The sequence below is a fragment of the Nesiotobacter zosterae genome (genome assembly GCF_033843645.1).
In the GTDB taxonomy this organism is placed as follows: domain Bacteria; phylum Pseudomonadota; class Alphaproteobacteria; order Rhizobiales; family Stappiaceae; genus Pseudovibrio; species Pseudovibrio zosterae.
Map to the genome: position 1 here is coordinate 1 of NZ_JAWXVZ010000014.1, position 57,267 is coordinate 57,267.

General features: G+C 56.6%; 52 protein-coding genes, 2 tRNA genes and 1 riboswitch (1 of these 55 only partly in view). Of the genes, 8 read left to right on the top strand and 46 right to left on the bottom strand.

Annotation, left to right across the window (positions count from 1 at the left end; translation table 11 throughout):
* Positions 1-751 precede the first annotated feature (751 nt).
* The 12 genes from Q3Y58_RS17510 to fliI all read right to left on the bottom strand — a co-directional run bounded on the left by Q3Y58_RS17510 (position 752) and on the right by fliI (position 16,004).
* Complete coding sequence (locus tag Q3Y58_RS17510) at positions 752-1,675, bottom strand: Gfo/Idh/MocA family protein (RefSeq protein WP_319623148.1); 924 nt, start codon at positions 1,673-1,675, stop codon at positions 752-754.
* A gap of 189 nt (positions 1,676-1,864) precedes the next feature.
* Positions 1,865-2,908 carry a 4-hydroxyproline epimerase gene (locus tag Q3Y58_RS17515; RefSeq protein ID WP_319623149.1) on the bottom strand — a complete coding sequence of 348 codons (1,044 nt, stop codon included), beginning with the start codon at positions 2,906-2,908 and terminating at the stop codon, positions 1,865-1,867.
* 18 nt (positions 2,909-2,926) lie between these two features.
* Positions 2,927-4,162, bottom strand: coding sequence for an NAD(P)/FAD-dependent oxidoreductase (locus tag Q3Y58_RS17520; protein WP_319623150.1), 1,236 nt, complete (start codon positions 4,160-4,162; stop codon positions 2,927-2,929).
* 4 nt (positions 4,163-4,166) lie between these two features.
* Positions 4,167-5,060 carry a dihydrodipicolinate synthase family protein gene (locus Q3Y58_RS17525; protein ID WP_319623151.1) on the bottom strand — a complete coding sequence of 298 codons (894 nt, stop codon included), beginning with the start codon at positions 5,058-5,060 and terminating at the stop codon, positions 4,167-4,169.
* A 218-nt stretch (positions 5,061-5,278) separates the two neighbouring features.
* The gene (locus tag Q3Y58_RS17530; RefSeq protein WP_319623152.1) at positions 5,279-5,707 is read right to left on the bottom strand and encodes a GNAT family N-acetyltransferase; all 429 of its coding nucleotides are present in this window, start codon (positions 5,705-5,707) and stop codon (positions 5,279-5,281) included.
* Positions 5,708-5,844: 137 nt separating this feature from the next.
* Positions 5,845-7,335, bottom strand: a complete 1,491-nt coding sequence (gene glpK, locus Q3Y58_RS17535; protein WP_319623153.1) for a glycerol kinase GlpK — start codon at positions 7,333-7,335, stop codon at positions 5,845-5,847.
* 117 nt (positions 7,336-7,452) lie between these two features.
* Positions 7,453-8,952 carry a glycerol-3-phosphate dehydrogenase gene (gene glpD, locus Q3Y58_RS17540; protein ID WP_319623154.1) on the bottom strand — a complete coding sequence of 500 codons (1,500 nt, stop codon included), beginning with the start codon at positions 8,950-8,952 and terminating at the stop codon, positions 7,453-7,455.
* 251 nt (positions 8,953-9,203) lie between these two features.
* Entirely contained in the window at positions 9,204-11,678 is a 2,475-nt protein-coding gene (locus tag Q3Y58_RS17545) for a mechanosensitive ion channel domain-containing protein (protein WP_319623155.1), read from the bottom strand.
* Between the two features lie 197 nt (positions 11,679-11,875).
* Entirely contained in the window at positions 11,876-13,438 is a 1,563-nt protein-coding gene (locus tag Q3Y58_RS17550; protein WP_319623156.1) for an aldehyde dehydrogenase (NADP(+)), read from the bottom strand.
* Between the two features lie 179 nt (positions 13,439-13,617).
* Positions 13,618-14,064 (bottom strand): paraquat-inducible protein A, encoded by a 447-nt coding sequence (locus Q3Y58_RS17555; RefSeq protein ID WP_319623157.1) that lies wholly within the window; start codon positions 14,062-14,064, stop codon positions 13,618-13,620.
* A 178-nt stretch (positions 14,065-14,242) separates the two neighbouring features.
* Positions 14,243-14,650, bottom strand: a complete 408-nt coding sequence (fliJ, locus tag Q3Y58_RS17560) for a flagellar export protein FliJ (protein WP_274220100.1) — start codon at positions 14,648-14,650, stop codon at positions 14,243-14,245.
* 28 nt (positions 14,651-14,678) lie between these two features.
* Positions 14,679-16,004, bottom strand: a complete 1,326-nt coding sequence (gene fliI / locus Q3Y58_RS17565) for a flagellar protein export ATPase FliI (RefSeq protein ID WP_413697841.1) — start codon at positions 16,002-16,004, stop codon at positions 14,679-14,681.
* A 350-nt stretch (positions 16,005-16,354) separates the two neighbouring features.
* On the opposite strand from fliI, the gene ctrA reads away from it, so the two are divergent.
* Positions 16,355-17,044, top strand: coding sequence for a response regulator transcription factor CtrA (gene ctrA, locus Q3Y58_RS17570; protein WP_274220098.1), 690 nt, complete (start codon positions 16,355-16,357; stop codon positions 17,042-17,044).
* A gap of 73 nt (positions 17,045-17,117) precedes the next feature.
* Here ctrA and Q3Y58_RS17575 read toward each other — a convergent pair whose 3' ends face one another.
* The 8 genes from Q3Y58_RS17575 to Q3Y58_RS17610 all read right to left on the bottom strand — a co-directional run bounded on the left by Q3Y58_RS17575 (position 17,118) and on the right by Q3Y58_RS17610 (position 25,416).
* Positions 17,118-18,089 carry an MBL fold metallo-hydrolase gene (locus tag Q3Y58_RS17575; RefSeq protein ID WP_274220097.1) on the bottom strand — a complete coding sequence of 324 codons (972 nt, stop codon included), beginning with the start codon at positions 18,087-18,089 and terminating at the stop codon, positions 17,118-17,120.
* 213 nt (positions 18,090-18,302) lie between these two features.
* Positions 18,303-19,229: a CheR family methyltransferase gene (locus Q3Y58_RS17580; RefSeq protein ID WP_274220096.1), complete on the bottom strand. Its 927-nt coding sequence runs from the start codon at positions 19,227-19,229 to the stop codon at positions 18,303-18,305.
* Positions 19,226-20,464, bottom strand: a complete 1,239-nt coding sequence (locus Q3Y58_RS17585; RefSeq protein WP_319623158.1) for a protein-glutamate methylesterase/protein-glutamine glutaminase — start codon at positions 20,462-20,464, stop codon at positions 19,226-19,228. The genes Q3Y58_RS17580 and Q3Y58_RS17585 overlap by 4 nt, the downstream gene beginning before the upstream one ends.
* Before the next feature lie 27 nt (positions 20,465-20,491).
* Positions 20,492-20,857, bottom strand: a complete 366-nt coding sequence (locus tag Q3Y58_RS17590; protein WP_274220094.1) for a response regulator — start codon at positions 20,855-20,857, stop codon at positions 20,492-20,494.
* Between the two features lie 33 nt (positions 20,858-20,890).
* Positions 20,891-21,382, bottom strand: coding sequence for a chemotaxis protein CheW (locus tag Q3Y58_RS17595; protein WP_274220093.1), 492 nt, complete (start codon positions 21,380-21,382; stop codon positions 20,891-20,893).
* A complete protein-coding gene (locus tag Q3Y58_RS17600) occupies positions 21,379-24,120 on the bottom strand; it encodes a hybrid sensor histidine kinase/response regulator (RefSeq protein WP_319623159.1) in 2,742 nt (913 codons plus the stop codon). Before Q3Y58_RS17600 ends, Q3Y58_RS17595 begins: the two co-directional genes overlap by 4 nt.
* A gap of 132 nt (positions 24,121-24,252) precedes the next feature.
* Positions 24,253-24,903, bottom strand: a complete 651-nt coding sequence (gene chpT, locus Q3Y58_RS17605) for a histidine phosphotransferase ChpT (protein WP_274220091.1) — start codon at positions 24,901-24,903, stop codon at positions 24,253-24,255.
* Positions 24,904-24,996: 93 nt separating this feature from the next.
* Positions 24,997-25,416 carry a YHS domain-containing (seleno)protein gene (locus Q3Y58_RS17610; protein ID WP_319623160.1) on the bottom strand — a complete coding sequence of 140 codons (420 nt, stop codon included), beginning with the start codon at positions 25,414-25,416 and terminating at the stop codon, positions 24,997-24,999.
* A 153-nt stretch (positions 25,417-25,569) separates the two neighbouring features.
* Here Q3Y58_RS17610 and Q3Y58_RS17615 point away from each other — a divergent pair, with 153 nt between their 5' ends.
* Positions 25,570-26,178, top strand: coding sequence for a DUF1134 domain-containing protein (locus Q3Y58_RS17615; protein WP_274220089.1), 609 nt, complete (start codon positions 25,570-25,572; stop codon positions 26,176-26,178).
* Positions 26,179-26,300: 122 nt separating this feature from the next.
* A complete protein-coding gene (locus Q3Y58_RS17620; RefSeq protein WP_319623161.1) occupies positions 26,301-27,401 on the top strand; it encodes a hypothetical protein in 1,101 nt (366 codons plus the stop codon).
* Between the two features lie 45 nt (positions 27,402-27,446).
* On the opposite strand, the gene Q3Y58_RS17625 is transcribed toward Q3Y58_RS17620, so the two are convergent.
* Positions 27,447-28,220, bottom strand: coding sequence for a DeoR/GlpR family DNA-binding transcription regulator (locus Q3Y58_RS17625; protein ID WP_274220087.1), 774 nt, complete (start codon positions 28,218-28,220; stop codon positions 27,447-27,449).
* A gap of 261 nt (positions 28,221-28,481) precedes the next feature.
* Here Q3Y58_RS17625 and Q3Y58_RS17630 point away from each other — a divergent pair, with 261 nt between their 5' ends.
* Positions 28,482-28,766: a hypothetical protein gene (locus Q3Y58_RS17630; protein ID WP_319623162.1), complete on the top strand. Its 285-nt coding sequence runs from the start codon at positions 28,482-28,484 to the stop codon at positions 28,764-28,766.
* Positions 28,767-28,874: 108 nt separating this feature from the next.
* Here the strand turns inward: Q3Y58_RS17630 and Q3Y58_RS17635 are convergent.
* From Q3Y58_RS17635 to Q3Y58_RS17645, 3 genes are all read right to left on the bottom strand, one after another.
* Positions 28,875-28,949: transfer RNA gene (locus tag Q3Y58_RS17635), tRNA-Glu, on the bottom strand.
* A gap of 49 nt (positions 28,950-28,998) precedes the next feature.
* A tRNA-Glu gene (locus Q3Y58_RS17640) sits at positions 28,999-29,073 on the bottom strand.
* Between the two features lie 90 nt (positions 29,074-29,163).
* The gene (locus Q3Y58_RS17645; RefSeq protein ID WP_274220085.1) at positions 29,164-29,523 is read right to left on the bottom strand and encodes a hypothetical protein; all 360 of its coding nucleotides are present in this window, start codon (positions 29,521-29,523) and stop codon (positions 29,164-29,166) included.
* On the opposite strand from Q3Y58_RS17645, the gene Q3Y58_RS17650 reads away from it, so the two are divergent.
* Together Q3Y58_RS17650 and rpoH are read left to right on the top strand one after the other, a co-directional pair.
* Positions 29,522-30,571, top strand: coding sequence for an RluA family pseudouridine synthase (locus Q3Y58_RS17650; protein WP_319623163.1), 1,050 nt, complete (start codon positions 29,522-29,524; stop codon positions 30,569-30,571). The two genes, Q3Y58_RS17645 and Q3Y58_RS17650, sit on opposite strands and share 2 nt — an antisense overlap.
* Positions 30,572-30,725: 154 nt before the next feature.
* Entirely contained in the window at positions 30,726-31,628 is a 903-nt protein-coding gene (gene rpoH / locus Q3Y58_RS17655; RefSeq protein WP_274220083.1) for an RNA polymerase sigma factor RpoH, read from the top strand.
* 61 nt (positions 31,629-31,689) lie between these two features.
* Here the strand turns inward: rpoH and Q3Y58_RS17660 are convergent, their stop codons facing one another.
* The 4 genes from Q3Y58_RS17660 to Q3Y58_RS17675 all read right to left on the bottom strand — a co-directional run bounded on the left by Q3Y58_RS17660 (position 31,690) and on the right by Q3Y58_RS17675 (position 36,936).
* A complete protein-coding gene (locus tag Q3Y58_RS17660; protein ID WP_274220082.1) occupies positions 31,690-32,628 on the bottom strand; it encodes an ABC transporter substrate-binding protein in 939 nt (312 codons plus the stop codon).
* 14 nt (positions 32,629-32,642) lie between these two features.
* Complete coding sequence (locus tag Q3Y58_RS17665) at positions 32,643-33,398, bottom strand: ABC transporter permease (protein ID WP_319623196.1); 756 nt, start codon at positions 33,396-33,398, stop codon at positions 32,643-32,645.
* 162 nt (positions 33,399-33,560) lie between these two features.
* Positions 33,561-33,665, bottom strand: a riboswitch (TPP riboswitch).
* Positions 33,666-33,785: 120 nt separating this feature from the next.
* Complete coding sequence (locus tag Q3Y58_RS17670; protein WP_319623164.1) at positions 33,786-35,603, bottom strand: hypothetical protein; 1,818 nt, start codon at positions 35,601-35,603, stop codon at positions 33,786-33,788.
* Between the two features lie 40 nt (positions 35,604-35,643).
* Positions 35,644-36,936, bottom strand: coding sequence for an adenylosuccinate synthase (locus tag Q3Y58_RS17675; protein ID WP_274220080.1), 1,293 nt, complete (start codon positions 36,934-36,936; stop codon positions 35,644-35,646).
* A 325-nt stretch (positions 36,937-37,261) separates the two neighbouring features.
* Here Q3Y58_RS17675 and Q3Y58_RS17680 point away from each other — a divergent pair, with 325 nt between their 5' ends.
* Positions 37,262-38,176, top strand: a complete 915-nt coding sequence (locus Q3Y58_RS17680) for a DMT family transporter (protein WP_319623165.1) — start codon at positions 37,262-37,264, stop codon at positions 38,174-38,176.
* Between the two features lie 72 nt (positions 38,177-38,248).
* Here the strand turns inward: Q3Y58_RS17680 and serA are convergent, their stop codons facing one another.
* The 17 genes from serA to ruvC form a co-directional block, all read right to left on the bottom strand.
* Positions 38,249-39,835 carry a phosphoglycerate dehydrogenase gene (gene serA, locus Q3Y58_RS17685; protein ID WP_319623166.1) on the bottom strand — a complete coding sequence of 529 codons (1,587 nt, stop codon included), beginning with the start codon at positions 39,833-39,835 and terminating at the stop codon, positions 38,249-38,251.
* A gap of 101 nt (positions 39,836-39,936) precedes the next feature.
* On the bottom strand, positions 39,937-41,112 hold the full coding sequence (locus tag Q3Y58_RS17690; protein ID WP_319623167.1) for a phosphoserine transaminase: 1,176 nt from the start codon (positions 41,110-41,112) through the stop codon (positions 39,937-39,939).
* A gap of 254 nt (positions 41,113-41,366) precedes the next feature.
* A complete protein-coding gene (locus tag Q3Y58_RS17695; protein WP_319623168.1) occupies positions 41,367-41,966 on the bottom strand; it encodes a GNAT family N-acetyltransferase in 600 nt (199 codons plus the stop codon).
* 135 nt (positions 41,967-42,101) lie between these two features.
* On the bottom strand, positions 42,102-42,896 hold the full coding sequence (locus Q3Y58_RS17700; protein ID WP_319623169.1) for an outer membrane protein: 795 nt from the start codon (positions 42,894-42,896) through the stop codon (positions 42,102-42,104).
* Between the two features lie 215 nt (positions 42,897-43,111).
* Positions 43,112-44,458: a phosphoglucosamine mutase gene (glmM, locus tag Q3Y58_RS17705; RefSeq protein ID WP_319623170.1), complete on the bottom strand. Its 1,347-nt coding sequence runs from the start codon at positions 44,456-44,458 to the stop codon at positions 43,112-43,114.
* A 278-nt stretch (positions 44,459-44,736) separates the two neighbouring features.
* Complete coding sequence (gene ftsH / locus Q3Y58_RS17710; RefSeq protein WP_274220073.1) at positions 44,737-46,659, bottom strand: ATP-dependent zinc metalloprotease FtsH; 1,923 nt, start codon at positions 46,657-46,659, stop codon at positions 44,737-44,739.
* A 238-nt stretch (positions 46,660-46,897) separates the two neighbouring features.
* Positions 46,898-48,214 carry a tRNA lysidine(34) synthetase TilS gene (gene tilS / locus Q3Y58_RS17715; protein ID WP_319623171.1) on the bottom strand — a complete coding sequence of 439 codons (1,317 nt, stop codon included), beginning with the start codon at positions 48,212-48,214 and terminating at the stop codon, positions 46,898-46,900.
* Positions 48,198-49,124 carry a tol-pal system protein YbgF gene (gene ybgF / locus Q3Y58_RS17720; protein ID WP_319623172.1) on the bottom strand — a complete coding sequence of 309 codons (927 nt, stop codon included), beginning with the start codon at positions 49,122-49,124 and terminating at the stop codon, positions 48,198-48,200. The genes tilS and ybgF overlap by 17 nt, the downstream gene beginning before the upstream one ends.
* A gap of 176 nt (positions 49,125-49,300) precedes the next feature.
* Positions 49,301-49,786 (bottom strand): peptidoglycan-associated lipoprotein Pal, encoded by a 486-nt coding sequence (gene pal, locus Q3Y58_RS17725; protein WP_319623173.1) that lies wholly within the window; start codon positions 49,784-49,786, stop codon positions 49,301-49,303.
* A gap of 139 nt (positions 49,787-49,925) precedes the next feature.
* Positions 49,926-51,290, bottom strand: a complete 1,365-nt coding sequence (gene tolB, locus Q3Y58_RS17730; RefSeq protein ID WP_319623174.1) for a Tol-Pal system beta propeller repeat protein TolB — start codon at positions 51,288-51,290, stop codon at positions 49,926-49,928.
* 28 nt (positions 51,291-51,318) lie between these two features.
* Entirely contained in the window at positions 51,319-52,254 is a 936-nt protein-coding gene (locus Q3Y58_RS17735) for a cell envelope integrity TolA family protein (protein ID WP_319623175.1), read from the bottom strand.
* A 6-nt stretch (positions 52,255-52,260) separates the two neighbouring features.
* Positions 52,261-52,716: an ExbD/TolR family protein gene (locus Q3Y58_RS17740; protein ID WP_274220067.1), complete on the bottom strand. Its 456-nt coding sequence runs from the start codon at positions 52,714-52,716 to the stop codon at positions 52,261-52,263.
* A 2-nt stretch (positions 52,717-52,718) separates the two neighbouring features.
* Positions 52,719-53,432 carry a protein TolQ gene (tolQ, locus tag Q3Y58_RS17745; protein WP_274220066.1) on the bottom strand — a complete coding sequence of 238 codons (714 nt, stop codon included), beginning with the start codon at positions 53,430-53,432 and terminating at the stop codon, positions 52,719-52,721.
* Positions 53,433-53,691: 259 nt separating this feature from the next.
* Positions 53,692-54,168, bottom strand: a complete 477-nt coding sequence (gene ybgC, locus Q3Y58_RS17750; protein WP_319623176.1) for a tol-pal system-associated acyl-CoA thioesterase — start codon at positions 54,166-54,168, stop codon at positions 53,692-53,694.
* A gap of 6 nt (positions 54,169-54,174) precedes the next feature.
* On the bottom strand, positions 54,175-55,221 hold the full coding sequence (gene ruvB, locus Q3Y58_RS17755) for a Holliday junction branch migration DNA helicase RuvB (RefSeq protein ID WP_319623197.1): 1,047 nt from the start codon (positions 55,219-55,221) through the stop codon (positions 54,175-54,177).
* On the bottom strand, positions 55,221-55,838 hold the full coding sequence (gene ruvA / locus Q3Y58_RS17760; RefSeq protein ID WP_319623177.1) for a Holliday junction branch migration protein RuvA: 618 nt from the start codon (positions 55,836-55,838) through the stop codon (positions 55,221-55,223). Before ruvA ends, ruvB begins: the two co-directional genes overlap by 1 nt.
* Positions 55,835-56,359: a crossover junction endodeoxyribonuclease RuvC gene (gene ruvC, locus Q3Y58_RS17765; RefSeq protein ID WP_274220063.1), complete on the bottom strand. Its 525-nt coding sequence runs from the start codon at positions 56,357-56,359 to the stop codon at positions 55,835-55,837. The genes ruvA and ruvC overlap by 4 nt, the downstream gene beginning before the upstream one ends.
* A gap of 281 nt (positions 56,360-56,640) precedes the next feature.
* Between ruvC and Q3Y58_RS17770 the strand changes: the two genes are divergently transcribed.
* Complete coding sequence (locus Q3Y58_RS17770; protein ID WP_274220062.1) at positions 56,641-57,132, top strand: Lrp/AsnC family transcriptional regulator; 492 nt, start codon at positions 56,641-56,643, stop codon at positions 57,130-57,132.
* A 62-nt stretch (positions 57,133-57,194) separates the two neighbouring features.
* Here the strand turns inward: Q3Y58_RS17770 and Q3Y58_RS17775 are convergent, their stop codons facing one another.
* Positions 57,195-57,267, bottom strand: the end of a protein-coding gene (locus Q3Y58_RS17775) for a YebC/PmpR family DNA-binding transcriptional regulator (RefSeq protein ID WP_319623178.1). 671 nt of this gene lie beyond the right edge of the window; only the last 73 of its 744 coding nucleotides appear in the window; the start codon falls outside the window, past its right edge; the stop codon is at positions 57,195-57,197.

Sequence of the window (57,267 nt, forward strand, 5' to 3'; positions counted from 1 at the left end):
CCATGGAAGGCTCGCCTGAACCAAGCGCGAAGAACTTATCCCCCTCTCCTCCTCTCGCGGCAGAACAGTGAAATTATGCAGAAGACATGAAACACGGCCACTGCCCGCACAAAAGATATCCCCCTGCCACGACCGCAACTGACCGCGAGACTGCCGCACTCGAAACACCAGACCCAGCGGGGATAACCCATGCGTTCAATTTGCGTTGCTTTGAACGAAACACGGATTTGAAGCATCAACGCACGCAAACACAGAAACGCTACGGCAAACCCCGGCCACCCAACGCCCTCACCTGTCGAACCACCTATCTGGATCCCGGGTCAAGCCCGGGATGACCGGCGAGAGATGGGGCAGTGGGAGCAGAGGTTGGGATGACCAACAGAGTGTCAGGCAGAAGTAGCGTGACCGCGATGACCAATGTTGGAGAGGAGGTGAAGTGGTTGGGCGGAACGCCCAGGGCGCCGGCCTTAAGGCAGAAGGGCGGTTGAGCAAAGGCCTGCAAGAGCTGCTGAATGGAAAGCCGAACCAGCAACTCACCCCACCACCGTCATGCCGGACAAGGTGAGCACAGCGAAACGCAGATCCGGTATCCAGCGCAAAACCAACAAGCCGCTGCGAAGCCGGGATGACGCCGAGAGCCAGAGAACGTGCAGAGCCAAGGATGACAGTTGAGAGAGTGAGGTGGAGGAAATGAAGCGCCCCTGCATGGCAAGCGGGCGTTGCCGCTAATCACACAGGGGCTGAAGAGGCGCTAAAACTCGAAGGGCGCAACAGTCACCCGGCGGCCCAAAGCAAAGGCGTCGGACACATGCACCAAAGGTGACAGGTCCACATCACTTTGTCCCGCCTGCACCAGCTCCGCCATCCGGCGATAAAGGTTGGCGTATTCATGATCCGCCCCTTCCTTGACCAGCTCGTCATTGACGAACATCGTGGAGCCGCCCATGGCCAGCTTCATTGTGCCTTGCTCTGTTTCCACTTCAATGTCCCAGCTTTGCAGACCTTCCTGCAGCCAGTCGAACTCCGCAGACACCTGAGCGCCGCCGGAATGGTGGAACATGAGCTGCGCAGCGATGGGGGTGTCCCGGTTTTCCGGAAAGGCCAATGTTGCCTGTTGCACATGCACCGGATTTGGAAGAATTTCCGTCATGATGGATAGAGCGTTGATGCCCGGGTCAAAAACCCCCATCCCGCCCGGTTCAAAAATCCAGTCCTGCCCTGGATGCCAGCGGCGCACATCTTCCTTCCAGGTGATCCTGAGGGATTTGAGTGCCTTGCCCGCCAACCAGTTTTTCGCATCCGGGACGCAGTCCGCAGCACGAGAATGCCAGGAAGCGTACAGGGTAACGCCCATTTCCTTGGCCAGTTTTTCCAGCTCGAAACACTCGGCAAGGCTCTGCCCCGGAGGCTTTTCCAGCATGACATGGCGGCGCGCCTTGAGCGCTTTGACAGCATAGTCAAAACGCGGCTGCGGCGGAATGGCCAGAGAAATCGTAGAAATGTCGGGTCGTTTCTCCAGAAGTTCATCAAGAGATGAAAAATTGTCAACGCCCTCAAGGGAGGCGTTGCGACTGGCAACAGCAGCGAGTTCCCAATCCTTGTCCGCATGAATGGATGGAATATGCTGGTCGCGGGCAATCTTGCCGATCCCAACAAGAGCAATCTTTTCAGGCATAACCAAAATCCTCGAAGTACACAGCTGTAAAAAGCGTAGCTTCTATTCACAGAGACGACCACTGCTCACTGAACAAGACGGAGTCTTATCAATAAGAACTTGATGCTGAGACGGATTTCGGCGTTTGCCCAGTATTACTGAGTGAGAAACTCTCAGATACTGAGATTTTTGTCGGGTTGGAGAGAAGAACTACTGGGAATCAGTTGGCCTTGGAAAATGAGTGACCCCATCGGCGCCCAACTGGAAGCCGCTCATGTATGGATCACGCTCATCGAGAAACAGGGTGTTGTACCCGGTCTTGCGGGCCCACCCCTCAATGGTTGGTGTAATGCCAACCTTGTCGCCCACCTTCACCTCTTCCTTTATGCCGCCCACAAACAAGGAGCCGATGATGGACTCGTGAGTGAACGTATCGCCCACGGAGAGCAACCCCTTGCCATAAAGATGAGCCATACGCGCCGATGTACCCGTGCCACAGGGGCTTCGGTCCAACGCCCTGTGACCATAGAACACCGCGTTGCGCGCACTTGCGCCTTCCACCGTCGGCACCCCAGTCCATTGAACGTGGCTGATCCCTGAAATCCGGGGATCTTCCGGGTGGACCATCTCGTAGGCCTCATTGAGGGCCGCGCGCAAACGCGGGCTCCAGTCCAGCAAGTTGGAGGGGCTCACATGTTCCAGCCCCGGAAAGGCCTCCTGCGCTTCAACAATGGCGTAAAAGTTTCCGCCATAAGCCACATCAACATGGACCTCACCCAGACCCGGCACATGCACGCGCAAGCCTTCAGCGGCCAGAAAACTGGGCACATTGGTGAGGCGGACACTTTCTACATAACCCGCCTCCATGATGTATTCCGCAGTCACAACACCGGCGGGTGTTTCAAGTCGCAGCACGCCTTGTTCACGCGGTGTGACCAGCCCTTCTTCCAACGCCATGGTAACGGTGCCAATTGTCCCATGACCACACATGGGCAGGCAGCCAGAGGTCTCGATGTACAGCACGGCCACATCGCAATCTTCCCGTGTGGGCTCCAGCAGAATGGAACCGGACATCATGTCGTGGCCACGGGGTTCAAACATCAGCCCGGTGCGGATCCAGTCGTAATGTTCCATGAAGAAGGCGCGCTTGGCCAGCATGTCTGCGCCCTTCAGAAGGGGCGCGCCGCCCGCCACCAACCGAACCGGATTTCCGCAGGTGTGCCCATCGACACAAAAGAAACTTTTCGACGCCATAACCCCTCCCAAGGTTCTTCAAAACCGCTGTGCGCTGTAAGGTTCCAATGATAAGGCGGGCCGCTCCCCAGTCACCAGCGCTACCACCAGATCTGCGGTGATGGCGGCCTGCGTGAGCCCGTGATGCCCATGTCCAAATGCATAGGTAATGTGCGGACTGGCGGTCGAGGGCCCAATGACCGGCAGAGTGTCTGGCAGGGATGGACGAAAGCCCATCCACTGCTTGCCGCCTTCAGTCTGCAGGCCCGGCAGAATGGTCTTGGCACGCTTCAAAAGCGCCTCTGCACGCTTCCAATTGGGTGGCAGCTTGAGGCCGCCAAACTCCACCGCACCGCCAACGCGCAAACCCGTGGCAAGCTGCGACAATGCAAAGCCATAGCCGGGCAGCATCACCATGTGACGCAATGCAACACCGGAATCGGCAATGGTGGTGTTATAGCCCCGCTCCGTGTCCAAAGGTACCGGGTCGCCCAACCGTGATGCGAGCGCCTTGGACCAGGCCCCTGCGGTGATAACGGCATGGTCGCCCTCAATGTGTTCGCCGTCCTCCAGAGAAACGGAGACACCGGTGCCTGACGGCTGAACGGCCGCAACCGCAGCGGTGCGAATGGTGCCGCCCTGCCCCTGAAAGAAAGCCGCAAGGTCCTGGCACAGTAAAAAGGGCTCATCCACGCTGGTCCATCCGGGCAAGCGCGCGCCGCCTTTGACCCGTTGAGACAGGTCAGGCTCCAGCTCCCGAAGCTCTGCCCCGGACAGCTCCTCCACCTCGATGCCGAAGTCACGCTGTTGCTGCCAGCCGGGCCGGGCGCGAGCAATTTGCTTGTCATCATCATACACATCAAGACAGCCGGAATAGCGCACCCGGTGGGCCGTGCCCGTGCGCTGCCAAAGGCGTTGCCATGCTTGCAAGGAGGCCCCATTGAGGGCGGCCTTGGCCTGTGTGCTCTGGGCAACTTTTGACGGCAGGGCGGCAAGACAGAACCGCACCATCCATGGCAGGATTTGTAGCGCATAAGCCGGGCGAACCGACAGCGGCCCAAGAGGATCGAACAACCAGCCCGGCACGTCGCGCCAAATGCCGGGAGAAGCAAGGGGCGCAACATCCGTCCATGCAATGCCGGCAGCATTGCCGCGCGAAGCCCCCTCTCCCGGCCCACGCCGATCAAGCAGTGTCACCGTGTGGCCCTGCTCCAACAGCCGAATGGCACTCGCAAGACCAACAACTCCTGCTCCGATGACGAGGATATGGCGCATATGGTTATAGCTCCGGCAGTTCTGGACGGCAGGCCATGGCCGTTTTGATCACCGTTTCAACCTGTGTACGCTCAGCACCAGAAAGGGCCATGCGCGGGGCTCGGCAACGATCGGTAGAGCCAATGGCGTGAACTTCCGCCAGTTTGATGTTCTGCACCAGATTGGTCGATACATCGAGATCCAGCAAGGGGCGGAACCAGCGATAGATCGCGCGGGCTTCTTCAAGGCGGCCCGCCTGAGCCAGCTTCCAGATGGCAACGGTTTCCTTTGGAAACGCGACAACCAGACCAGCAACCCAGCCATGAACGCCCATGAGGATGCTTTCCAACGCCAGATTGTCAACGCCCGTGAAAACATCGAAGCGGTCGCCAAAGCGATTGAACACCTCAGTGGCGCGCCGGATGTCGTCGGTGGATTCCTTCATGGCGACAATGAGGGGCTCTTCGGCAAGTTCTGCGAACATGTCGAGCGTCACGTCCACACCATAGGCAACAGGATTGTTGTAGACCATGACAGGCAGACCGGCGGCCCGGGTCACAGCCAGAATGTGGGCAACTGTTTCATGCGGTGCGGATCGGTACGGAACGCCCGGAAGAACCATCAAGCCGTTGGCCCCGGCCTCGGCCGCATCCAGCGCTGCGCGACAAGCCCGCGCTGTAGAGCTTTCGCAAACGGTCATCAGAACCTTTTTGTCTCCCGCAACGCTTTTGGCGACTTTCAGGATTTCAATCTTCTCTTCCGGCTCGAGAGCCATCGCCTCCCCAAGCGACCCGCAAACGATGATCCCGTCCACTCCTGCCTCGATCTGCAGGGAGAAGCACCGCTCCATCTCCGCAATATCAAGCCGGTCATCCTCGTTAAACTTCGTTGTTACAGCTGGATAAACACCACGCCACATAGCACTGCCTCATTCATATTGTGATATATCAGCGTTAATGAAGGAGCTCAGCACTAATGTCAAGTCTCTGATATATCTCTAGCGGCAGTTTTCCGGTATCGAGGAAAATTACACTACGATACCAATAGGTTTCGTCCTTGCAACGGGCAAGCTGGCGATTGGTTGAAGCCCTCTCAAACAAAGGCATCTCATCCCTTCACAAGACTTGAAAGAGAGACTCACGACAAATTTCGTGCAGAAATCGCCATGCCGAGGCAGTGGGGCGCTGTCTCCTTGAAGCCAAATTTGGCGTAGAGATGGTTGGCAGGCACATCGGCCAGCAAGTTCACAAAGGCAGACGGGTCTGCGTGCGCTTTCAGGTGCTCGACAAGAGCGCTCACAATGCGCTTGCCCAGGCCCTGCCCTTGGTAAGCAGGCTCAAGAGCGATATCGACCACCTGCAGGAAGCAGCCACCATCCCCGACTATGCGGCCCATGCCAATTGTCCGCCCTTCAGCGACAACCACCACCGCAAACCATGTATTCTGCAGGCCCTTTTCTGCTGCCTCTCGCGAAAAGCTGGAGAGCCCTGCCACCTGACGCAGGCGCATGTAGTCGTCGAGCGAAGGCGTTGCGGCGATAACTTCAAAAGAGGCTTGGTCGGTCATGGGGGGCTCCTGATCGGAAACTCGGGGATCTACCTCTCCGCCAAATGCCGCACCAAATCAAGTCACCAGAAACAACCTAAGAAAAAGCACCTGCGGTTGAGGCAGGTGCTTGGGAACGGCTTGGGGAAGTGAAGACGTCAAGAGCGCGTGCGCTGAACCGCATCCCGCCAGCCATCAAGCCGCTGACGGCGCTCTTCTTCATTCATGGACGGCTCAAAGCGTCGGTCCAGATGCCAGCGCTTGGAAAATTCTTCCATGTTTGGCCACACCCCGGCACGCATGCCCGCAAGCCAAGCAACGCCAAGTGCGGTCGTTTCCAGCACTACCGGTCGGTCAACGCGCGCGCCCAAAATGTCGGCCAGGAACTGCATGGTCCAATCAGACGCAGTCATGCCCCCATCAACGCGCATGACAATCTCATCGCCGTTACCGCCTTTGAAGTCGGCGTTCTTTGCTTCAATAAGATCAACGGTCTGATAGCCAACACTCTCCAGCGCGGCGCGGGCGATTTCTTCCCGGCCTGTCGCGCGGGTCAAGCCAAAGATGGCTCCGCGAGCATCCGGATCCCAATAGGGCGCACCCAGGCCCACAAACGCGGGCACCATGTAAACCTGGCTTTCCTCATCGGCCTGTTCAGCAAGACCTTGTGTCTCGGAAGCCTTCTCGACGATTTCCAGCCCATCGCGCAACCACTGCACAGTCGCACCCGCCACGAAGATCGACCCTTCCAGCGCGTAAGTGGTCTTGCCATCCAGCCGGTAGGCAATGGTGGTCAGAAGACGGTTCTTGGAACGCACCAGCTCTTCGCCGGTGTTGAGAAGAGCAAAACAGCCCGTGCCATAAGTGGACTTCACCATGCCAGAGGAAAAACAGGCATTGCCCACGGTCGCGGCCTGTTGGTCACCCGCAACGCCAAGGATCGGCAACGCGGCACCAAACAGCTCTTCCGGGATCACACCGAAATCGTCGGAACAGTCCTTCACTTCGGGCAGCATGGCGCGAGGAATGCGCAAGATGTCCAAAAGCTCCTGATCCCATTCGTTGGTCTCGATGTTGAACAGCAGCGTACGAGAAGCGTTGGTCGCATCTGTCACATGAGAGCGCCCGCCGGTAAATTTCCAGATCAACCAGGTATCAACCGTGCCAAACAGCAGTTCTCCCGCTTCGGCCTGTTCGCGCGCGCCCTCCACGTTGTCGAGGATCCAGGAAACCTTGGTGCCAGAGAAGTAGGGGTCGAGCAGCAGACCCGTCTTGCGCATGAAGACTTCTTCCAGACCCTTGTCTTTCAGGTCGGCGCAAAAGTCCGAGGTACGGCGATCCTGCCAAACGATGGCATTGTAAACCGGTTTGCCGGTGAGCTTATCCCAAACGAGCGTGGTTTCGCGCTGGTTTGTAATACCCACACCGTGAATGTCGTAGGCTTCCAGATTGGAGTTGTAGAGGGCCTCGCGGCATGTCTCCAGAGCGGTGCGCCACAGATCTTCAGGATCGTGCTCAACCCAGCCAGGATGAGGAAAATGCTGCGTGAATTCCTTTTGGCCAATGCCTTTGGATTCGAACTCATCATTAAAGATGATGCTTCGCGTGGACGTTGTGCCCTGATCGATTGCCAGAATCCAGCCGCTCATAGGAACCCCCTCCCTCTTCAGCTTCTTATTGTTCTACGAATTTCTACGGTATTATCGAAGGAACCCAGAAAGGTCCAGAGTTGGCGGAGGGTTATACAACCCTCCAGACCATATTCTTTAGTGGACTTTTTCGGCGAGATAGTCCGCAAGAGCGGCTTTCTGCTCGGCGCTGAATTTCAATCCCAGCTTGCTTCGCCGCCAAAGAATATCGTCGGCGGCAACGGCCCATTCCTTGGACTTGAGCCACTCCACTTCCACGGCATGAAGCCCTGCCCCAAAGTGCTGGCCCAGATCTGCTTCCGACTTCACGTCTTTCAGCATCTCCAGCGCGTCCAGACCATAGGAGCGAAGCAGACGCCACGCCAACCGGTCATTAAGGTATGGATGCCGGACCTTCAGCGCCTTCAGCTGGCCCTCAAACTCTTGCGGCGAGAAGCCCCCTCCCGGAAGTTCCGCCGTGGCGGTCCATGGCTTCTGACCTGCTGGCAAAAAGTCCACCAGCTTTTCAAGGGCAGATTCGGCAAGGCGGCGGTACGTGGTAATCTTGCCGCCAAAGATGTTGAGAAGACCCGGTTCTCCCGCTTGATGCTCATAGTCCAGAACATAGTCACGAGTAGCCGCCTGAGCCGCTGATGCGCCATCGTCGTACAGCGGGCGCACGCCAGAATAGGTGTGAACCACATCTTCCGGGCGGATCGGCTTTTCAAAGTACTCGCTGACGGCGGCGCAAAGGTAGGAAACCTCATCGCTGGAAATGGCCACCTCTCCCGGGTCGCCCTGATAGTCCACGTCAGTGGTGCCAATCAGCGTGTAGTCATGCTCATAGGGAATGGCAAATACAATACGGCCATCGGTGTTCTGAAAGATGAAACAACGGTCGTGCTCGTAAAGCTTGGGCACGATGATGTGACTGCCCTTCACCAGACGGACGCGGGATTCTTCATTCCGGCCCAGCGCCCGGTTGAGAAGGTTTGAAACCCATGGACCTGCTGCATTGACAAGAGCCCGCGCCTTCACTTCCCGTGTTTCCCCGGAAAGCGCATCACGCACGGTTACGGCCCAAAGCGCGCCTTCTTTCTTGGCGCTGACAACTTCGCAGTTGCGATGGACTTCCGCACCTTTTGCCTGCGCATCACGGGCATTGAGCACCACAAGACGCGCATCATCCACCCAACAATCCGAATACTCGAACCCCTTGCTGAACAACGGCTTCAAGGCTTCCTTGTAGGTACCGTCCTTCAGGCTGACACTGCGGGTGCCCGGCAGGATCTTGCGCCCGCCAAGGTGATCGTAGAGGAACAGGCCCAACCGGATGAGCCACGCCGGACGGAGCCCCTTGTGGTGAGGCAAAATAAACCGCAACGGCCAAATGATGTGCGGCGCCGCATTGAGAAGAACTTCGCGCTCAATCAGCGCTTCGCGCACAAGGCGGAACTCATAGTATTCCAGATAGCGCAGACCGCCATGAATGAGCTTGGTCGAGGAAGACGATGTGGCCTGAGCAAAGTCGCTTTTTTCTGCCAGAAAAACAGAAGCGCCACGCCCTGCCGCATCTCGTGCAATGCCGCATCCATTGATGCCGCCCCCAATGACAAAAAGATCAAAGGTCTGATCCATAGTTTCCCCCGGCGCGGTGTCGCCTCGTGTTTATTATGTTCGTCGCACCCAAAGTACGCGAAACCTCTTACGCTTAATTACGAAATAAAGCGCGCCTTTGCGAAAGTCAACGAAACAAAACGAAATCTACCATGACTCACAACAAGTCTGGCCTGCCTCCCAAATAGGCAGCAACCCCCTGCGTAAAAACAAAAAACGGCCCCTCGAGGGAGCCGCTTTCTGTTGTTTCACTAGATGAAAGTATAGAGGGATTACCGTGATCCATCCCCATCCGCATCGGCATCAACCTCGGTTGGCAGCGCCTCGTTGGGAACGCGTGGCTTTCCGGTCTTGATCGGTGCGTCCTTGGCGGCAGCAGCTTTGGGCGCACTCTCCTTTTTGCCGGTAGCAGGCAGAGGCTTTGGCTTGTCCTTCTTTTCCGCATCCTCGGCATAGTGGTAGGTGACCTGCGGGAATGGAATCTCAATGCCGCGCTCATCAAAGACCCGTTTGATGTGCTCGTTGTAGGCACGCCCGATGGCCCACTGACTGCCCGGGAGCGTCTTTATGCGGGCCCGAATGTCCACGGAAGAGGCACCAAAAGCGATAACGCCCTGCATGTCCAGATCTTCCAGAATAACCGCGCCGTTTGGCGTATCCCGCAGTTTCTTGAAGGCATCATGCATGGCCTCTTTGGCCAGATTGATGTCCGTATCGTAGCTGACACCCACCACCGCAAGGGCGTAGCTGTAATCGCGTGTGGCGTTGGAGACTGTATCCACCGCAGAGAACGGGATGGTGTGAGTGATGCCTTCCAAGTCTCGCAGACGTACAGAGCGAATGGTGAGGCGCTCTACCGTGCCGGACACCCCGCCAACGGTTACGTAGTCACCTTCGTTCATGGCATTTTCCACCTGAATGAAGGCCCCGTTGATCACATCCTGCACCAGCTTTTGCGAACCGAAAGACACAGCCAGACCGAACACACCGGCACCCGCAATGAGCGGTCCGATGTTGACACCCAGCTCTGACATGGCAAGCAGCACGAACATGACCACCAGCAAGATGGTCAGCGCATTGGAAAACAACTTGAAGAGCGTACGCCGCCGCGACGTAATCATGGGGCCGCCGGCATCAGTAAGGCGCAGATCAATCCACGACATGGCGATGACCCAAATCAGGAAGCCGACCAGAAGGACGATCACTGCAGACGTAACGCGGCTGCCAAACTCGCTGCCTTCGCCGGACAAGATCCAGGACCAGAACGCCCCGATACCCCAGACCTCAAGTATGCCGAGGAGGGCACCACCAACAATCGCCACCCGAAGGATGGAGAGCAAGGCGGGCACAGACGCGTTGAGCCGCGATTCCATGGTGGGCAACTTGCGTGCAAGACGCGGCGATAAGTTCACCCCACGGCGAATGCTCTTTGAAACACCTACTGTGGCGAACGTGGCAAGGATCAAAATGGTGAGGGTGTAAGCGCTGGCGTAGAAGATCTCCTGCGTCGCCTGATAGGGGCGGCTGAGCCAAACGAGAAAGATCGCCCAGATGTAAAGCAAGGCAAGGATGTGCCAAGTGTAGGACAGCAGCACCATGAGCGAGCGGGCAATTTCAGAGGTAATCCGCGCTTCGGTGAAGTCCTCAATCTCTGCCTGCACGCGCGCGCGAGACCGAATGATGATGACCGCGAGATAGATCACCGAGAGCAGCACCACGGTAAGCCGGATGCTGGTTCCCAGACTGTAGGACCAGTTCAGCATCACCAGCGGCACAAATACCGAAACGCCATAGCCAAAGCCAATCAGCACATAGGCCAGCTTGCGGGACCAATAGCGCGCCTCACTATCGGAAAACGGCAGCACGCGGAACTTGGGGCGATACGGTGCGAACACGAAACGCAGCGCCACACGGGACATTTCAACCAGGAAGAAAGCGTTGAGGGTCAGCGCTTCAACGCGGTTGAACACGAAAGGGTCCGTGTTGGGCGTGATCGCTATAGACACGAAGTACGCCAGCCCTGAGGCGATGAACACACTCACCACCTCAATGCCGGTTGAGAACAACAGATAGCCGCTGCGGTGAAACCAGTTGCCGGCGGCATAGCGTTTTTGAATGCTTGAAAACAGGCGCAGACTGCCGCGCCGCATGATCATGAGCGCCACGTAACCCGGCACCAGAACGCTCAGCAAGCCGAGGAATCCATCAACAAAGCGATCCGGGTCCACATCTCTGGGGTTCTCGACAATTCGCTCATACCCGGAAAGACCGGACCAGATGCGCAAGAGAATGTCCCACAGCTCTGCGCCGAACTTGCGCACAGATTCCCCGACAGCCGCGACCAGAGATGTGGTGACCTGCCCCACGTTCTCACTCGGTGTGCTGCCTTCCGCATCCGCCGCCGGTGTGCCAGTGTCAGCGGCTGCACCTGCCGTTCCGTTGGTGCCTGATGCCGCCCGCGCACCAGTTGCGGGCTGGGCATTGGAGCCGTCGGTCGCTGGTGCAGTCCCTTGCCCTGTCGCCTCACCTGTGCCGGCATTCTGCTCAAGAAACTTGATCAGCGAGTCTCGCTGCGCCGGGTCCTGCAGCACCTTGATGAGCGCCTCAACGGCCGCCCCATCATCAGCAGGCACGGCCTGTTGCTCGGTTACAGGATCTGGCGAAGCGGGTGTTTGCTGGGCACTGACTGGGCCAGCTACAACAAACAGGACTGCGAGGAGACTTAGAAAGGTGCGGACTGCGAACAACGGAGGGACCTCTGTTCATGTTAGGCGGCCGGGCCGCCCAGATACTCGTTTCCACTGAGTGGCAGATATTGGATTTCTTGTAAAGAAATCAAAAAGGCGGCTCCATTATGAAGCCGCCGCTGTTCTTTCTTTAATACCGCACATTCTGGAGCGCAGCCCCTAAGAAACCGGGGAACGCAACGCGAAAGACCTCCGGATCAAAGCTGTCTGGACCCGTCCTGCAGGCGTGGCAGACCACTGCCATCGCGGATTTCATCGGGCTGCAAGGCTTCTGGGAAGTTCTGATAGCTGACGGGGCGCAAGAAGCGCTCGATTGCCTTGGACCCCACAGAGGTGCTGCGCACATCGGTGGAAGCCGGATACCGACCGCCATGCATCATGGCATGAGAAACCTCAACGCCTGTCGAGAAACCGTTGCACAACAAACGCCCGGCCTTGCGCTCAAGCACTGGCACAAATGGGCGCGCCGCACCAAGATCTCCGCTGTCGACCATCAGAGTGGCGGTAAGCTGCCCTTCCAGCGCCCCCGCAACGGCCAACATTTCTGCGACATCCTTACACCGCACCACCACAGCAGCAGGGCCGAAAACCTCCTGCTGCAAGCTCTCATCGGAAAGCCATTGGTCGGCAGCCACACTGAAGACCGCAGGCGACACCGCGCAGCCTTCGCTTGGTTTTGGCGGCAGCAGGGCAATCACATCCGACGCCCCCGCGCGGCGGTTGACCTCACCATCATAGGCCTGCGCAATACCGCCGGTGAGCATGGGCTGCGGCCCTACTGCGCCCAGCGCCTCTGTCGCCACGTTGACGAAAGTGGAAAGAGCCTCTCCCTCAACGCCGACAACAACGCCCGGATTGGTGCAGAACTGACCAACACCCATGGTGAGCGATGCCGCCCAGCCGTTGGCCATTTCCTCTCCGCGTGCTGCAAGCGCTTCTGGAAACAGAAAGACAGGGTTCACGGAACCCAACTCCCCATAAAACGGGATCGGCTCAGGACGTGACACGGCGATATCAAACAAGGCCCGCCCGCCCCGCAGCGACCCAGTAAACCCGACCGCCTTGATGAGAGGATGGGCGACCAGTGCCGCGCCGCTTTGATGTCCCGCGCCTTGAATGAGACTAAACGTGCCAAGCGGCATACGGCAGCTCTCCATCGCGGCCAAGATCGCCTCAGCAACGAGCTCAGAGGTTCCAGGATGCGCCGGATGGCCTTTCACGACTACAGGACAACCCGCTGCCAGCGCAGATGCTGTGTCCCCGCCCGCAGTAGAGAACGCCAATGGGAAGTTCGAGGCACCAAAAACGGCGACGGGTCCAATGGGGCGGTTGATCAAACGCAGATCCGGACGGGGCATTGGTGCCCGGTCTGGCAATGCGGGATCGACCCGAAGGTCGAAACATTCACCTTTTTCAATGTAGTCGGCAAAGAAGCGGAGCTGGCCAGTTGTGCGGCCTCGCTCCCCGTTCAGGCGCGCTTCAGGTAGCGCAGATTCAATCATGGCGATCTTGGTGATTGCCTCGCCCCGAGCCTCAATTTCATCTGCAATGGTGAGCAAAAAAGCAGCCCGCTGCGCAGCCTTGGTCGCCGCGTAAGCTGGAAACGCAGCTTCAGCTGCGATCACAGCTGCCTCGACATCCGCCTGGCTGGCCTCACAATAAAGCCGATCCGTGGCAAGGCCCGTTGCCGCTTCCATGGCGGCAAACCGCTCCTGGTTCTCAACCGCTTCGCCGTTAATGAGATGTCGCCCGCTTAGCATTGTGCCGCACTCCTCGTCCCGTGTTTTTGGTCATCAGGCGGACTGTAGCCCATCGACGCCCACCTGTGATATATCATTGTCCGTTTAGCAGGATGCACTGCAAAAGGCCAGTGCCGAATGAAACTTGCAGGACAATTTGTGCAGATCGCATTGCCGGAAACACAAGCCCGCAAAGCACGTCATGAGGTGCGCACCGCCCGCAAACACAAAGGCGCTGAAACGGCAGAAAGAAGCGCCGCGGCACCATAAAACCACAGCCCCGGCAACCCGCTGGCTGTTGCAAGCCCGCTGGTTTTGGTGGCAAAAATCACGAGGGCAACCAGCATGACATCCATCATGGACCACTTGCCGAGCGTTGAGAGCGCCTTGAGCGCCCACCCGGCTCGGCGCTGCAGGCAGGCCAGATGCAACACAACAATCTTCAATCCGGGAAGCAGGACAGAGAACAGAAAGATCACAAGGGCCAAGGCCTGATCTCCCTCGGCAAAAAGGCCGGTGATGACCTCCAGAAGAGAGGGCGTATCCTGCAAGAAGTAAAGTCGCTCCATGCGCAACAACGGCAACGTTAGGCCGAGCGCAAAGCTGAAGGACATGACCGGCAGCAAAAGGCCGAGAACTGCGAGCATCACGTTATCTTCCCCGGAAGAGACATGGGTACAACCGGGTGTAGAGAAGCGATGCGGGTCACGCAAGGGCATCCCGCAGCATCAACGTGCCAGCAATAGGGTCTAAAAGGAGCAATCTCGTCTGTCAGGCCAACCTCCGCAGAGGTTGGCTGCAAGGAAGTGCAGAAGTTGAACCGGATCAGCGAGACGCAAAACGCCCGGCGATCTCGTCCATGTTGTCCTGCTCGATCGCTTCCAAGGCGTCGCGTTCGCGCTTGAGCTCGCGCTCCTGCATCAGCTCAACCTTCTTCAGCTCGGCGATGGCATCCTTGAGCTCGTCCTGTGCCTTGGAAAGCTGTTCCTTCAGCTCGTTGGCCGAGTTCATGATGTTATCGCGGCGCTGAGCGGCGGCACGGGCGAAGGTTGGATAGGCAAAGTGAGCAACATCGTCGATTCCAACGCGCTGCTGTTCACTGCTGATCTGGGTATCCAGCTCTTCTGCCATCCGATCAAAATCGGCAAGCATCGTTTCAATTTGGGTTACCTGTCGACGTTTTTCGTCAACATGGAACCGCTTAAGCTTGATAAGGCCCTGACGGTTTTTCATACGCAATACTCCCTTAACCCGATGGAATTTACGCAGGAGTCATTTCCAAAAGGTGAGCAAGCTGCTCATAACCGGCACTCAAACTCGTTTTTTCGTGTTTTTCTTGTCCCAAAAAGGCCTCAATCTGTGAATTCCTGAGGATTGCCTCGTCCACATCCGAATCGCTGCCCTTCTGATAGGCTCCGAGTCTTATGAGTTCTTCCATGTCATTATATGTAGCCATCAGAGCTTTCGCTTTTCGCAGGATTGGGCGCATCTCCTCCGGCACACAGCGTGGCATCATGCGCGACACGGATTTCAGGACGTTGATTGCCGGATATCGGCCCCGCTCGGCAATGGCACGCTCCATTACAATGTGACCGTCCAGAATGCCGCGCACCGTATCAGCCACCGGCTCATTGTGATTATCGCCTTCAACCAGCACCGTGAAAAGCCCGGTGATGGAGCCCGTGCCAACCCGGCCCGGACCAGCGCGCTCCAAAAGCTTCGGCAGTTCCGTGAACACAGTCGGCGTGTACCCCTTTGAGGTGGGCGGCTCGCCAGTAAAAAGACCAATCTCGCGCTGAGCCATGGCAAAGCGGGTGATGGAATCCATCATGCATAGAACATTGGAGCCCTGATCTCGGAAATACTCAGAGAGCGTCATTGTAAGATATGCCGCCGCACGGCGCATCAACACGCTCTCGTCAGAGGTGGCCACCACAACAACGGATCGCGCCAGCCCCTCTTCTCCCAGATCATCCTCGATGAACTCCTGAACCTCTCGGCCACGCTCACCAATCAGGCCTATGACAGAGACATCGGCAGAAGCATTTCGCGCCAGCATGGACATGAGCACCGACTTGCCGACGCCAGAGCCGGCAAAGATGCCAATACGTTGTCCTTCGCAACACGTAATGAAGGTATTGAGTGCTCGCACGCCCACATCAAGGGGGCCACCCACCCGCCTTCTTTCAGCTGCCGCTGGGGGAGATTGTCTTAACGACATGGGGGTGCTCCCAAATTGCAATGGTCCTTTACCATCAATGGGCTCTCCCAAAGCGTTAACAACCCGTCCCAACCAGGTGCGACTTGGATGGACGATGCTCTCACGGGAAACGAGTCGCGCTTTGGCTCCCAAACCGATGCCTTCGACGCCTCCATAGGGCAAACAGAGCGCAACTCCGTCGCGAAAACCGACCACCTCGGCCTGCACTGACGTTGCGTTCTCCCTGATTTCTAATAGGACTCTGGCCCCAATACTCATCTCGTGCACAGGGCCTGCCACTTCGACCAGCAACCCCTTAACTGCTTCCACGGTACCGTAAATTTCGACCGGAAGGCATTGTTCTATCTCGGTGAAGAGCGATTGCACGACTGATTCCCTATTAATCATTTTCGAAGATGGTAACCGATCGTTTACGGTTATGGTTAATCTTAATGCAGAGAGTTTTAGCAGCTGGCAGCCCTTTTGTAGGGGGTCACGCGCGTTCTGCGGGTTCTCAGTAGTGGACAACACTGTGTGTGGCTACAGGGTGTACACATGGATCCTTAGGGGTTGTCCTCAGAAGACTGAAACCGGCGGTGTCAAAGCGCTTGCCTGCGCGAATCGAGTTCTGTTAACCATAACTCATGGTATGAGTCGGGGTTCCAGTATTCCTTCGCAACGGTTCGCGTTTATTGGCCGGCGCGACTGCCCAGGAAAGGCAACACGAGGGGATTAGCATGCGTGTATTGTTGATCGAAGACGACAGCGCTACAGCCCAAAGCATTGAGCTGATGCTGAAGTCTGAAAACTTCAACGTCTACACGACAGATCTTGGCGAGGAAGGCATCGACCTCGGCAAACTGTACGATTATGACATTATTATGCTTGACCTTAACCTGCCGGACATGTCCGGATACGAGGTGCTGCGCACGCTACGTGTGTCAAAGGTCAAAACACCAATTTTGATCCTGTCCGGCCTTGCCGGTATCGAGGACAAGGTACGTGGTCTCGGCTTCGGTGCTGACGATTACATGACCAAACCGTTCCACAAGGACGAGTTGGTCGCCCGAATCCACGCGATTGTACGTCGCTCGAAGGGTCATGCTCAGTCTGTGATTGTCACCGGTGATTTGACGGTGAATCTGGACACCAAAACTGTTGAGGTTGACGGTCAGCGCGTTCATCTCACCGGTAAAGAGTATCAGATGCTTGAGTTGCTTTCCTTGAGAAAGGGCACCACCTTGACCAAGGAAATGTTCCTGAACCATCTATACGGTGGAATGGACGAGCCTGAGCTGAAGATCATCGACGTGTTCATCTGTAAGCTGCGTAAGAAGCTCGCTTCTGCTGCTTCTGGCAAGAACTACATCGAAACAGTATGGGGCCGGGGTTATGTTCTCCGTGAGCCTGAAGAAAAGGCTGCCTAAGCCGCATTTTTCTTAAAGAGTTTTGAGAACCCCCGACACCTGGTGCCGGGGGTTTTTATTCGTTTGCAATGCCTTAGAGCTGGAATTGATAGGAAGCTGGCACATAGCGGAAACCGCTGTCGCGCTTCTCCACGTAGCCCACCGCCGGGAACGGCATGTGATAGCCAACAAAAGGCGTTTTCTCGGCGGCCAGCATGTCGAACACCATGCGGCGTGTCTTGGCGGCAGCCTCTTTGTCCATGTCAAACCGCACTTCCCAATCCGGGTAGGCCAGAGACCAAACATAATGGTTTGCCGTGTCCGCCATGAGGACCAGCCGGTCCGGACCAGATTCCAGAAGGTAGATCATGTGCCCCGGCGTGTGGCCGAAAGCGCTGATAGCTGTGACCCCGGACGCAACTGACCCGCCATCATCAAGAAAGGTCAACTTCTCAGAAAATGGTTTAACGTTGCTGTCGACCAGCTTGGCAACACCATTGGATTCTGGATCCATCTTGGACCAAAAGTCATACTCGACACGCCCCGTCACATAGCGGGCGTTGGGAAACGCGGCTGCGCCCGCTTCCATCATGCCGCCAATGTGGTCTGGATGCATATGTGTAATCACGACAACGGTCACCTGCTCCGGCGTATAGCCAGCACCAGCCAAGGCGGCCCGCATGTTACCGCGTGCCGGGCGCCCTCCCTCTCCAACGCCAGTATCAAACAGGATCACGTCGCTCCCGGTATCCACCACGGTTGGCGTGAAGAACGCTTTGAAGGCGTCTGCGGGGATGAAGTTTTCAGCAGATGCAGCGGCAAAGTCTTCGGCGCTCTGGTTCATGCCGAATGTTTTCTGCGGCTCACCAGCGGTGACGGCCCCATCCAGCAAGGTTGCAACTTTGAAGTCGCCCACCTGATAGGATGCGGACGGCGCCACACTGCCTTGAGCGGCCGATTGGGCAGCCGCGACAGGCAGAATACCGCCGGCCGTACTGCCAACTGCGGCAGCCCCGGCGCCCAAGAGGGCAGCCCGCCGTGAAATCTCGATACGAAGGTTTGTCATGGGTAAAATGCTCCGGCCTTTGGAAAAGAATTTCGGCTCAGGAGGCTTTCGGTGCGTTTTCGCATCTCAGAAAGCCAACCAAGGCGCGCAATCAAGCACGCACTCCCCTAACCTAGAGCAAGATAGAGATGGCAATGTGCCGGTAACGTAATCGTGAAAACAAAAAGGGCCGGCGCTTGCCGACCCTCTCGTTTGTTGTTTTCGTGAGGCTTGTTAGCCCCTGAGAGCACGCAGCTTCTGGAAAGCTGGGCTGTTCAGCGGATCAACCGGCCCCTTGGCAGGCTGCGCTGGCGATGTCGTTCCCAGAGGCGCTCGCGTGGTCGTAGCGGACTTGCGCGGCCGATAGAGGCCTCTGTGGTCCGGAACCGGCTCGAACGCGTCAGTGAGGCCGACAACAGTCTCAGCGGCACCCAAGACGAGGAAACCGTCGCTCGGCATCTGCTTGGCAAGACGCTGAAGAATGTCGCGCTTGGTATCCTGATCAAAATAGATCAACACGTTTCGGCAGAAGATGATGTCGAACTCACCCAGATGGGAGAAGTTCTGCAACAGGTTCAGTTTACGCCACTGCACCATCGCCCGTAGCTCCGGTGCGACCTGCCACAACTCACCTTGCTGGCTGAAGAACTTCAGCAGCATCTGGATTGGCAAACCGCGCTGGACTTCGAACTGGCTGTAGATGCCCATCCGAGCCTTTTCCAAGACCTCGGAGGAAATGTCCGTGCCGAGGATCTCGAACCGGAAGCCCCCGGTCTTGCCGCGATCTTCCTGCAGACACATCCCGATGGAGTAGGGTTCCTGGCCGGTGGACGCTGCCGCACACCAGATACGAACCCGCTTTGAACCAGCCCGGTTGGTGAGCATGGAAGGCAGCATGGTCTTGCGGAAGTGATCGAACGGGGTTTTATCCCGGAAGAAGAACGACTCGTTGGTCGTCATGGCTTCCACAACCGTGTTCTTCAACTCTTCGCTGCCACGCGGCCCCAGATCAGCAATCAGGGCGCTCAGGTTCTTGTGGCCCGTGCGCCGGGTTACAGGAACCAGGCGGCTTTCGACCAGATATTGCTTTTCGTCAGACAGCACCAGACCGGAGCGGCTCTTCAGAAACTGCTTTAAAAACTCATACTCAGAAGGTGTCATCTCGCCGTCCCTTCGAAGATACGCATTACTTTCGGGCCGATCTGATCCAGCGGCAAAACGGAAGAGCAACTTCCAGTCTTGACTGCTGCGCCAGGCATTCCCCAAACAACGCTCGTTGCCTCGTCCTGGGCAATGACACTGCCCCCCTTATGCGCGATGAACTCAGTGCCCTTCGCGCCGTCAGAGCCCATACCCGTCAACACCACAGCCAAGCTGGCTGCGCCGAAGATTTCCGCAACACTCTCAAAGAGAGGGTCAACGGCGGGCTTACAAAAGTTGATGGGCTCCCCATCATCAAGTTTGGCGACCACCTGGCCATCCGCCTTTGCAAGGCGCATATGCAGGCCACCTGGTGCCACATAGATATGCCCTGGCTGCAAAACCTCACCGTCTGCCGCTTCCTTGGACGGTAGTCCAGTGGCGCGACCGATGTGCTCAGCCAGAATGGTGGTGAATGTGCGCGGCATATGCTGCGTGATCACCACCGGAACCTTCTTCAGGCTTGCCCCAGCAGCCTTCAGCATGGTTTGCAGAGCTTGCGGACCGCCCGTAGAGCTGCCCACTGCCAAGATGCGCGGCACTGCAGAAGAATACGGACGCAGGTTGATGCCTTCCTTGGCACCAGAGGCCTGCGCACGGGCCTTCTGCATTTCCTTCCGTGTGTCGATGCGGTCGGAAGTACCGCCGCGAAGACCGCTGGATGCGACCTGCCCTGCACTGGTTTCGGCGCGCATGCGCCGCGGTGCAGGAGCCGGAGCCGAAGCATCAGGCTTACGAGTGCGACGGACCTGCTCACCAAGCGAACGGAGCTTCTGCAAAAGCTCGTGACGAAACTCCAGAGACGTGGTGGTCTGGCTGGTGGATTCCGGCTTGGCAACGTATTCCGTTGCCCCCAACGACAAGGCTTTGAGGCTGACCTCCGCGTTGCGGCGGGTCAGTGTCGAAGCCATGATCACAACAAGCCCGCGCTTCTTTGCAAGGAGCAGAGGCAGAGCCGTGAGCCCGTCCATGACGGGCATCTCAACATCAAGCACAACGATGTCGGGGTCGGTTCGTTCGATATCATCAACGGCCAACTGACCGTTGCGATGTGTTGCGACCACCGTTAACTCGGGATCTTCATCAATCCAGCGTCCGAAAAGGCCACGAATGACGACGGAATCGTCAACGATCATGACCTTAGCAGAACCCGAGGATGGGGTATTAGAAGCAGCAGTGCTGAAACGATCGGGCATAGTTTTCTGGACCCATTCTTGTGGTTATTAGATAAGCCCAACTTCCTGGAATTTCGCCTCGATGATGTCCCTGTCAAACGGCTTCATGATGTATTCGTTTGCACCAGCCCGGATTGCCTTGGCGATGTGAGCCACGTCGTTTTCTGTGGTGCAGAACACCACCAGCGGCACATCGCCCCCCTCTTCTTCACGAAGCTTGTTGAGGAACTCAAGACCATCCATGACCGGCATGTTCCAGTCCAGCAAAATTGCGTCTGGCATAGACTCCTTGCATGCATCCAGTGCCTGCTGACCATCCTCAGCTTCGGAGATGGAAAAATCCATATCCTCAAGGATGCGGCGGGCCACTTTGCGGATGACGCTGGAGTCGTCAACAACCAAACAGTGCTTCATCGAATATCTCTCTTTATCACGCTGCGCAGCTGTTTAAGCCGCCTTCGGTTCGATCAACGTAGTGAGCAGACTGTCAACGTCCAAAATCACCATGAGCTGCCCTTCAAGACGATGCACCCCGCCTGAAATCTCTGCCCAGCGCCAATCGAGGTTGGATGGGTTGTCTTCCCGCTCGTGTGTCGGCAGGTTGAGCACCTCTCCAACGGAGTCGATCACGAGTCCATAAGACTCACTCTTGTATTCAATACCCACGGCCATCATGCTCTGGTCTTCATCCAGCGGCGGCAGGTGAAGCCGGCGACGCATGTTGATGGCTGTGACGATGCGGCCACGAAGGTTCAAAACGCCTTCCACCTCTGGCGGAGACAGCGGAACGCGGGTCACCTTTTCAGGCACGAAAACATCGTGGACCTGTGAGATGGGCAGACCAAACAGCTGCCCACCAATCACGACCGTTACATACTGGATGTACTCGCTGCTGGCGTGCAGCAGTTCAGTGTTATTGGAACCTGCGAAGTTGCTCATGCTGCCACACCCATTTCATTGGTGAACACATCTTTGAGGGATGCGATGAGGCCCGGGCGGTCGAACTTGGCCACGTAGTCATCGAAGCCAGCGTCACGGCCCTGCTGGATGGACTGAGGAGTCACAACCGCAGACAAGGCGATGATCGGCAGATGACGGAAGCGCGTGTCGCTACGCAGGCTCTCACAGAATTGGTAGCCATTAATTTCAGGCATTTCGATGTCCGTGACGATCGCCGCATAGTCCTCACCCTTTTCCAGCAGCTCGAAAGCGGCCTGAGCGGATGGGCATGTGGTCACGTCATAGCCAGCGGCCTTCAGAACCGGCGTAAGCATGTTGCGGAAGAACGCACTGTCATCCACAAACAGCAGCTTGCGCGCGGTCGGCTGGTTGCTCATTTCCTTGCGCATGAACCAATCATCGAAGGCCAGCGGCAGGTAGTGCCCCAGATCGATGATCTCGGTTGCCTTTTCCTTGATGATGGCGGAACCGAGGATGCCCGCACGTTCGGAAACAACTTCGATCTTCATGCGATCTTCGACGATGTCGACAATGTCGTCGACCACGAGACCCATGGAGCGACCGGAGTCGGAGAACACCAGCATCGGCTGTGTGCCTTCACTCTTATGCTGCGCACTTTCGTTGATGTAAACGAGCGGCATAAGCGTTCCGCGGTACTGGACCAGATCGCGGCCGTTGGAGCGCTCGATCTTGGAAACATCGAACTCTTCCAGACGCGTAACCAGTGACAGCGGAACCGCTTTCGGCTCTGCAGAACCGGCACGGAACAGCAGCATGGAGATTGGTGCGTCGCCGTCCACTTTCTTCTCGCTGATTTCTTCGGCCTTTTCTTCGACCTCTTCCACCAGCGCGCCAGACGCGTGGCTTGCCATGGCGGAAGCTACACCGTTCGGGTCAATGATCATGATCACCGCACCATCACCAAGAATGGTGTTGCCGGAGAACATGGTCAGATTGCGGAGCATGGAAGACATTGGCTTGACCACGATTTCTTCCGTATGGAAGACGCCATCAACCACAACGCCAAACCGCTGGCTGCCCACTTGCATCACAACGATGAAACCGTTGTCTTTGTCCAGCTCCTGATCTTCACTCTCGAAACCGAGCAGCTGAGACAGCGGAACCAGCGGCAACAGCTTGTTGCGCAGGCGCAGAACCGGACGGTCCTTGATGCGCTCTATACGATGTTCGGAGTTCGACTGAACACGAACCAACTCGACCACGGAGAGCTGCGGGATCGCAAAACGATCGCCATGGCTCTCAACGATAAGCGTGGAAACGATGGCCAGCGTCAGCGGGATCTTGATGATGAAGCTCGATCCACGCCCTTCCTGAGAGCGAACGTCGATGGAACCACCGATCATCTCAACGTTGTTGCGTACAACGTCCATGCCCACGCCGCGACCGGAAACGTTGGTCACCGCGGATGCGGTAGAGAAGCCTGCCGCGAAGATGAACTTCTGGATCTGCTGATCCGACATCTTCTCCAGCTCGCTCTCGGTCGTGATACCGTTCGCAAGAGCCTTCTGCTTGATCTTGGCAAGGTTCAGACCACGACCGTCGTCGCGGACTTCAATAAGAATGTGGCCGCCTTCATGATAAGCGGAGAGTGTGATCACACCCTTCTCAGGCTTACCGGCAGCAACACGTTCCGCGGGGCTTTCCAGACCATGGTCAGCCGAGTTGCGGATCATGTGCGTGAGCGGATCCTTGATCAGCTCGAGTACCTGGCGGTCCAACTCGGTGTCGGCACCAATCATCTCCAGTGAGATCGGCTTCGACAGTTCCTGAGAAAGATCGCGTACAATTCGAGGCAGTTTCTGCCAAGCGTTGCCGATTGGCTGCATGCGCGTCTTCATGACGCCTTCCTGCAGCTCGGCAGTCACGTTGGACAGACGCTGAAGTGGAACTTTGAACTCGCTGTCTTCATGACGACGAACGATTTCCAGCAGCTGGTTTCGGGTCAGCACCAACTCGGAGACCATGGTCATCAGATCTTCAAGCGTATCCACAGCCACGCGAATGGACTGGTTTGAAACGCCCTGCCCGCCATTGTTCTTGGCTGGCTGATCCTTGGCAACAGAGGCCCCGCCCGAAGCCGCTTCGCCAGAGGCAGAGGCTTTGACCTTCACTTCGACCTGAGGCTCCGCCTCGTCGTCATCGCTGACGGCAACGCGCATGTCCACTTCGACTTCTGCCTCGCGGAAGGCGCGTTCCAACTCATCCAGGGAAACTTCACCCGGGCGCAGCGGGCGTTCCAGAACCTGATAAACGTCGTCGCCTTCAGCAACGGCTTCTTCTTCAGGTTCGGCAGCATCTGCACCCAACTCGCCGGCGTCGGCGCTCAAGGAAAGACGCTCCAGTTCCTTAATCAGGTCCTGATCGTCACCCTCTGGCTCAACACCATTGCTCATCTCCAACTCGCCAAGGATTTCCTTGATGCGGTCGATGGAGTTCAAAACAAGGGAAACAGATTCAGGGGTCACAGGCACGCCGTCCCGGAATTTACCCATCAGGGTCTCGGAGGCGTGCGCGATTGCTTCCAATCGCGGTAGACCAAGGAAACCGCAGGTACCCTTGATCGTGTGAACCAGTCTGAAGATGTTGTCGAGGATCTTAGCGTTGTTTGGTTCCTGTTCGAACTTCACCAGCTCGACGTCAACAACATCCAGACTTTCAAAAGTCTCAGTGAGAAACTCTCTGAGAAGATCGTCCATGGCCTGCACTCACTCAGTTTCAGAAGGGTACCCGCTATACGTGCCCCGAGGCGGGTACTTCACCTTGTTCATACTGACCGAGTCTTGCCGCAAACTGTTAACATACGTTGAAAGGCTGCCTATTTTGCCTAACTATATTTCAGCGTTCGGCTGCGCAATGCACATAATTTTTTCCCCGTCGGTTTCTAGGGAAACCGCCATTTCTGCCTCATCGGCAAGCAGAACAGCGTAAATCGGCTGCACGGTGTGCGCATCAATGCGTTCAGGCTCTTGTCCGCCGAGCACTTCGCTGATCATTGCGGGGATTCGGGCGTTCTTGCCTTCGGCCGTAAGGATGAACTTGGGTGCCTCGGCCCCGTTTTCCATCTGGACTGTAATCGTGCCGCCGCGCGGTATGCACTGGTTAACAATCAAGATCAAATTCAGCAAAAGCTTTACTTTATTCTTGGGCAGCAGAAGACGTTCCACTTCCCAGACAAGATCAGCTTTTTCGTTTTCCATGAAGCCTGTAGCTACCGACTGAGCATCGCCAAGGTCGATTTCTGAGCCAGCCGAACCCGCTGCACCAAAGGCGATACGCGCGAACTGAAGCTTGGCAGAAGCGTGGCGCGCGGACTTGCGGATCAAGTCCATGGCGAAGTCAGCCATGTCCTCGTTGCCTTCCTCATCCAGCACCTCAAGACCGTTGGTAATGGCCCCGACCGGGCTGATGATGTCGTGACACACACGACTGGCGACCAATGCGGCCAGATCAATGGAAGACAGTTCTTTGAAGACAGACATACACGCCCCGTTAGCTTGCACAAAACGGCAATGTTGATTCGATTAGCAGCTTAAAGAGTTACATTGCCGGGCCCGTCCTGCCAAGAATCTTGGTTAACGAAAACCGTCGCAATTAACTCTTTCTGCATTCTCCTGAGCCAATTCTATAAGTTTTTCAGGGGCGGACAAGAAGAGGAAGCGATGAGACTTACTATTGAAGATGTAGAGGCTCCGCTCGTGCAAGGCAAAAACACGGGGACTACCCTGAGCCCGCAAGCCTTGTGCCAGCGAATAGGGGTCACAACCTGCAAACTGCGGCGCGTAAACCTCGGGGGCACCTTCAAAGGCTTTCTTGTTGCCAATGTTTGAGAACAACCAAAGGCGCCCACCCCACTCCAACTGGTGCTTTTCGATACCTTTGACGGGCTCGAAGCGGGTTTGGAAAGCAACAGGGTCGTAGCCGGAGATGGCGTACTCGTAGCGAATATCGGCTGCAGCTAAGCCTGAAAAAGCCACAGAAAGGACGATACACACAAGAAATCTGTATATTCGTGTAGAGCAACTTCGCGAAGTTACCATAAATTCCGCCTAGTTTTCGAATCATCAAAGTCAGAACCGTGTGTGGTGGGCACACTAGGGAGTTCTGTCAAATAAAGCCACTTGGATCCCATGCAAGGAGATTGCTGAATGCTGAAACATCTTTTCGGGCGCATGAAGCATGCCGTAACCATGACTGCTGCTGTCATTGGTCTGGTTGCGCTGACACAGAACGCCTCAGCACAGGCACAACAGGCCCCTGGCGCGCAGGGTGACACAACATACAGCCAGAATGAGATTGTTGACGCAGGCCACAAGTTCTTCGGCAGCGTGTCTTCAGGTCTCGCAGCCGTTGTTGAACAGGCCATCAACAAGTATGGCGAACCGAACGGATACATTCTGGGCGAAGAAGGTTCAGCCGCCTTTGTTGCCGGTGCAACTTACGGCGAAGGTCAACTTTTCACACGCAACGCAGGCATTCATCCAATTTTCTGGCAAGGTCCGTCCATCGGCTGGGACTTCGGTGGTGATGGCGCACGCACCATGATGCTGGTGTACAATTTGCCAACCATCGACGCCATGTATCGTCGCTATGTCGGCGTCAAAGGTTCAGCCTATCTGGTTGGCGGTTTCGGCATGCAGGTCCTGTCCAACAACAACATCTATGTCGTGCCGGTCAAGGCAGGTGTTGGCGCCCGGCTGGGTCTCAATATGGGCTATCTAAAATTTACTAGGAAGCCAACTTGGAACCCGTTCTGATATAACCGCTTTAACGCGGACTTTAGAGAGCATCATGTACCTTCCTGGTGCGAAACGCTCCGGGATGGTGCATGCTGGGGATTGATCGCAATGTCAGACCCCATCAGATCTAAGGCATTCAGGTGATTGAAACTGCGCTTTACATAGCCCTTGGCTTCCTCTCTGCCAGCCTGCTGGCCCTCGCAGCCCTCCCACTCGTCTGGGGCCGCGCGGTCCGGCTTACTCGTCGGGCAATTGAAGCTTCCAACCCTGTAAGCTATGCAAAAGCGAGCATGGCGCGCGACTATTTGCGCGCCCAGCACGCTGTAGAACAACGCATTCTGGAAGTGAAGCTGGAAGAAGTTGGGCGCAAGCATGCGGAAGAATGGGCCGCTCGCAATCGGGCGGAAGCCCAACTCCTGAAACTTCAAGATCAGGTCGCCACCCTCACCAAACGCCTTGAAAAGCGCGGCCTTAAAGACCGCCTCACCATGGGGCTTTGGAGTGCTGAGGAGGCGGAGGCAGAAAAACCGGCAGAGAAGATCGAACCGCCAACCGGCGAAGTGACCGAACTGCCCAGGAAGGAAGCCGGGACCAACACCGCCTCCAAGAAAGCGCTACCGGAGATGGGCGCAGAGGTCGTGCCGCTGCCAACCGAACGCGTACCGGTTTCCCCAAACCATCCACTGGAACGTCTTGCACGAGAAATTTCGCGCGAAGTTTCCGAAATGACAGCTCAAAGCACGCCTCAGGTAGTAGACAACTCTCCAGAGGAAGCCGCAGAACAGGCGGGAGAAGCCTTCGCACGCCTCAAGACCAGCTATGAGAAACTTGAGGTGGAGCGCAACGAGCTCCAAGCCAAGCTGGAAGAAGCGGAAAAGAAACTTAAGGCCAAGCCACAGTCGGCCCGCCAGCGCACAACAAAAGCGCAGAAAGAGCTGAAAGAGTTGCAGCAGAAATATACCGAAGCGCAAAACAAGATCAGTGAACTAAGCGCTCAAATCAAGGGCGTGGCCACCGCCAAGCCCGCCTCCGACAGCTACAAGGCCCTTCGCGAAGAGCTGAAGGAACTGGCCGCCCAGCTGGCCGCTGCCGCGATCGCCAAAGACCCCAAGCTGACGCAAAAATTCGATGCCATCATGCAGGATATCGGCACGCTCAAGACTTCCGGTGCAGCAGAAGGCACAGAGCCTCAGCTTGCTCAGCGCATCGAAAAGGCTCGTAGGACAGGCACAGACAGTTAGGCAACCTTGCCGCCGTCATTGATCCAGATCCCCGCGAAGCAGTTTCTATGTGGCTTCTTGCGCCATCGCCTCGATAAGACGGACACTCCAGGTCTTCATGAGTGACTTGAGGCGCGGGTTTTCCAACTGATCACAAACAAAGGTGTCGATCTGCTCCATGTGCCCGACGCGCACCGGGGCTGACCGATCGAACTTGCTGGTATCGGCCACGAGGATTACATGACGGGCGTTGGCAATAATCGCCTGCGCCACCTTCACTTCCCGGTAGTCAAAGTCCAATAGCGCGCCATCGGCATCGAGCGCCGATGTACCAATCACGGCATAGTCCACCTTGAACTGGTTGATAAAGTCGACAGCCGCCTCGCCCACAACCCCACCATCGGTAGAGCGCACAACACCGCCAGCGATGACCACCTCATTCTCGGAGAAGGGTCTGAGCGTCACGGCGACATTGAGGTTGTTGGTGATGACCATGAGGCCCGAGTGCTGCACCAGCGCGCGCGCAACGGCCTCTGTGGTGGTGCCGATGTTCACGAACAAGGACGCCCCGTTGGGGATCAGCTCGGCCGCGGCCCGCCCTATGGCCTCCTTCTCGCGACCTGCCAGATCCTTGCGGGTGGCATAGCCCACATTCTCCACGCCATAAGCCAGCACCGCTCCGCCGTGAACACGCGACAAAAGCCCCTGCTCACACAGGTCATTCAGATCCTTCCGGATCGTCTGCGGGCTTACCGAAAAACGCTCGGCAAGATCTTCAACTTCAACCCGCCCATTACTTCTCGCGAGATCTAATATGGAGTTGTGCCGTGCAACCAACATTTATTAACGCCCTGTTAACATTTGTTAAGCGCCCACCAAGACGACTTACTTAGTCAATTCAATAGAATAGTCCATAAACAACTAAACCGCACCAAATGCATAACCAATACTGACCATGTTGGCTATTGCACGCTGCACCCCTCGGGACTATTAATACGCGCTATCGGGACTACAGATTAAACGATCTTTGCGTAATTCGACGAAAGGGCAATATCAGCTTGCGCTGATGCTTTGCCGCGTACCGAGTTGGAGGGCCTGATCATGGGGCAAAGAGCAGAAAAGATCCCTGAAACGCATCAGCAGACGGTATTCACTTCACTGGGCAAAGAAGCATTGGCCGCCCAGGAAAAGATGATCGCGTATCAGCAGCAGCATGAAGAAACCGTGGATGACTACCGTCGCTTGACGGAGGACATGAAAGAATCACTGAGTGCTTTCGTGAATACCCAGTCTGACTGCACAGAAGGCAGCATCCCGCGAACGATAAAGAAGTCGGAAAAGGAACCAAGCCACTTGGGCGCAGGTCTGAAGGGTCGCTGGTTCTAACCAGCCAGCGGCTTTGCTTAGTGAACCGAAACTCCGGCAATACCAAGCCGTTTCACATCCATCGGATGCGTGCCGTTTCAACTTTTCAATTTTTGGAGAAAAGAGAAGTGGCACGCCCAAGGGGAATCGAACCCCTGTTTCCGCCGTGAAAGGGCGGCGTCCTAACCGCTAGACGATGGGCGCTCACTTACTCAGCAGTTGCCTGCTGATCGTGGCACAGAGAAAAAGCGAATGGCACGCCCAAGGGGAATCGAACCCCTGTTTCCGCCGTGAAAGGGCGGCGTCCTAACCGCTAGACGATGGGCGCCTGCGCTTCGCTCCGTGCGATGAGGGGGATTTAATCGGTAACTTCCGGCTTGGCAACCCCCCTTGCATCAATGAATTAGACTTTTTCCACCTATCTTGCCATAAAATCTGTTCTGCCGAGATTTTTACCCGTCACAGGATCCACATAGACAAGCGCTTGGGCGGTGCCCTCATTTACAAGCAGCATCAGTTTGCCGTCTACCATTTGCGCCGAAAGCACGCGGGCTTCCGGGCCCAAAGCAATTGTCGCAGCCAGCGCATCGGCGCTGACATCGTTGCTGCCCTCGGATATCTTGTAGAAAATGGCAGCGAATACGGCGACCAAGCCAACCAGCATCACCATGCTGGACCCCATCAACAGGCGCCGCATTTTTTGCTGGATCCGCTGAGCTGCAGGATCTAAAGCCTCGTCACTAGTCAAATCTGCGCTGTCATCAACAGGATCACGCATGAGCAATCATTCTCCAAACGGCCTTTCGCCGAACCAATCAAGTGTAGAACCGGGCGAAGACGGCATTGCCTTCACCACTGTCGAAGCCCAGGAGGCGGGAAAACGTTTGGATGCCGTATTGGCCGCACACCTATCCGACTTCAGCCGAAATCGACTGCAGGCTCTCATTCGCGCCGGACATGTTCATGTCGGCGATCGCAAAATAGTGGAGCCCAAACACAGGGTCAACGAAGGAGACGTGCTCTGCGTTGAAGTTCCTGAACCAGAAGCAGCCGAACCACAGCCCGAAAACATCCCGCTGGACATTCTCTATGAAGATGAGGATGTGATCGTGATAAACAAGCCTGCAGGACTTGTTGTTCACCCCGGAGCGGGCAATCCTGATGGCACATTGGTGAACGCGCTGCTCTACCACTGCGGCGACAGCCTTTCCGGCATTGGCGGCGTAAAGCGCCCCGGCATCGTCCACCGCCTCGACAAGGACACCAGCGGCGTTCTGGTGGTCGCCAAGAATGATATGGCCCATCAGGGACTTGCAGCCCAGTTTGCAGACCATGGCCGCACTGGCCCGCTGGAGCGCGCATATGTGGCACTCGTTTGGGGAGCCCCTTCTGCATTGGCAGGCACTGTGGACGCCAACCTTGCACGCTCGCTCGCCAACCGCCAGAAGATCGCCGTGGTCAAGACGGCTGGTCGCACAGCCATCACCCATTGGCAAGTCAAGGAACGCTTCGGCCCAAAGGACAGCGAGCCCCTTGCAAGCCTTATGGAATGCCGCTTGGAGACAGGACGAACGCACCAAATCCGCGTTCATATGGCGCACCTTGGACACCCGCTCATTGGCGACATGGACTACGGTGCCGGTTTCAAAACCCGGCACAAACGCTTTGACGAGCCCGCCCGCTCAGCCTTGGGAGAGTTTTCTCGTCAGGCCCTGCATGCTGGCCTGCTTGTCTTCGAACATCCAAGAACAGGCGAAGTAAAGGCCTTTGAATCTCCACTACCAGAAGATTTTCAAACACTCCTCTCACTTCTTAGGGATGCATAAAACAAAATTTCTCCACAAAGAGGTAGCGAATAGGCCATAATGCCCCCATATCAATGCGTCTGGCGTGCTCACAATGGAGGCGCCAGTGAGTGTTTGCCCGTCAAGTGCCGATAGGGCACGGGAAACATAGCTTGTAACGGAAAGGGGTGCATAAATGGCCCGTAATCTGCCAGTAATCTCTTCAGGTGAAGGCGGCCTCAGCCGCTACATGGATGAAATTCGCAAGTTCCCGATGCTTCAGCCGCAGGAAGAGTACATGCTCGCCAAGCGGTACAAGGAGCATGACGAAGCTCAGGCTGCGGAACGGCTCGTGAACTCTCACCTGCGCCTCGTGGCTAAAATCGCCATGGGATACCGCGGCTACGGCCTGCCTCTGGGCGAGGTTATCTCCGAAGGTAATGTCGGCCTCATGCAGGCTGTCAAACGCTTTGAACCAGACAAAGGGTTCCGCTTGGCCACCTACGCCATGTGGTGGATCAAGGCGTCAATTCAAGAATACATCCTGCGAACCTGGTCCCTCGTAAAGATGGGCACCACCGCAAATCAAAAGCGGTTGTTCTTCAACCTGCGCCGCCTCAAGGGTAAGATTCAGGCGCTTGAAGACGGCGATCTGCGTCCGGATCAGGTGAAAGAAATCGCAACCACCCTCGGCGTGAACGAGGACGAGGTTGTGAACATGAACCGCCGTTTGAGCGGGGATGCTTCTCTCAATGCGCCGCTGCGTTCCACGGAAGGCGAATCCGGCGAATGGCAGGATTGGCTGGTGGACGATGGCGAAAGCCAAGAGAGCATTCTGGCTGAGCAGGAAGAACTCGATTCCCGCCGCTCCATGCTGAAAGACGCCATGAGCGTTCTCAACGACCGTGAGCGCCGTATCTTTGAGGCACGCAGGCTCTCAGAATCGCCGTTGACGCTTGAAGAACTCTCCGAGGAGTTTGGGGTCAGCCGCGAGCGCGTGCGCCAGATTGAGGTCCGGGCTTTTGAGAAAGTTCAAAAGGCGGTCATGCAATCTGCCCAACAGGCTCAAGAGCAGCAACAGTCTCTGCTCGCTGGATAATCTTCCAGCACACAACCAGGTTAAGAAGCCCCGGACCGCTGAGCGACCGGGGCTTTTTCTTTTAGCGAATAACCGCTGTATAGCTTTCAACCGGCGGCGCGGTCTTGATCAAACCAGCCTCCAGCATGAAGTTGGCAAAGCGTTCGTAGCGCCCCTCATCCAGCGCTGCAGGACGTTTGGCAAAGCGCGGCAACGTATCGCCCCAAGCCCGGCGATTCAGCTCATCATCCAGATTTGGGTAAAGCTCCAAAAATGCCTGCCAAGAATCCTGCGGGTGATTGATCAGGTACACGGTTGCATCTTCCAGCGCGGCCATGAATTTGGCATAGCGCGGGTCATCCACCTTGTCCTTGTGCGCGACGAGGATCAACTCGTCATAGGCCGGAACTCCGTTCTCCTCCGGATAGAAGGCGAGACCGGCAGACCCTTTGATTTCAAGCTGGTTCAGCTCGAAATTCCGATATCCCCCAATGATGGCATCCACCTGTCCGGCCAGAAGACTTGGAGACAAGGAGAAGTTCACGTTGATCAACTCGATGTCTTCGATGGTCAACCCAGCCTGCTTCAGCATGGCGCCAAGCATTGCGTCTTCAAAGCCGGAAACGGAGTAGCCAACCCGCTTGCCCTTGAGGTCTTCAAGTGTCTTGATGGGGCCATCCTTCAACACAATCAAGGTGTTGAGCGGTGTTGCCACCAACGTCCCGATACGCGACAGCGGCATGCCCTCGTCGATCTGTGCATGCAGAACAGGCTGATAAGAGATGGCGATGTCCCCCTGACCCGCAGCAACCAGCTTGGGTGGCATGGCTGGATCAGCGGGTTCAATCAACTCCACTTCCAGACCATGCGCCTCGAAGAAGCCGCGGGTTTGCGCCACAGCCAAGGGAGCATGGTCCGGGTTGGCGAACCAGTCCATCAAGACGGTGAGCTTTTCCTTCGCTTGCACCTGAATACTACCCGCCAGCATGGCGGCAATGAACAAAGCGATGAAACGCTTCATGGGCAGAGCCTTTCTCAAGTTTTTTCCTGTTGCCAGGGAATAAGGCGCACGACCGCCAGCTCGACGAGACCGCGCAGGATAAGAACCATGATGGCAAGTAGGATGAGCGCTGCGAACATGGTGTCTGTTTGCATGCGCGCGTTGGACTGGAGCATGATGAAGGCAAGGCCTCCCTTGGCTCCAACCCACTCCCCCACCACTGCGCCAATGGGCGCAAAGACGGCGGCAATACGGATACCGGACGCCAGAGCTGGTAGCGCAGCGGGAATGCGGATGTATCGCAAACGCTGCCACCTGTTCAGGCGGTAGAGCCGCCCCAAATCCAGCAGAGCCGGATCAGTTCGCCGCAAGCCGTCATGGAACGTGGATGTAACCGAGAAGAAAATGACAATAACTGCCATGACCACTTTTGACGCGAGCCCAAAACCAAACCACAGCACCAAAAGCGGCGCGATGGCGAACACAGGCAAAGACTGCGTTGCGGTGATGGGAGGCAACAGAAACCGGCGCATGATCTCTGAGGAACTCATGATCAACGCCAGCAGAACGCCCGCTGAAACACCGAAGATGAAACCGAGTACCGTTTCACCTGCGGTGATCGACGCGTGGTACAGCAGAAACGACCACTGCTGAGTGAATGCTTCATACACAGCTATAGGAGATGGCAGCATGAAGGATGGCAGGGCAAAAACCCGAACCACCGCTTCCCAAAATGCAACAAAAACCGCGATACCCGCGAGGATACGCAAGGCTCTGGACACCAGCCACATCAGCGCGTCCTCGCGCAAGATGTGGCACCGCGATGCGAAACCACTGCCCGGAAACAACGCGTTCGGACATGGCCACAGCAACTGGCAATGCTACAAGATTGGATCATGTGGATCTCCCTTCTGTGCACCTACATGCACGTCAGCTACGGAGACCCGGGAATAAAGAGGCTCAGGTTCCAGTCCCTTCGCCGGTATTACCCGGATCAGGTTCTAAGGGTTCGGCAGTACCATCTCAGCTCCAAACAAGGAGCACCCCTCGGATACGCAAGAACCTATAGATTCCCCCGGCATTTTCAAGGGCAGCTGCAGCGAAATACGCAGCAGAAAAAGAAAAAGGCGCTGGAGAACCTCTCCAACGCCTTGTTTTAGAATATAATTTTTCGCGAGCTAGTTCCAGCTTTCAAGCGCTTGTGAAATCACACGATTGCCGGAAACACCTTTTTCAAAGGTCAGAATGGCGCGCTTGCCGTTGTTGTAGAGCAATGGAATGTCGATCCACTCACGCTCTTCAAGACGCTTCATGTTCGTCACCCGATCAGCCTCGGCATCAGAAAGCGCGATCCAGAAGAAGTTGTCGGATACCTTGACCGCAGCACCGGCCAGAGGTTCGCCCCGGGCCTGCTCGGTCGGTTTCATGATAATGCCCGGCACCTCGGCAATGCCCTGCCCGGCGAAGTCTCGTGGCAGATCGAATCTCAACTCAAGCAAGTGACTTGCAGGCAAAGAGTTGTCTGCATTCGGCTTGATCGACATGGTAATGGTCACATTGCGATCTGGCATAACCGCAACAGCCTTGACGATCCTGCCAGCGCTGTCGCCCCGATCCAGCGACCACATGACGTTGCCCCGAGACGCGGTCCCTGACTCGCCCGGATTGGCCGCTTCTTCATAAAGGATGCCCTGTTGCGCAACCGCTGTTTGCTCGGCTTCAGCTGTCAAGCTTTCTGCAGGGCGCACAGAGTTGGTGGTCACCGGTACCGCATCCACCTCATCTGGCGATGGAATGTCTGGTGGCGTCACTGGTTGACTTGGCGGCGGCGTTGCCTCAGCACCAGAGCCCGGATTGGTAACATCCCGGCTCACGGAAGTGACTCGCTGCGTCGACACAGCCCGCGCGTCTGGTGAGACCTGAGAGCCGTCATCATTGAGAAGACGGTCGGTGTTCTTGTTGGAGGCAGGTTCCTCCGGCTCTTCGGCAGGCGCTGGTTGGGCCGAGTCAGATCCCCCATCAGTGACCGTTGGCTCGATGAGCGTCATCAGGTCATCTTTTTGGGAGTACAGCGCGTAACCACCAGCCCCCAGAAGGGCCAGAACAATAAAGATGCCAATTACCTGCGGCATACGTGAGGGCCGCAGTCCCTCCTCCGACAAACCAGCATCGCCCGCAAGCGCGCTGGATGCCTTTGCAGCCCTTTGCTTGCCGCGGGGACGCTTGGCCAATTCAGGTGCTTCTGCGTCGTCCTTGGCCTCTTCCGCAAGGGCTTGCTTGCGCGCTTCGCCGGGCACCCAAACATCTTCCTCACGGGGCTTCGGCCGGTAAGCGCTCGAAACGGCAGGCTGCACCTCCGCCGGAGGCACATCACCCAAATCCGGCTCGCGTTTGGCATCGTTTGCGCCAGGTAGCTGATCTCGCGCTTTCTGGCTTGCCTGATGCGCAGCCGCACCCAGATCAGAAGCAGCTTTTACGGCCTGCTTGAAAACATCTGGTTCCGCAGGACCATTGTTTGCCTCGGCAGCCCCTCCGCTTGCACCAGCGGCACCCGTTGTCTGGGTGGCGTGTTCTGCGGCGTAAGGGGAAGTCGAAGCAGGTGGTCTTTGAGGTTGTGTCGGAGGAACCGGTGCCTGAGCTGTCTGCGGTGGCGCGGGCGGCCTTTGTGCAGGCTGCGAAGTTGCAGGCCCCGCTACGCCAGCATGCGCCCCGCCTGACGCGCCACCGGGCGCGGCAGTTGGTTGCTTTGCGGGCTGGGCAGGTGCACTCCCCAGACCGAGGGAGGCACGGGCGGCCTCAGCTTCCACTTTCCGAATTGCTTCTTCGAGCTTGAGCTGTTCCTCGGTAATTTGCGAAGGGGTCAGTGGCGGATCATAGTTCTGCAGCTGTTTTACAATAGCTGAGCGAGCACGTTGATACACACCGCGCCGCGCTGAGCCAGTGTTTTCCTGAAGACCGTTAATTGTCTTCTTTAAAACGGAGTAATAGTCCGCCATCTATCCGTCTTTAGCCCCCCAGAGTTACTCTGCTAACGGCTTAGTCTTGAAAAGGATTCTGAACGAGAATTGTGTCATCTCTTTCAGGGCTCGTCGAGAGCAATGCAACAGGTGCACCAATCAATTCCTCAACATGTCGTACGTACTTCACAGCTTGAGCAGGCAAATCGGCCCAACTACGTGCGCCCTTGGTGGTTTCTTTCCAACCTGGCAGCGTTTCATAGATCGGCACAACCCGCGCCTGTGCTCCCTGAGAAGCAGGCAAATAGTCAATACGCTCGCCATCCAACTCATAGCCAACGCAAATCTTGATTTCATCAAGACCATCTAAAACGTCCAGCTTGGTGAGCGCAATCCCGCTGATGCCACTAGTGCAAACGGTTTGACGGACGATAACGGCATCGAACCAGCCACAGCGGCGTTTACGACCAGTCACCACACCGAACTCGTGACCGCGGGTGCCAAGGAACTCACCCACTTCGTTCTGCTGTTCGGTTGGGAACGGCCCTTCACCCACGCGGGTTGTGTAAGCTTTGGTGATGCCCAAAACGTAATCGACAGAGTTCGGACCAAGGCCACAGCCAGTGGCAGCCTGACCCGCAACGGTGTTGGAGGACGTCACGAATGGATAGGTTCCGTGATCATTGTCCAGCAGCGCGCCCTGTGCGCCTTCAAACAAGATACGCTTGCCTTCGCGGCGCGCATTGTCCAGCAGCTGCCAGCTACGTTCCATGAATGGCAGGATCTTGTCAGCAACACTTGCCAGTTCTTCGTAGATTGCATCGGCGGAGATTTCCGGCTCGCCAAGACCACGCAGAAGCGCATTGTGGTGCACCAGCATGCGGTCGATCTTGCCTGGAAGAGTTTCAAGGTTTGCCAGATCCATTACGCGAACAGCGCGGCGGCCCACCTTGTCTTCATAAGCAGGGCCAATGCCACGCTTGGTGGTGCCAATGCGGTTTTCTTCAGAAGCTGCATTCTCACGAAGCGCATCCAGCTCGCGGTGAATGGACAGGATCAGCGTTGCATTGTCCGCCACGCGGAGGATTTCAGGAGTGATCTCAACGCCCTGTTCCTTCAGACGGTCAATCTCGGAAACCAGCGCATGCGGATCAACCACCACGCCATTGCCAATGACAGAAAGCTTGCCGCGCACAACGCCGGAAGGAAGCAGAGAAAGCTTGTAGCTCACACCGTCAATTACAAGTGTGTGGCCAGCGTTGTGGCCGCCCTGAAAACGCACGATGACATCAGCTTGCTCAGACAGCCAGTCAACGATCTTGCCCTTACCTTCGTCACCCCACTGGGAGCCGACAACTACAACATTGGCCATGGATTTTTCGCCCTCCTACGGCGGCGGTTGGCTGGACCTTGTAGCGGCCCTTCCACTTCAAAGTTTGCTCAGGCGTGCAAACAGATATCACACATAAGAAACCCCGGACGAAAGCCCGGGGCATTTCCTTGGTCTTATAGCCCCATCAAACGCGTCTGACGAGTCTTTTACGTGCTTCTTTTCCCAAGCTTCCCTGCGGCTTATTGCGTTTTCTTCAAGGAACAGGCTTTGAGCCACTCGCAAATCGGATTGGTTTGTTTCCTTGATCTCTCTTAGTGGTGTGACAACGACCAATTCAATTTCGCGGCAAAAGACTGGAGATCGCATGACCCAAGCGCCGAAACTGGACCTGATCGCATTGGCCATGCTGCTGTGTCTGTCGCTCTTGTGGGGCGGCTCATTCTTTCTTGCTAAGATTGCTGTCGCGTTCCTGCCGCCACTCACCCTGGTGTTCTTTCGGGTCTTCATCGCGGCGTGCACCCTGTGGGCCGTTTTGCTCATTCTTGGAAAACGCCTACCCCTTCACGGTTCATGGCCATTGAAGTTTTTGGCGCTGGGGCTGATCAACAACGTGATTCCCTTTTCGCTGCTGTTTTGGGGCCAACAACACATTGCATCAGGTCTTGCGTCCGTTCTGAACGCCTTCACCCCCATCTTCACGATGCTGGTCGCTCATCAGATGACGCAGGATGAAAGGTTGAGCGGGGCAAAGATACTGGCAGGTTTCGTGGGCATCTGCGGCGTTGCAGTCATGCTGGGTGCCGACGCCCTCCTTGGAGACACCTACCGCATTCTGCCCCAAATCGCGTGCCTTGGCGCAGCGTTGTCCTACGCGTTTGCGGCGACAATGGCCAAGCGGCTCAAGGCACTGCCACCCCTTTCGATCGCCACAGGCCAGTTGACTGGGTCGACGATCATCCTGCTCCCGGTCATTCTCATGACTACCTCCAGCAGCGAGCTGGCCACTGTGCCGATTAACACTTGGGCAGCCGTTGTCATGCTCGCCGTCGTTTCTACAGCATTGGCCTATCTTCTGTACTTCCGCATCTTGCAGCGGGCAGGCGCAACCAACGCCGCACTGGTCACCTTCCTTGTGCCAGTAAGCGCCATCATGCTGGGCGCTGTCTTTCTGCATGAGCGTCTGGAAGCGAACCAGTGGTTGGGCATCGCACTGATCGCTTTGGCTCTACTCATCATGGATGGGCGAGCGTTCACGCGCCTGCGGGCAAGCCTGAGGTAAAATGCAAAAAAGCGGGCCTCAATGGAGACCCGCTTCTTCCCTGGGAGGAAGGTGACGCTGCTCTAGTTGTTTTTAAAAGTGCAGCTGCTTGACCTGGTTGACCTGGCCAATGGCTGCGATTTTTTCCAGAGCGTCCGCTGGAATCTGGCCATCCACTTCAACAAGACAGATCGCCTCTTCGCCCTCAGCCTTACGGCCCAGGTTGAAAGTTGCGATGTTGACGCCCGCCTCACCGAGAATGGAACCGAGCTGGCCGATAAAGCCTGGCTTGTCATCATTGGTGACGTAGAGCATGTTTTCACCCAGTTCGGCTTCCATGTTGATGCCCTTGATCTGAATGATACGTGGCTTGCCATCGGAGAAAACAGTACCGGCGACAGAGCGCTCCTGACGTTCTGTGATAATCGTCAGGCGAATGTAGTTCTCATAAACACCGTGCTGTTCGCGGCGAATGTCTTCGATGGTGATGCCACGCTCGCGCGCCATGACCGGCGCAGAAACCATGTTCACGGTCTGCAGCAGCGGCTGAAGAACGCCGGTAACCGCAGCGGCCGTCATGGCCTTCACGTTCATCTCAGCAACCTCGCCCTCATACTCGATGCGAATGCCCTTGATGCCTGTTTCAGTGGCCTGTCCGGCAAAGGAACCCAGCAGCTCGGCCAGCTTGACGAACGGTGTCAGTTTAGGCGCTTCTTCTGCGGTGATGGATGGCATGTTGAGCGCGTTTGATACGGCACCCTTCACCAGATAGTCAGCCATCTGCTCCGCCACTTGCAGCGCAACATTCTCCTGCGCCTCGGTAGTGGAGGCCCCAAGGTGCGGCGTACAAACAACGTTTGGCGCGCCAAACAGCGGGTTTTCCTTGGCAGGCTCTTCAACGAACACATCAACGGCAGCGCCGCCAATCTTGCCGGAATCAAGGCCTGCACGCAGGGCAACTTCATCCACCAGACCACCACGGGCACAGTTGATGAGGTAGGCACCCTTCTTCATCTTCTCGATGGCAGCCGCATCAATGATATTGCGCGTCTTGTCGGTCAGCGGGGTGTGCAAGGTAATGAAATCTGCACGGGCAAGAAGTGTATCAAGATCCACCTTTTCCACGCCAATGTCCTGCGCACGCTCATCAGACAGGAACGGGTCGAACGCAACAACACGCATCTTCAGGCCAATGGCACGGTCGGCAACGATGGAGCCAATGTTTCCGCACCCAATCAGGCCAAGGGTCTTTGAGGTAATCTCAGTACCCATGAACTTGGATTTTTCCCACTTGCCAGCCTGTGTGGAAGTGTCTGCGGCAGGAAGCTGGCGGGCGACGGCGAACATCATTGCAACTGCATGTTCTGCCGTTGTGATGGCATTGCCGAAAGGCGTGTTCATCACGATCACACCCTTGGTCGTTGCGGCCGGAATATCAACGTTATCAACACCGATACCGGCACGGCCGATCACTTTCAGGTTGTCGGCAGCGGCAAGGATCTTCTCTGTCACTTTCGTCGCAGAGCGAATTGCAAGACCGTCATACTGGCCGATGATCTCAGCCAGTTTTTCCTTATCCTTGCCAACGTCAGGCAGGAAGTCCACTTCACAGCCGCGTTCTTTGAAGATCTCAACAGCGGCAGGAGAAAGCTTATCAGAAATCAGTACCTTAGGAGCCATGACACGTTCCTTTTGCGCAGGAAGCAGGGTCCGGCGCCCCAACGCGCCGGAATGCTCATTCTCTATTCAAAAAATCTCAAGAAAGGCAGCAGCCGCTTTTGTTAGCGGGCAGCTGTCAGCTTCGCCTTTTCAACGGCAAACGCCCAATCCAGCCACGGTAGCAAGGCCTCAACATTCGAGGTCTCAACAGTGGCACCACACCAGATGCGCAGGCCCGACGGTGCATCACGATAAGCACCAATGTCATAAGCCACGCCCTCAGCATCTAGAGCTGCAACAAGCGCCTTAGCAAAGGCGGCCTGTTCGGCAGCATCAAGAGCTGCTACGTCTGCATCTACGATCTTCAGACAGACGGAGGTATTGGAACGGGTTGCAGGGTCCACTGCAAGGAAGTCGACCCAATCGGTCTTCTCTACCCATGCAGTAATCGCGTTTGCATTGGCATCCGCGCGCTTGATCAGCCCCTCAAGACCCCCAACGCTCTTGCCCCACTTCAGGGTGTCGATGTAGTCCTCGACGCAGAGCATGCTGGGTGTGTTGATGGTTTCGCCCTTGAAGATCCCTTCAATGAGCTTTCCACCTTTGGTCATGCGGAAGATCTTCGGCAGCGGCCATGCCGGCGTATAGGTCTCCAGGCGCTCAACAGCGCGTGGAGAGAGAATGAGAATACCATGAGCGCCTTCGCCACCCATGACTTTCTGCCAGGAATACGTGATCACATCGAGCTTGGCGTAATCCAGCTCCTGTGCGAATGCGGCTGAAGTTGCATCGCAAATCACCAGGCCTTCACGGTCGTCAGCGATCCAGTCTGCATTCGCCACGCGAACGCCAGAGGTTGTGCCATTCCATGTGAAGACAATGTCGTGGGCCGGATTAACCTGTGCGAGATCAGGAAGCTCACCGTAGGGGGCTTCAATCACGCGGGCATCCGCCAGTTTCAACTGCTTGACTACGTCAGTAACCCAACCCGAACCAAAGCTCTCCCACGCCAGCATGTCAACCGGACGCGCGCCGAGCATGGACCACATGGCCATTTCGACTGCGCCGGTGTCAGACGCAGGAACGATACCAATGCGGTAATCGTCAGGCACGCCAAGCACTTCGCGGGTAAGCGCAATCGCTTCCGCAAGCTTTGCCTTGCCAATTTTTGCTCGGTGAGAACGGCCCAAAGGCGCGTCATTTAATGCAGCTGGTGTCCAGCCTGGACGCTTCGCACAAGGGCCCGAAGAAAAGTTCGGGTTTGCCGGCTTTGTAACCGGCATTTCAATATTCGCCATTTAACTACCCTCTCAGATAGGCGCCCCTCGTTGGGGAGGGGTGTCCCACCGACGGGTCTATGCGAAACCACGCAGACGGTCAACAAACTTTTTGGCCAGAGCATGACCGAGATACTCTCCCCATGCTGCGGTGCATGCACTATTCCCTCGTCTTTTCAGAGAGATAGAGAATTAGAACAGTTCGACACTTTTTTGCAGGCGGCCACGCGAATCAGGAGCGCCAACCGCCATCACTGAGCATGTTGATGCCATCCTCACACGAGCGATTTGCGCATTTCAGCAGCGCTCGAGAAATCGAAGAACAACTCCAGAATACCCAGCCGCTGCTCTGCCACCCTTCGGAAACCGTGTTTCAGGTAGAGCGCTTCAGCACGGGGATTGGTGTTGATCACCTCCAGTGCGAGGAATGACTTGCCGTCCGTGCGCGCAATTTCGTCCGCCTTCGACAGCAGCAAGGAGCCAATACCGCAGCTACGCGCCTCCTCGTGGACCGCAAGACCGTCGATAAAAACTGTTTGAGGATCGCAGGAGTTGTCGAGCAATCCGAGCAACATCAGGCGCAAGGGCCCCAAAACACCGAGGATCCGCCAAGCCTCCCGCAACGTTGGCTCGTAAGGAGAGGCACTCGCTGTTTTCAGCCCAAGAACCCCAACCACTTGCCCTTTATGTTTTGCAATCAACACCTGATGGCAGTTGAGCGCACCTTCAAACAAGTCAACGGCTTTGGGATAATCGCCCAAAATGGGCAAGATCTTGGAGGCCAGACAGCGAACATAAAGCTCGGTCACTGCACGAATGTCGTCGGGCTTCACGCCACGTTCAATGCCTAAATCCTGAAGGCTCTCCATGCGCATGACTTCCACCTTACCCAACAAATGAGACTTATGTGTCTCATATCTTGGATAAGGGCGCAATCCTTCCATTCAAGCGACAAGCAAAACAAAAGGCCCGCCGAAGCGAGCCTTGATCATCGTTCATTCCGCCTGCGGTCAGTAGGTTGCAACTACCGGACCGGGAGCAAAAGCGTTCTGTTGGCCAAACTCGTATCGCAGCCCCACACGGAACTCATGAGCCGCCAGATCTTCGTACTTGATGTGATCATTCACGCCATTGCTTGAGAAGTTCGCGGACTTGCCATCTCCAATCCAAAGGTAGCGGTAGCCTGCATCAAGATGCCAACTTGGCGTAATGGCGTAGCCAACACCGGCCATGGCAGCCCAGGAGAAGTTCCACTTTCCATCAGAGGGATACCCCCCTTCTGCGCCGTTCGGATTCACATAGCGAATGTCATCGTAGGACACGTAGGAAGCACCGATACCCGCCCCTACATACGGCGTAAAGCCGCGATAGTTGCCAAGGTCGGCATAGACATTCCAAAGTATCGTCCACACGTCCAGACTTGCGGTTTCAACGGACTGTGCAATACCCGGTCCAGTACCACAGTTGGTCAGACAGTCGACACGCCCATCAAAATCAGAGGGCCACTCGTAGTCAACTGTAACATCGGTGCGCAGGTGCTCGTTGAACCGATACCCCACACCGGCACCGATAATGCCTGTGGGATCCTGTTCCTCACCTTCAAAGATGATGCTGTCGCTATAAGTTGTCTTCGGTGCCTTGTAGATCTTGTAGCCAATATCGCCACGCAGATACCACCCGCTTGAGCTGGCCGCCGGAATGACAGGCACATGCTCGATAACCGGCTCTGGCAGGTCCGCAGCAATTGCGGAACCTGCAACCAATGAAAACAAACTGAATGAAACAACGCGAGATACAAACTTCATGTCTCTGCCCCTTCAGGTAACCACCACCCTCCGGAAGCGGCCCCGCACTAAAATACTGGGCACAGTAGACAAGAAAATAATTACCCATAAATTAACCATGAGTATTTACTGAGTTTTTTAACCTAAACAAATTCTTAATACATATTTACTTATCCAGAACAAAAGAAAGCCGCCCTGTTGGACGGCTTCCATCTTAACAAAGATTAACAGGTTGTTTAAGCGGCCGTTTCAACAGCGCCGACAATCGTGTCAACCACATCGCCGAGAAGCACGGCATCATCGGCCTCCCCCATCACGCGGATCAACGGCTCGGTTCCTGAAGCACGAATGACAAGACGCCCTGCCCCAGCCAAACGGTCCTCACCATTCTTGATGGCGGCCTTTACATCGTCATTCTCCAACGGCTTGCCACCGTTGTAGCGGACGTTTTTCAGCAGTTGCGGCACAGGCTCGAAGCGGCGACACACCTCAGAGACCGGCCTATCGGTCTTCTTCACACACGCAAGCAACTGCAGGGCTGCAACGAGGCCGTCGCCTGTTGTGGCAAAATCAGACATTACGATGTGGCCTGACTGTTCTCCGCCCAGATTGTAGCCATGGGCGCGCATGTGCTCCACCACGTAACGATCCCCCACCTTGGTACGGGCGAGCTGCAAGCCAATATCGTTCAGGTAGCGCTCCAGCCCCAGGTTAGACATGACGGTCGCCACGATGCCCGGTGCGGAAAGACGGTTGTCCTCCTGCCAGGACTGCGCAACCGTTGCCATAAGCTGGTCGCCATCAACCACACGGCCTTCTTCATCAACAATAATGACCCTGTCTGCATCACCATCCAGAGCGATACCGATATCGGCACGGACCTCATGCACCTTGTTGCAAAGCGCATCAACAGAGGTCGAGCCGCAGTCCTTGTTGATGTTGTAGCCATTTGGCTCAACCCCGATTGGGAAAACCTCGGCACCCATTTCCCACAGCACCTCAGGTGCCACCTTGTATGCCGCGCCATTGGCGCAATCGATCACGATACGCATACCCTCAAGGGAGATGTCCCGCGGCAAGGTGCGTTTGGCAAATTCCATGTAGCGATCCCGCACGCCGTCAATGCGCTTGGCCCGGCCAAGTTCATGAGGCTCTGCAAGAATGGCTGAAAGGTCATCGCTTTCGATGAGGCGCTCGATCTCCAGCTCGGTCTCATCGGAAAGCTTGAAACCATCCGGGCCAAAAAACTTGATGCCGTTGTCATGGAAAGGGTTGTGGGACGCCGAAATCATCACGCCAAGATCCGCACGAAGCGAGCGGGTCAACATCGCAACAGCCGGGGTCGGCATTGGGCCAAGAACAAACACATCCAGACCAACGGCGGTAAAACCAGCCACCAGCGCGTTCTCAATCATGTAGCCGGAAAGACGCGTGTCCTTGCCAATCACCACCCGGTGGCGGTACTTGCCACGCCGGAAGGTAATGCCCGCCGCCATGCCCACTTTCAGGGCGATCTCTGGTGTAATTGGCCACTTGTTGGCAGTTCCGCGAATACCATCGGTACCAAAATATGCTCGCGACATGCACAAATCCTGTTTTCTCTGATGCAGCTGCGCCGCTTCAGCGGCGGGCAGCAGGATCATCCTAATCTTTTCTTGGTGTTGACCGGGACCTTAGATGATCAAGCACGAAGAATTTGTTCTCTTTCAGCTTGATACAATCATCGGCGGCCCCTGTGGGGTCAAAAAATGTGTTCTTTTGTTACCAGTAGGCAAACAAGTTCAAGCAAATTAGACAACAAAGCAAAACGCCCGATGTTTTCCACCGGGCGTCCGCAAAATTGTGGTCGTCTGTTTGGCTTTTAACCCTGAGGCTGAGGCTCCAGGCCATCGCCACTGGCTTCGCCGCCGGACTTCTTCGATCCAGTCGAAGGAATGCCGGAGGAACGTGCTGGAGGCACATCGTCGCCTTCGTCGCGAACCGGGGCTTCCCCTTCCAACAGCTTCTTGATTTCATCACCGCTCAAGGTCTCGTACTCAATGAGGCCGTTCGCGATGGTGTGGAGCTGATCTTCGTGCTCCTTCAAAATGCGTGTTGCGGTTTCATACCCTTCGTTGACGAAGTGCTTGACTTCAGCATCAACCATTTGTTGCGTTTCATCAGAGACGTTCTGGTTCTTCGCAACAGAGTGGCCGAGGAACACTTCCTCTTGGTTTTCGCCGTAAAGCAGCGGACCGAGCTTGTCGGACATACCGAACTGGGTTGCCATCGCACGAGCCAGTTTGGTCGCCATCTGAATGTCACCGGATGCGCCTGAGGTCACTTTCTCGTAGCCGAAGATCATCTCTTCAGCCACGCGGCCACCCATAGCCACCGCAAGGTCGGCCTTACACTTGGCACGTGTCAAAGACACCTGATCCTTTTCCGGCAGACGCATCACCATACCCAGCGCACGGCCACGCGGAATGATGGTCGCCTTGTGGATCGGGTCAGACGCAGGCATGTGCAACGCAACAAGCGCGTGTCCAGCCTCGTGGAAAGCGGTCAGCTTCTTCTCTTCCTCGGTCATGACCAGCGTACGGCGTTCCGCACCCATCATGACCTTGTCCTTCGCATCCTCAAACTCGGCCATCGTGACCAGACGCTTGGAGCGACGCGCAGCAAGCAGTGCAGCTTCGTTCACGAGGTTCATCAAGTCCGCACCAGAGAAACCCGGTGTGCCGCGTGCAAGGGTTTTCACATCAACGTCTGGAGCCAGAGGCACCTTGCGCATGTGCACCTTGAGGATCTTTTCGCGGCCCGTAATATCTGGGTTCGGCACCACGATCTGACGGTCGAAGCGGCCCGGACGCAGCAGCGCAGGGTCCAGAACGTCAGGACGGTTGGTTGCCGCGATGATGATGATGCCCTCGTTAGGCTCAAAACCATCCATTTCAACCAGCAACTGGTTCAAGGTCTGTTCGCGTTCATCGTTACCGCCGCCAAGACCGGCACCACGATGACGACCCACAGCATCGATTTCATCGATGAAGATGATGCATGGCGCGTTCTTCTTCGCCTGCTCGAACATGTCGCGCACACGAGATGCACCCACACCAACGAACATTTCAACGAAGTCGGAACCGGAGATGGTGAAGAACGGTACGTTCGCCTCACCCGCGACAGCGCGAGCAGTCAGCGTCTTACCAGTACCTGGAGGGCCGACCAGCAGACAGCCGCGCGGGATCTGACCACCGAGACGCTGGAACTTCTGCGGGTCGCGCAGGAACTCGACGATCTCTTGCAGATCTTCCTTGGCTTCATCAATACCGGCAACGTCGTCAAAGGTCACGCGGCCCTGTGCCTCGGTCAGCATCTTTGCCTTGGACTTGCCAAAGCCCATTGCCTTGCCGCCGGAACCTTGCATCTGCCGCATCACGAATATCCAGATGCCGAGGATCAGCAACATCGGGAACCACGAAATCAACGCACCCAGCAGCGAGAAATTCTCAGAAGGCGGCTTCGCATTGATCATCACACCCTTGGAGCGCAGAAGCTCAACATACTGCGCGTTGTCCGGCGCATATGTTTGGAATTTGCCGCCACTTGAGTAGGAACCAGTGATCTGCTGCTGCTGAATTGTAACCTCTCGCACGTCCCCTTGCTCTGCTTGGCTAAGGAACTGGGAGAACGGAATCTCATTGGCATTCGTTCTCGAGGCCGGGCTTTGGAAAAGCTGGAACAAAGCAATCAGCAGAAGGCCGATGATCACCCACAGGGCGAAGTTCCGGAAATTTGCGTTCATTTCGATCCCTTTACCGCTGAGGCGCGGAGGTCTTCGCGTTTCATTTTATCTCTTGTCGTAACATAGGCGCCCACAACGGACCTGCCAAGGTGGACTCAAGAATGACACAGCTACAATTCTAATTTCTTAAGACGAAAACCACGAGGGCAACCGTAAAATTCAACAATCTAGCCTGCCATCTTCAAGAATTTGTGGTGGATCATATCCACCAGCAATCCCAAAATCTGCTCAATGGTCGTCAAAGCACGCTACGGATCAACTCGACGGACACATGACAGGGACGGGTTGCTGTGTTTTCTGAGGTCAGCGACGCCTGTACTCCAGTCCACGGGATGTAGGGCATTCCACGTGGAAATACAACAATTGGCGCACTTTCAAACGCAGTTTTCGGCCAATCCTCAAAGGCCTCAAGGCCATACTCAGCAAATCCACCGGCACCCAGCACCTTGAGGCAGGAGCCCTCTGGCACATTTTGCGCACGGTATGTAAACCGACCATCCCAAGCGCCCTCAGGGACCGAATGGATATCGACCTCCGCCGGTGGAACGCGGCCAAGTTCCTTGAAGATAAACGCCTCATCCCGGCGCAAGTGCAGCCGTACACCGCCCAATGTCGCGCCGCCCCCAGCAAATTCAGGGTCAGCCAACTTCTCGTAGAGCCGCTCAACTGAGGCAAGACGCGGCGTATAATCGCCGCCGCCCACAAGCTTCACCAGCCGCGCCACCAGGCGCAGTCCCACTTCCTCCGGCAACTCCACGAAACGGGAACGCATCACACGTACCGGGCCAGCAGGATGCACGGTACAGTAGTCCTCGAAAAACCGAGTGACCCAAACGTCCAGCGCATCACTGGCCCGCGCTAGCCGGTGTGCCGTTTCTGAGAGCCGCTGCGGCGTAAGCCCAAGCTCTGCAAGCATTGGCTGCGCCTGACGGAACCGCACCCGCTCGTAATGTAGGTCCATGTTGGTCGGATCTTCAAACCAGGCAATGCCGCGAAGGCGCAAACTGGCTTTCAAACGCTCTTTGGAAACTTCAAGCAACGGCCGCATCACGGGCGGCATCACATCACGGCGAACCGGACGCATGGCCCCAAGCCCATAAACGCCACTGCCGCGCGCCAGCCGGTAGAGAAACGTCTCTGCCTGATCTTCAAGGTGATGGGCCAGCACAATTGCCTCACAGCCTTGAGCCAAGGCCTCATTTCGCAGCAACCCATGGCGCGCCTCTCGCGCAGCCGCCTGCAGATTGCCGCTTGCCCCGCCCCCATTCCAACGCAACGTCTTGTGAGAAACGCCCAGCTGCTCGCACAGCAGCGCCACGCCAGCGGCCTCGGTCGCGGCTTCAGGCCGCAAGCCGTGATCAACGGTAATCGCAGCGATCGCGGGTTTTCCATCACCGCGCTTGGCCCACTCAGACAGCAGCACCAGAAGCGCAACAGAATCCGCCCCACCCGAAACGCCAACCGCCACAGCCTTCAAGTCGTTCAAGGCCCGAAACAGCGTGTCGGCCTCGTCCGGCTCAATCGGCAGATGGTCAGAGTTAGCTACAGCCGGCACGACTTTGTTCGGTTCTCGCCTGGTTCAAGATGGTAGATGGCGCAGATGGGAACTTGCCCAAAAGCTCGGAATAGGTGGCACAGGCCGCATCCCGCTCGCCCAGACCAGACAGCGACAGCCCCAGCTTCAACAGGCTGTCCGGTGCCAGATCACTGGATGGATAATCGGTGTACGCCTTGAGAAAGGCATCCGCAGCCTTGCGATAGTTGCGCTGAGACAGCAAGCTCTCGCCATACCAGTACTGCGCGTTGGGAGCCAACGCATGATCCGGGTACATGCCAAGGAAGGTGTCGAACCCTTCCGCTGCGGCCGGGTAGTTCCCCTTCAGCACCAGATCATAGAACATGTTGTAGTCGGCACTCGGGTCGCCGGTAATGGACGCTTGCACGTTGCCGTTAAAGGTTGCGGCTTCACCGCCGGGCGCCACCAGAATGTTGCTTTGCGAAGCTGTTCCAGCCGCATTTGGCGCGCCATTGCTGCCTTGCGCCAATGCAGACAGATCCAACGGTCCAGACGTCCCGCCCTGCGCGGTGTTCGAAAGGTTCTGCGTCTGCGCCGTGCGGTTTACCGGCTGTGCCTGCTGCTGCTGCGGCTGAGACCGCGTCGGCTGATTGAGGTTGCCTTGCTGGCGTGGACCGCTCGGCGCACCGCCTTCAAGCTGCTGCAAGCGGTATTCGTTGTCTTCCTGAGAGCGGCGCAGCTGGTCCTCAAGCGTGCGAACCTGAAACTGCAGCTGTTCCACCTGCCCGGTCAAAGAGCGAATTTGCTCCTCCAGCTGGCCGAGGCGTGCCGTGGCTTGCGCCGCTTCATTGCGATCAGAGCCAAACAGCTGCGCTGATGCCGGCACCGCCACGCTTGCGCTCAGCAGAAAGGCGAGTGAATAGGTTGCAACGGTTCGGTTCAGTGCCATGAATATCTCCAGCGCAGCACAAATAAATCTAAGAATTAAGCAGCAATATCATGCCGATATCGGCCAAATTTTGACAGGATCGCATCCAGCTGACAAGGGCACACATATTTGCCCCTGATGAGATACAAAAAAGGGGCCGCCCTTTGGGTCAGCCCCTTAATTCCAGCGTGTCAGTCTTAGCTGCCAGCGTTGTTCACCACGGTCACAGCGCGGCGGTTTTGGCTCCAGCAAGAGTCGGCATCACACACAGCCACTGGACGCTCTTTACCGTAAGAGATCGTCTTGATGCGGCTCTGGCTCACGCCTTTTGCAGAAAGATAGTCATAGACTGCCTGCGCACGACGGGCACCCAGTGCAATGTTGTACTGGCGTGTGCCGCGCTCATCCGCGTGGCCTTCAATGGTAATCGTATAGTTGGAATAAGCGTTAAGCCACTGCGCTTGCTTGTCCAGCGTTGCGCGAGCAGCCGGGCTCAATGAAGACTGGTTGTTGTTGAAGAACACGCGGTCCCCAACGTTCACCACAAAGTCTTGGCCAGAGCCGGGAACCACGGAGCCATTAGCACCGAGTTCAGGGCGTGTCTGAGAACACGCCGCAGCAACAAGACAGACCGTTACGACGGCAACCAAACGCGCCACACGCGCGAATAGTACATTTGACATCCTAGTACTCCTGATCCCCAAGATTCCATTAGGGTTGACCATTGCTAACCAAACTTGGTTAATCCGCCCTCAACAAGCTTGGTTAATTGTTGGTAAAGATTCACGCAACACGAAAACTGCTGTGAGACTTTTATACCCCTTAGTCCAACAGCGGTGACCATGCCGGGTCAGACGCAAAATTCGGTGTCTGAACAACCTGTTCGTTGTAGCCGGTCAAGTCCACGGTCCACACCTGTGGGCCACCTTGTCCACCTCGGGTGTCTCGGAAGAAGGTCAGAACACGGCCATTGGGAGACCATGCAGGCCCCTCGTTGTGATAGCCCTCGGTCAAGATGCGCTCGCCGCTGCCATCCGGGCGCATGACGCCAATCATGAAACGTCCCTGATGCACCTTTGTGAAGGCGATCAAATCTCCGCGAGGTGACCAGACAGGTGTTGAATAGTTGCCCGGACCGAAGGAGATGCGCTGCGCGTTTTGACCGTTGGAGCCCATCACATAAAGCTGCTGCGAACCACCGCGGTCACTTTCAAAGACGATCTGACGTCCATCTGGAGAAAACGACGGGCTGGTATCAATAGCGGCGGTATTGGTCAAACGGGTCGTGCGACGGGTGCGCAGATCCATGAGATAAATGTTGGCGTTGCTGCCCTGCTGCAGGCTCATCACCACGCGCTGCCCATCTGGAGAAAAGCGCGGCGCAAAGGTCATGCCCGGGAAGTTGCCAAGAATCTCACGCTGCCCGGTCTCGATGTTCAGAAGATACACCTGCGGGTTCTGTCCAGAGTAGGACATGTAGGTGATCTCTTGAGAAACCGGGGAAAACCGCGGTGTCAGCACCAGCTCTGAACCGTTGGTCAGGTAGCGGATGTTCGCGCCATCCTGATCCATGATAGCCAGCCGCTTGCGCCGCTGGTCTTTCGGACCGCTTTCGTCCACGAACACGATCCGTGTATCGAAATAGCCCTTTTCACCGGTCAGGCGCTCATAAATCTCATCGGAAATGATGTGCGCAAGACGACGCCAGTTTTGCGGTGTCGTAAAGAACTGCTGGCCAATCAGCTGCTGCCCTGCATAAACGTCCCACAGCCGGAACTCTGCCTTCAGGCGGCCGTCCGGCAGCTGACTGACAGAGCCGGTCACCAGTGCCTGCGCGCCAATGGTGCGCCAGTCGCCGAAGCGCGGCTGGGTGTTCACGTTCATGTTCTGCTGAATGTGCGCGGCTGGATCGATCGGACGGAACAGGCCAGACCGCTGCAGGTCTGCTGTCACGATACCAGATATCTGCTGCCCAAGATCAGCCTGTTCACCCTGCGTGGCAAAGTGCGGGAGCGCAATTGGCATTGGCTCAAGATTGCCCTGTGTGATGTCAATCTCAATCAGTGCATGCGCAGGACCGAGCAGCGCAACACTGGCAAAGCCCGCCACAACGAGTGCCTTTACCCGCGTCCCCAAGCACCGCCAAAAGGTGCTTCCCTTATGCTCTGAGGTCGCCTGTACAGACATTGACCTTAGCTCCTTTTAATCCAATAGCTCAGTACCCAAGCATTTCGCTTGGATCGAAATTCAAGATGACTGTCTGCCACGATTCGTACTTATCAAGTGGCAATGAATACGGCCCACAGCGATAAACCGCGCGAATTGCACTCTGCGCCGCTGCATTGAAGGCCGGATTACCACTTGAGTTCAGCACCTTCGGGGCGCCAGAAACCTGTCCTTCTCGCGTCAGAGACATCTCAAGCCGTACAGCCAGATCTTGCGCGCCTGCCGCTCCAACGGGCGGCGACCAACAGCGGTAGATCTGTGAACGCAGCGCATCCAGTTCAGACTGGGTCATGCGCACGCCCACTTGCCCGCGCGACGACCCCAAAGAAGCCTGCTGTTGTGTGCTGGACGAGCCCCCACCGCTCGGCGTGGTCTTGTTCAGCAGGGCAGCAATGTTGTTCGGATCGAACTGGCGATCCGGTTGGCGCTCCGGTTCAGGGCGGGGCGGCACGCGTGGCTTCACCCGAGGGCGGGCGGTCACCACCTGCGGCTCCGGCTCTTCAGCCTCGTCCACCTCGGGGCCCAGCTCTGCGGTTTCGGTCGGCGCCTCCTCAGGCGCAGGCTCAGCCTCCGGCGCTGGCTCCGGGTCCGGAGCTGGCGGTGGCGGCGTTTGTTCTCTCACAGATTCCGTTACCGGCCGATCATTGTCCGGTCCCGGCGCACTGGTTTCATTCTCACCAGGCTGCTCTGCAGGTTCTGGCTTGTCTTCCGGTGGCTTGGGTGTGGGCTCAACGGCAGCTTCCCTGATCTCGGTTTCTTCCTTGGAGCCGAGCTGCAACTGGGTAAGCTCAGCCACAGGAACAAGCTCAACCGGCAGCGAGTCCACCGGAGCCATCGACATGTCTCGTCCACCGGGGAGAGAAATCACCCCGGCGACAAGTATGGCCACGTGGCCTACTGCCGATGCAATAAGAGCTTTACGCATAAGCTGTTAGCTACCTTGTTCCTCGAGCGTGACCAGACCGATACGCTTGTATCCGGCCGCATTGATCCGCCCCATGACCTTCATGATGACCCCGTAATCCGCGTCCTGATCGCCGCGCACATAAAGGCGCTGGTCGTATCCGTTCACGGCGATGGCTTCCAGTTTCGGGATCAGCTCATCAAGTGGAATTTCCGTGTCCTGAATGAACACACGCCCGTCCACATCAACAGAGATGGCGATTGGCTCCACATCCCCTTCCATAGGCTTAGCGCGTGTCTCCGGCAGGTCAATTGGCACACCTACCGTCAAAAGCGGGGCTGATACCATGAAGATGATGAGCAAAACCAGCACCACGTCCACGAAGGGCGTCACGTTGATCTCGCTAATGGGCGCGCTGTGTTTGCCGCGCCTTCCGCGTCTGGAGGCGCGACCGCCTCCACCGGAGCCCATACTCATGCCCATGGTTACACCCGCTCATCAATGCGGCGCGACAGGATCGCCGAGAACTCGTCCGCAAAACCTTCCATGCGCGCGGCAATCTTGCCGGAGTCAGACTGCAGCTTGTTGTAGGCGATAACCGCCGGAATAGCTGCAACAAGGCCAATGCCGGTCGCCAGCAGCGCTTCCGCAATGCCAGGTGCAACAACGGCAAGGCTGGTGTTTTTGGAAGCTGCGATGGAGGTAAACGAGTTCATGATCCCCCAAACCGTTCCGAACAGCCCGATAAACGGGGCAGCCGAACCTACGGTCGCCAGGAACATGAGGCGTTTTTGCAAACGCTCCACTTCGCGATTGATGTTGAGGTCCATCACCCGGTCAATGCGCTGTTGCAGGCTGGCGATGGCCGGTTTCTGACCCTCGTGAGAGCGCTTCCACTCACGCATGGCCGCAACAAACAGCGCCGCCATGCCGTTGTTGGCGCGGCTGGACAGCGATTTGTAAAGTTCTTCGAGCGACTGACCAGACCAGAACACGTCTTCGAACCGGTCCATCTGCTTTTTTGTCCGGCGGTACAGCAGGATCTTGTCAAAGATAATGGCCCAGCTCCAAACGGAGGCCATCACCAAGCCGATCATCACCAGCTTGACGACAAGATCTGCATCAAAGAACAGATGCAGGAAAGACATACTCGCGGCTGGTGCAGCCAGCGCTACTTCAGAAACGCCTTCAGGATTCATGCAGCAAGGCCCTCTCGCCTCTGTATTACTCGCAAATGCACCTGCGGTGGCGCCCCTCGCCCCACAGTGCTTCGACTTTCAGGAAAACTTGAGTGCCTTCCTGCATCCCGAATTTGGCAAAACTTCGACTAGGCCAAACGGGACGAGCCACACGATAAAGACAGCGTTAAGGTTACTGAAAAATTAAAAGCCCGCGAGTTCCGTTAATTGTGATTGCATTCTGGCGATAAATAACCAGAGATATATGCGGCGCAGGGAGTTAGCTCGGAAGAGCACTGGCCGCCAGCAGGCGTTCTGCAAGATGCTTGGGCATCCGCCGGGGACCGCCGCCGGGCTGGATTACGGCCACCGTCACCGTGGCGGTGAAAAGGGTTTCTTCCCCGCGTGTCACCTCCTGATGCAGCACGAGGCGCGCGCCCTTCAAGCTCTCAAGCCTGGTAACTACTTCCAGCACATCATCGATGCGTGCAGGTCGCAAAAAATTGATGTCCATATGTCGCACCGCGAAGGCCAGCGCTTCTCCGTGCTTGCCATCTTCCAGCTCATTGTGATGGATATCGCAGACCCGCAAAAAGTCAGAGCGGCCACGCTCGATGAACTTCAGATAGGCCGCATGGTAAACCACGCCGGTAAAGTCCGTGTCCTCATAGTACACCCGCACTGGCAAAACGTGCCCCGCTCCGGAAAGCCGGCCCGCCAGATCCGGCCATGTCTGGGTTTTGCCCTGTGTACTCATGATGGATTACTGCCCGTCTTCTTCGTCAAAAAAGGTCATTTGTGGCGCATTTGGGTTCTGAGGCACAGAAAGGCCCAGATGCTGGAAGGCGATTGGGGTCAAAATTCTCCCGCGTGGCGTGCGTTGCAGGTACCCATTCTGGATCAGATAGGGCTCAACAATGTCTTCAATGGCGTCGCGTGGTTCGGACAAAGCCGCCGCAATGGTTTCAATGCCAACAGGCCCGCCACCAAAGTTGCGCGCGATCTGTGTCAGATAGCGCCGATCCAGACTGTCGAAGCCAGCGGAGTCCACCTCAAGCTGCAGCAAGGCCCGGTCCGCGAGCCCCGCATCGATTTCGTCATTTCCGCCCACAATGGCGAAGTCGCGCACACGGCGCAGCAAACGCCCCGCAATGCGCGGCGTGCCACGGGACCGCTTGGCAATCTCCATGGCACCTGCGTCGCTCATGCCGATGCCAAGAAGCCGGGCACCACGCTTGACGATCAGCGTCAGCTCTTCCGGGGTATAGAACTCAAGCCGCACCGGAATGCCAAAACGGTCGCGCAGCGGTGTGGTCAGCAAGCCCAGCCGGGTCGTTGCCGCGACCAGCGTGAACTTCGCCAAATCAATCTTCACAGAGCGCGCCGCAGGCCCTTCGCCAATGATCAGATCCAGCTGGAAGTCTTCCATGGCCGGATAGAGCACCTCTTCCACCGCTGGGTTCAGACGATGGATTTCATCGATGAACAGCACATCCCGGTCTTCCAGATTGGTCAAAAGCGCCGCAAGATCACCGGCCTTTGCAATCGCCGGTCCGGAAGTTGCGCGAAAGTTCACACCCAGCTCACGGGCCATGATCTGCGCCAATGTGGTCTTGCCCAGCCCCGGAGGGCCAACAAACAGCACATGGTCCAGCGCTTCGCCCCGCGCCTTCGCTGCCCCGATGAAGATCTTGAGATTCTCACGCGCCTGCTTCTGACCCGTGAAATCATCAAGGGTTTGCGGACGCATTCCGCTGTCGATCTCATCGCCGCGAATTTCCGGGGTTACGATGCGCTCTTCGCCATCCATCATGCTGAAAGTTCCTTAAGGCCGAGACGGATCAAGGTCTCGGCGGTCGCATCTTCACCAGCAGACTTCACCGCCATAGCCACGGCAGCGGAAGCCTGTGCAGGTTGATACCCCAAATTGGTGAGGGCGGAAACCGCATCGGTAACGCCAGTTGCGGCAACGTTCTCCTGAACGGCAGCACTCACGCTGATGGTTTCCTGATCCACGCTGGCAAACTTCGGTGCCTTGTCCTTGAGTTCCGAGGCAATCCGCTCCGCTACCCGTTTGCCGACACCCGGCGCGCGGGTCAACGCGGTCTTGTCGCCCAGCGCAATGGCATTTGCCACTTCGCTTGCCTTCATGACCCCCAGAATGGCCAAGGCGACCTTGGCCCCGACACCTTGAACGGTGGTCAGCAGGCGAAACCATTCCCGCTCGCTTTCATCCTGAAAGCCAAACAGCTTGATCATGTCTTCACGCACAACGGTCTCAATCGCCAGCACCGCAGCTTCACCAACCCGTGGCAGATACTGCAGGACACGGGACGGGCAATGCACCTGGTAGCACACCCCATGAACATCCAGCAGAACGTAGTCCTCGCCGAAACTGTCCACCACCCCTTTGAGTTTCCCGATCATTTTGCACGCACTCCTGCTAAGGCCGCCATGCGGCCACTTGCGCTGCCACGATGGTGCGCATGACATATGGCGATGGCCAGCGCATCCGCCGCATCGTCCGAGTTAAACACCGCTTTCGGCATCAAGACCTTCACCATCATGCGGATCTGTTCCTTGTCCGCATGGCCGGTTCCCACCACCGTCTTCTTCACAAGGTTTGGCGCGTACTCTGCCACCTCAAGATTGTGCAAGGAAGGCACCAGCAGCGCAATGCCGCGCGCCTGTCCCAGCTTCAAGGTCGCGCCTGCGTCCTTGTTGACGAAGGTGTTTTCAACCGCCGCTTCCTGAGGCTCATTGCGATTGATCACGTCATGCAACGCGTCATGCAGCTGTCGCAGCCGCTCAGCCAGACTGGCCTTGCTGTCGGAGGTCAGCGTCCCGCTGCCTACAAAGCTCAACCGGTTGCCCTGCGCCTCGATAACGCCCCACCCGGTGCGCCTGAGGCCCGGATCAATGCCAAGTATGCGGATTGGATGAATCATAGAACAAACCGGTAACAAATAAATCCTGAGCGCGCCACAACAACCCCGCTGCAGGCAAAGTTTTGCAACGTCTTCTGCATTTACACGCTTCAGCCGAATTACCCCCTTGCCGGGCAAATATTGAGTAATTTCAACCACCCCCGCAGAGCACGGTTGAGCTGAGCTCTCCTGTAAGCAAGTCGTTTGTGAAACTTTTTTACGGCACCATCTTGTAGGATTTAGATATTTTAGCTAGCGTTTTTGAAATTATGTTTTCACAACGCAACAACGTCGATTGATTCATGCCAAAAAATGAACTTGATAAAACCGACTTGGAAATCCTGAAAAATCTTCAGGACGATGGCCGCCTTACCAATGTGGAACTTGCCAACAAGATTGCCCTTTCGCCCTCGCCATGTCTGCGCCGCGTCAAACAGCTGGAGGAATCCGGCGTAATCAGCGGCTATCAGGCATCGCTGGATCGAAAGGCGGTTGGCCTCGGCATGACGGTGTTCGTCGAGATGCGCGTGGTCAAACAGGACCGCACCCGCGTTCTGCGCATTCTTGAGGAGCTCACCACTCAGGCGGAAGTCGTGTCTTGCCACCTTGTCTCTGGCCAGTCGGACATTTTGGCGGAGGTGGTTGTCCCCTCACTGGAGGCCTACGACGCGTTCCTCTCCGGCTTCTTGATGACCATTGAAGGCGTGGAGGATGTACGCTCCAACTTTGCCATCCGCACGCTCAAGGCCAATGGCCCGCTGCCCCTGCAGCATCTGGAAGAACAACTCTCCTGAAACAAGAAAGGCGGCGCAGCCTACGCTGCCCCGCCTTTCAAAAATCTAAGGTAAATGTCGGCTTAGCCGAGCTTCGCCATCACTTCTTCATCGATGTCGAAGTTGGAGAAGACGTTCTGAACGTCGTCGTCCTCA

What these genes read in the sequence shown, in the direction of transcription:
- Q3Y58_RS17510 (WP_319623148.1), bottom strand. Translation starts at nt 1,675, where the DNA reads ATGCCTGAAAAGATTGCTCTTGTTGGGATCGGCAAGATTGCCCGCGAC.
- Q3Y58_RS17515 (WP_319623149.1), bottom strand. Translation starts at nt 2,908, where the DNA reads ATGGCGTCGAAAAGTTTCTTTTGTGTCGATGGGCACACCTGCGGAAAT.
- Q3Y58_RS17520 (WP_319623150.1), bottom strand. Translation starts at nt 4,162, where the DNA reads ATGCGCCATATCCTCGTCATCGGAGCAGGAGTTGTTGGTCTTGCGAGT.
- Q3Y58_RS17525 (WP_319623151.1), bottom strand. Translation starts at nt 5,060, where the DNA reads ATGTGGCGTGGTGTTTATCCAGCTGTAACAACGAAGTTTAACGAGGAT.
- Q3Y58_RS17530 (WP_319623152.1), bottom strand. Translation starts at nt 5,707, where the DNA reads ATGACCGACCAAGCCTCTTTTGAAGTTATCGCCGCAACGCCTTCGCTC.
- glpK (WP_319623153.1), bottom strand. Translation starts at nt 7,335, where the DNA reads ATGAGCGGCTGGATTCTGGCAATCGATCAGGGCACAACGTCCACGCGA.
- glpD (WP_319623154.1), bottom strand. Translation starts at nt 8,952, where the DNA reads ATGGATCAGACCTTTGATCTTTTTGTCATTGGGGGCGGCATCAATGGA.
- Q3Y58_RS17550 (WP_319623156.1), bottom strand. Translation starts at nt 13,438, where the DNA reads ATGCTAAGCGGGCGACATCTCATTAACGGCGAAGCGGTTGAGAACCAG.
- Q3Y58_RS17555 (WP_319623157.1), bottom strand. Translation starts at nt 14,064, where the DNA reads ATGCTCGCAGTTCTCGGCCTTTTGCTGCCGGTCATGTCCTTCAGCTTT.
- fliJ (WP_274220100.1), bottom strand. Translation starts at nt 14,650, where the DNA reads ATGAAAAACCGTCAGGGCCTTATCAAGCTTAAGCGGTTCCATGTTGAC.
- ctrA (WP_274220098.1), top strand. Translation starts at nt 16,355, where the DNA reads ATGCGTGTATTGTTGATCGAAGACGACAGCGCTACAGCCCAAAGCATT.
- Q3Y58_RS17575 (WP_274220097.1), bottom strand. Translation starts at nt 18,089, where the DNA reads ATGACAAACCTTCGTATCGAGATTTCACGGCGGGCTGCCCTCTTGGGC.
- Q3Y58_RS17580 (WP_274220096.1), bottom strand. Translation starts at nt 19,229, where the DNA reads ATGACACCTTCTGAGTATGAGTTTTTAAAGCAGTTTCTGAAGAGCCGC.
- Q3Y58_RS17585 (WP_319623158.1), bottom strand. Translation starts at nt 20,464, where the DNA reads ATGCCCGATCGTTTCAGCACTGCTGCTTCTAATACCCCATCCTCGGGT.
- Q3Y58_RS17590 (WP_274220094.1), bottom strand. Translation starts at nt 20,857, where the DNA reads ATGAAGCACTGTTTGGTTGTTGACGACTCCAGCGTCATCCGCAAAGTG.
- Q3Y58_RS17595 (WP_274220093.1), bottom strand. Translation starts at nt 21,382, where the DNA reads ATGAGCAACTTCGCAGGTTCCAATAACACTGAACTGCTGCACGCCAGC.
- Q3Y58_RS17600 (WP_319623159.1), bottom strand. Translation starts at nt 24,120, where the DNA reads ATGGACGATCTTCTCAGAGAGTTTCTCACTGAGACTTTTGAAAGTCTG.
- chpT (WP_274220091.1), bottom strand. Translation starts at nt 24,903, where the DNA reads ATGTCTGTCTTCAAAGAACTGTCTTCCATTGATCTGGCCGCATTGGTC.
- Q3Y58_RS17615 (WP_274220089.1), top strand. Translation starts at nt 25,570, where the DNA reads ATGCTGAAACATCTTTTCGGGCGCATGAAGCATGCCGTAACCATGACT.
- Q3Y58_RS17625 (WP_274220087.1), bottom strand. Translation starts at nt 28,220, where the DNA reads ATGTTGGTTGCACGGCACAACTCCATATTAGATCTCGCGAGAAGTAAT.
- Q3Y58_RS17630 (WP_319623162.1), top strand. Translation starts at nt 28,482, where the DNA reads ATGGGGCAAAGAGCAGAAAAGATCCCTGAAACGCATCAGCAGACGGTA.
- Q3Y58_RS17650 (WP_319623163.1), top strand. Translation starts at nt 29,522, where the DNA reads ATGAGCAATCATTCTCCAAACGGCCTTTCGCCGAACCAATCAAGTGTA.
- Q3Y58_RS17645 (WP_274220085.1), bottom strand. Translation starts at nt 29,523, where the DNA reads ATGCGTGATCCTGTTGATGACAGCGCAGATTTGACTAGTGACGAGGCT.
- rpoH (WP_274220083.1), top strand. Translation starts at nt 30,726, where the DNA reads ATGGCCCGTAATCTGCCAGTAATCTCTTCAGGTGAAGGCGGCCTCAGC.
- Q3Y58_RS17660 (WP_274220082.1), bottom strand. Translation starts at nt 32,628, where the DNA reads ATGAAGCGTTTCATCGCTTTGTTCATTGCCGCCATGCTGGCGGGTAGT.
- Q3Y58_RS17665 (WP_319623196.1), bottom strand. Translation starts at nt 33,398, where the DNA reads ATGTGGCTGGTGTCCAGAGCCTTGCGTATCCTCGCGGGTATCGCGGTT.
- Q3Y58_RS17670 (WP_319623164.1), bottom strand. Translation starts at nt 35,603, where the DNA reads ATGGCGGACTATTACTCCGTTTTAAAGAAGACAATTAACGGTCTTCAG.
- Q3Y58_RS17675 (WP_274220080.1), bottom strand. Translation starts at nt 36,936, where the DNA reads ATGGCCAATGTTGTAGTTGTCGGCTCCCAGTGGGGTGACGAAGGTAAG.
- Q3Y58_RS17680 (WP_319623165.1), top strand. Translation starts at nt 37,262, where the DNA reads ATGACCCAAGCGCCGAAACTGGACCTGATCGCATTGGCCATGCTGCTG.
- serA (WP_319623166.1), bottom strand. Translation starts at nt 39,835, where the DNA reads ATGGCTCCTAAGGTACTGATTTCTGATAAGCTTTCTCCTGCCGCTGTT.
- Q3Y58_RS17690 (WP_319623167.1), bottom strand. Translation starts at nt 41,112, where the DNA reads ATGGCGAATATTGAAATGCCGGTTACAAAGCCGGCAAACCCGAACTTT.
- Q3Y58_RS17695 (WP_319623168.1), bottom strand. Translation starts at nt 41,966, where the DNA reads ATGCGCATGGAGAGCCTTCAGGATTTAGGCATTGAACGTGGCGTGAAG.
- Q3Y58_RS17700 (WP_319623169.1), bottom strand. Translation starts at nt 42,896, where the DNA reads ATGAAGTTTGTATCTCGCGTTGTTTCATTCAGTTTGTTTTCATTGGTT.
- glmM (WP_319623170.1), bottom strand. Translation starts at nt 44,458, where the DNA reads ATGTCGCGAGCATATTTTGGTACCGATGGTATTCGCGGAACTGCCAAC.
- ftsH (WP_274220073.1), bottom strand. Translation starts at nt 46,659, where the DNA reads ATGAACGCAAATTTCCGGAACTTCGCCCTGTGGGTGATCATCGGCCTT.
- ybgF (WP_319623172.1), bottom strand. Translation starts at nt 49,124, where the DNA reads ATGGCACTGAACCGAACCGTTGCAACCTATTCACTCGCCTTTCTGCTG.
- pal (WP_319623173.1), bottom strand. Translation starts at nt 49,786, where the DNA reads ATGTCAAATGTACTATTCGCGCGTGTGGCGCGTTTGGTTGCCGTCGTA.
- tolB (WP_319623174.1), bottom strand. Translation starts at nt 51,290, where the DNA reads ATGTCTGTACAGGCGACCTCAGAGCATAAGGGAAGCACCTTTTGGCGG.
- Q3Y58_RS17735 (WP_319623175.1), bottom strand. Translation starts at nt 52,254, where the DNA reads ATGCGTAAAGCTCTTATTGCATCGGCAGTAGGCCACGTGGCCATACTT.
- Q3Y58_RS17740 (WP_274220067.1), bottom strand. Translation starts at nt 52,716, where the DNA reads ATGGGCATGAGTATGGGCTCCGGTGGAGGCGGTCGCGCCTCCAGACGC.
- tolQ (WP_274220066.1), bottom strand. Translation starts at nt 53,432, where the DNA reads ATGAATCCTGAAGGCGTTTCTGAAGTAGCGCTGGCTGCACCAGCCGCG.
- ybgC (WP_319623176.1), bottom strand. Translation starts at nt 54,168, where the DNA reads ATGAGTACACAGGGCAAAACCCAGACATGGCCGGATCTGGCGGGCCGG.
- ruvB (WP_319623197.1), bottom strand. Translation starts at nt 55,221, where the DNA reads ATGGATGGCGAAGAGCGCATCGTAACCCCGGAAATTCGCGGCGATGAG.
- ruvA (WP_319623177.1), bottom strand. Translation starts at nt 55,838, where the DNA reads ATGATCGGGAAACTCAAAGGGGTGGTGGACAGTTTCGGCGAGGACTAC.
- ruvC (WP_274220063.1), bottom strand. Translation starts at nt 56,359, where the DNA reads ATGATTCATCCAATCCGCATACTTGGCATTGATCCGGGCCTCAGGCGC.
- Q3Y58_RS17770 (WP_274220062.1), top strand. Translation starts at nt 56,641, where the DNA reads ATGCCAAAAAATGAACTTGATAAAACCGACTTGGAAATCCTGAAAAAT.